This is a genomic window from Amycolatopsis sp. NPDC102522 (genome assembly GCF_055584485.1).
In genome coordinates this window covers 111,965-155,595 of sequence record NZ_JBVJLY010000021.1, presented here as the reverse complement: position 1 = coordinate 155,595, position 43,631 = coordinate 111,965, and the positions used below count along the sequence as shown (strand labels likewise).

47 protein-coding genes (1 of these 47 cut by a window edge) are annotated in these 43,631 nt (G+C 68.6%); 26 read left to right on the top strand and 21 right to left on the bottom strand.

The window, feature by feature from the left end; genetic code table 11:
* Both ACZ6YV_RS34850 and ACZ6YV_RS34845 read left to right on the top strand, forming a co-directional pair.
* A partial coding sequence (locus tag ACZ6YV_RS34850) for an IS256 family transposase (protein WP_465513652.1) occupies positions 1–544 on the top strand: 544 nt, incomplete at its 5' end.
* 238 nt (positions 545–782) lie between these two features.
* Entirely contained in the window at positions 783–1,520 is a 738-nt protein-coding gene (locus tag ACZ6YV_RS34845; protein WP_465513651.1) for a tyrosine-protein phosphatase, read from the top strand.
* Here ACZ6YV_RS34845 and ACZ6YV_RS34840 read toward each other — a convergent pair.
* The 7 genes from ACZ6YV_RS34840 to ACZ6YV_RS34810 form a co-directional block, all read right to left on the bottom strand.
* Positions 1,483–2,115 carry an alpha-ketoglutarate-dependent dioxygenase AlkB family protein gene (locus ACZ6YV_RS34840; RefSeq protein ID WP_465513650.1) on the bottom strand — a complete coding sequence of 211 codons (633 nt, stop codon included), beginning with the start codon at positions 2,113–2,115 and terminating at the stop codon, positions 1,483–1,485. The two genes, ACZ6YV_RS34845 and ACZ6YV_RS34840, sit on opposite strands and share 38 nt — an antisense overlap.
* Entirely contained in the window at positions 2,103–2,240 is a 138-nt protein-coding gene (locus ACZ6YV_RS34835; protein WP_465513649.1) for a hypothetical protein, read from the bottom strand. The genes ACZ6YV_RS34840 and ACZ6YV_RS34835 overlap by 13 nt, the downstream gene beginning before the upstream one ends.
* Before the next feature lie 85 nt (positions 2,241–2,325).
* Positions 2,326–3,384 carry a zinc-dependent alcohol dehydrogenase family protein gene (locus tag ACZ6YV_RS34830; protein WP_465513648.1) on the bottom strand — a complete coding sequence of 353 codons (1,059 nt, stop codon included), beginning with the start codon at positions 3,382–3,384 and terminating at the stop codon, positions 2,326–2,328.
* 10 nt (positions 3,385–3,394) lie between these two features.
* Positions 3,395–3,781: a transcriptional regulator gene (locus ACZ6YV_RS34825; RefSeq protein WP_378241090.1), complete on the bottom strand. Its 387-nt coding sequence runs from the start codon at positions 3,779–3,781 to the stop codon at positions 3,395–3,397.
* A gap of 187 nt (positions 3,782–3,968) precedes the next feature.
* Positions 3,969–4,652, bottom strand: a complete 684-nt coding sequence (locus tag ACZ6YV_RS34820) for a metal-dependent transcriptional regulator (protein ID WP_020631721.1) — start codon at positions 4,650–4,652, stop codon at positions 3,969–3,971.
* A 35-nt stretch (positions 4,653–4,687) separates the two neighbouring features.
* Positions 4,688–5,137: a GNAT family N-acetyltransferase gene (locus tag ACZ6YV_RS34815; RefSeq protein WP_465513647.1), complete on the bottom strand. Its 450-nt coding sequence runs from the start codon at positions 5,135–5,137 to the stop codon at positions 4,688–4,690.
* Between the two features lie 5 nt (positions 5,138–5,142).
* The gene (locus tag ACZ6YV_RS34810; RefSeq protein ID WP_465513646.1) at positions 5,143–6,732 is read right to left on the bottom strand and encodes an amidohydrolase; all 1,590 of its coding nucleotides are present in this window, start codon (positions 6,730–6,732) and stop codon (positions 5,143–5,145) included.
* Between the two features lie 47 nt (positions 6,733–6,779).
* Here ACZ6YV_RS34810 and ACZ6YV_RS34805 point away from each other — a divergent pair, with 47 nt between their 5' ends.
* The 4 genes from ACZ6YV_RS34805 to ACZ6YV_RS34790 are packed head-to-tail and all read left to right on the top strand — an operon-like array spanning position 6,780 to position 10,081.
* Complete coding sequence (locus tag ACZ6YV_RS34805; RefSeq protein ID WP_465513645.1) at positions 6,780–7,523, top strand: enoyl-CoA hydratase/isomerase family protein; 744 nt, start codon at positions 6,780–6,782, stop codon at positions 7,521–7,523.
* Positions 7,520–9,064 carry an ATP-dependent acyl-CoA ligase gene (locus tag ACZ6YV_RS34800; protein WP_465513644.1) on the top strand — a complete coding sequence of 515 codons (1,545 nt, stop codon included), beginning with the start codon at positions 7,520–7,522 and terminating at the stop codon, positions 9,062–9,064. The genes ACZ6YV_RS34805 and ACZ6YV_RS34800 overlap by 4 nt, the downstream gene beginning before the upstream one ends.
* A complete protein-coding gene (locus ACZ6YV_RS34795; protein ID WP_465513643.1) occupies positions 9,055–9,696 on the top strand; it encodes a TetR/AcrR family transcriptional regulator in 642 nt (213 codons plus the stop codon). The genes ACZ6YV_RS34800 and ACZ6YV_RS34795 overlap by 10 nt, the downstream gene beginning before the upstream one ends.
* A gap of 58 nt (positions 9,697–9,754) precedes the next feature.
* Positions 9,755–10,081 carry a hypothetical protein gene (locus tag ACZ6YV_RS34790; RefSeq protein ID WP_378241076.1) on the top strand — a complete coding sequence of 109 codons (327 nt, stop codon included), beginning with the start codon at positions 9,755–9,757 and terminating at the stop codon, positions 10,079–10,081.
* Between the two features lie 56 nt (positions 10,082–10,137).
* On the opposite strand, the gene ACZ6YV_RS34785 is transcribed toward ACZ6YV_RS34790, so the two are convergent.
* Complete coding sequence (locus tag ACZ6YV_RS34785) at positions 10,138–11,307, bottom strand: acyl-CoA dehydrogenase family protein (RefSeq protein ID WP_465513642.1); 1,170 nt, start codon at positions 11,305–11,307, stop codon at positions 10,138–10,140.
* Positions 11,308–11,433: 126 nt separating this feature from the next.
* Between ACZ6YV_RS34785 and ACZ6YV_RS34780 the strand changes: the two genes are divergently transcribed.
* On the top strand, positions 11,434–12,774 hold the full coding sequence (locus tag ACZ6YV_RS34780; RefSeq protein ID WP_465513641.1) for a cation:dicarboxylate symporter family transporter: 1,341 nt from the start codon (positions 11,434–11,436) through the stop codon (positions 12,772–12,774).
* Positions 12,771–13,460, top strand: a complete 690-nt coding sequence (locus tag ACZ6YV_RS34775) for a 4'-phosphopantetheinyl transferase family protein (RefSeq protein WP_465513640.1) — start codon at positions 12,771–12,773, stop codon at positions 13,458–13,460. Before ACZ6YV_RS34780 ends, ACZ6YV_RS34775 begins: the two co-directional genes overlap by 4 nt.
* Here ACZ6YV_RS34775 and ACZ6YV_RS34770 read toward each other — a convergent pair.
* Together ACZ6YV_RS34770 and mihF are read right to left on the bottom strand one after the other, a co-directional pair.
* Complete coding sequence (locus ACZ6YV_RS34770; protein WP_465513639.1) at positions 13,457–14,596, bottom strand: isochorismate synthase; 1,140 nt, start codon at positions 14,594–14,596, stop codon at positions 13,457–13,459. The genes ACZ6YV_RS34775 and ACZ6YV_RS34770 overlap by 4 nt on opposite strands.
* 107 nt (positions 14,597–14,703) lie before the next feature.
* Complete coding sequence (gene mihF / locus ACZ6YV_RS34765) at positions 14,704–15,015, bottom strand: integration host factor, actinobacterial type (protein ID WP_005155963.1); 312 nt, start codon at positions 15,013–15,015, stop codon at positions 14,704–14,706.
* Between the two features lie 451 nt (positions 15,016–15,466).
* On the opposite strand from mihF, the gene ACZ6YV_RS34760 reads away from it, so the two are divergent.
* Both ACZ6YV_RS34760 and ACZ6YV_RS34755 read left to right on the top strand, forming a co-directional pair.
* On the top strand, positions 15,467–17,104 hold the full coding sequence (locus ACZ6YV_RS34760; RefSeq protein WP_465513638.1) for a long-chain fatty acid--CoA ligase: 1,638 nt from the start codon (positions 15,467–15,469) through the stop codon (positions 17,102–17,104).
* A gap of 100 nt (positions 17,105–17,204) precedes the next feature.
* Positions 17,205–18,467, top strand: coding sequence for a sugar ABC transporter substrate-binding protein (locus tag ACZ6YV_RS34755; RefSeq protein WP_465513637.1), 1,263 nt, complete (start codon positions 17,205–17,207; stop codon positions 18,465–18,467).
* On the opposite strand, the gene ACZ6YV_RS34750 is transcribed toward ACZ6YV_RS34755, so the two are convergent.
* Together ACZ6YV_RS34750 and ACZ6YV_RS34745 are read right to left on the bottom strand one after the other, a co-directional pair.
* Positions 18,436–18,810 carry a hypothetical protein gene (locus ACZ6YV_RS34750; protein ID WP_465513636.1) on the bottom strand — a complete coding sequence of 125 codons (375 nt, stop codon included), beginning with the start codon at positions 18,808–18,810 and terminating at the stop codon, positions 18,436–18,438. The genes ACZ6YV_RS34755 and ACZ6YV_RS34750 overlap by 32 nt on opposite strands.
* Before the next feature lie 246 nt (positions 18,811–19,056).
* On the bottom strand, positions 19,057–19,491 hold the full coding sequence (locus ACZ6YV_RS34745) for a hypothetical protein (RefSeq protein WP_465513635.1): 435 nt from the start codon (positions 19,489–19,491) through the stop codon (positions 19,057–19,059).
* Between the two features lie 172 nt (positions 19,492–19,663).
* On the opposite strand from ACZ6YV_RS34745, the gene ACZ6YV_RS34740 reads away from it, so the two are divergent.
* From ACZ6YV_RS34740 to ACZ6YV_RS34720, 5 genes are all read left to right on the top strand, one after another.
* Positions 19,664–21,385, top strand: coding sequence for a TIGR03767 family metallophosphoesterase (locus ACZ6YV_RS34740; RefSeq protein ID WP_465513634.1), 1,722 nt, complete (start codon positions 19,664–19,666; stop codon positions 21,383–21,385).
* Positions 21,386–21,442: 57 nt separating this feature from the next.
* Positions 21,443–21,844 (top strand): PaaI family thioesterase, encoded by a 402-nt coding sequence (locus ACZ6YV_RS34735; protein ID WP_465513633.1) that lies wholly within the window; start codon positions 21,443–21,445, stop codon positions 21,842–21,844.
* A gap of 88 nt (positions 21,845–21,932) precedes the next feature.
* Entirely contained in the window at positions 21,933–23,195 is a 1,263-nt protein-coding gene (locus tag ACZ6YV_RS34730) for a C39 family peptidase (protein WP_465513632.1), read from the top strand.
* An 81-nt stretch (positions 23,196–23,276) separates the two neighbouring features.
* Positions 23,277–24,371 carry an S-(hydroxymethyl)mycothiol dehydrogenase gene (locus tag ACZ6YV_RS34725; RefSeq protein WP_465513631.1) on the top strand — a complete coding sequence of 365 codons (1,095 nt, stop codon included), beginning with the start codon at positions 23,277–23,279 and terminating at the stop codon, positions 24,369–24,371.
* A complete protein-coding gene (locus ACZ6YV_RS34720; RefSeq protein ID WP_465513630.1) occupies positions 24,365–25,012 on the top strand; it encodes a gamma-glutamylcyclotransferase in 648 nt (215 codons plus the stop codon). The genes ACZ6YV_RS34725 and ACZ6YV_RS34720 overlap by 7 nt, the downstream gene beginning before the upstream one ends.
* On the opposite strand, the gene ACZ6YV_RS34715 is transcribed toward ACZ6YV_RS34720, so the two are convergent.
* A complete protein-coding gene (locus ACZ6YV_RS34715) occupies positions 24,990–26,609 on the bottom strand; it encodes an FAD-binding oxidoreductase (protein ID WP_465513629.1) in 1,620 nt (539 codons plus the stop codon). The genes ACZ6YV_RS34720 and ACZ6YV_RS34715 overlap by 23 nt on opposite strands.
* Before the next feature lie 97 nt (positions 26,610–26,706).
* On the opposite strand from ACZ6YV_RS34715, the gene ACZ6YV_RS34710 reads away from it, so the two are divergent.
* The 8 genes from ACZ6YV_RS34710 (at position 26,707) to ACZ6YV_RS34675 (ending at position 32,488) form a co-directional block, all read left to right on the top strand.
* A complete protein-coding gene (locus tag ACZ6YV_RS34710) occupies positions 26,707–27,270 on the top strand; it encodes a TetR/AcrR family transcriptional regulator (RefSeq protein ID WP_465513656.1) in 564 nt (187 codons plus the stop codon).
* Positions 27,267–28,808, top strand: a complete 1,542-nt coding sequence (locus ACZ6YV_RS34705; protein WP_465513628.1) for a glycerol-3-phosphate dehydrogenase/oxidase — start codon at positions 27,267–27,269, stop codon at positions 28,806–28,808. The genes ACZ6YV_RS34710 and ACZ6YV_RS34705 overlap by 4 nt, the downstream gene beginning before the upstream one ends.
* Before the next feature lie 79 nt (positions 28,809–28,887).
* Positions 28,888–29,157: a helix-turn-helix transcriptional regulator gene (locus tag ACZ6YV_RS34700; protein WP_378241060.1), complete on the top strand. Its 270-nt coding sequence runs from the start codon at positions 28,888–28,890 to the stop codon at positions 29,155–29,157.
* Positions 29,154–29,699 (top strand): hypothetical protein, encoded by a 546-nt coding sequence (locus ACZ6YV_RS34695; protein ID WP_465513627.1) that lies wholly within the window; start codon positions 29,154–29,156, stop codon positions 29,697–29,699. Before ACZ6YV_RS34700 ends, ACZ6YV_RS34695 begins: the two co-directional genes overlap by 4 nt.
* Positions 29,696–30,151, top strand: coding sequence for a hypothetical protein (locus ACZ6YV_RS34690; RefSeq protein WP_465513626.1), 456 nt, complete (start codon positions 29,696–29,698; stop codon positions 30,149–30,151). Before ACZ6YV_RS34695 ends, ACZ6YV_RS34690 begins: the two co-directional genes overlap by 4 nt.
* A complete protein-coding gene (locus ACZ6YV_RS34685; RefSeq protein WP_465513625.1) occupies positions 30,148–30,378 on the top strand; it encodes a hypothetical protein in 231 nt (76 codons plus the stop codon). Before ACZ6YV_RS34690 ends, ACZ6YV_RS34685 begins: the two co-directional genes overlap by 4 nt.
* The gene (locus ACZ6YV_RS34680; protein WP_465513624.1) at positions 30,375–31,301 is read left to right on the top strand and encodes an ABC transporter ATP-binding protein; all 927 of its coding nucleotides are present in this window, start codon (positions 30,375–30,377) and stop codon (positions 31,299–31,301) included. The genes ACZ6YV_RS34685 and ACZ6YV_RS34680 overlap by 4 nt, the downstream gene beginning before the upstream one ends.
* Positions 31,298–32,488, top strand: coding sequence for an ABC transporter permease (locus ACZ6YV_RS34675; protein WP_465513623.1), 1,191 nt, complete (start codon positions 31,298–31,300; stop codon positions 32,486–32,488). The genes ACZ6YV_RS34680 and ACZ6YV_RS34675 overlap by 4 nt, the downstream gene beginning before the upstream one ends.
* A gap of 52 nt (positions 32,489–32,540) precedes the next feature.
* Here ACZ6YV_RS34675 and ACZ6YV_RS34670 read toward each other — a convergent pair whose 3' ends face one another.
* The 4 genes from ACZ6YV_RS34670 to ACZ6YV_RS34655 all read right to left on the bottom strand — a co-directional run bounded on the left by ACZ6YV_RS34670 (position 32,541) and on the right by ACZ6YV_RS34655 (position 37,101).
* The gene (locus ACZ6YV_RS34670) at positions 32,541–33,890 is read right to left on the bottom strand and encodes a cryptochrome/photolyase family protein (RefSeq protein ID WP_465513622.1); all 1,350 of its coding nucleotides are present in this window, start codon (positions 33,888–33,890) and stop codon (positions 32,541–32,543) included.
* Positions 33,891–34,004: 114 nt separating this feature from the next.
* The gene (locus ACZ6YV_RS34665) at positions 34,005–35,321 is read right to left on the bottom strand and encodes a citrate synthase (RefSeq protein ID WP_465513621.1); all 1,317 of its coding nucleotides are present in this window, start codon (positions 35,319–35,321) and stop codon (positions 34,005–34,007) included.
* 192 nt (positions 35,322–35,513) lie between these two features.
* Positions 35,514–36,455, bottom strand: a complete 942-nt coding sequence (locus ACZ6YV_RS34660; protein WP_465513620.1) for a carbohydrate kinase family protein — start codon at positions 36,453–36,455, stop codon at positions 35,514–35,516.
* Positions 36,456–36,498: 43 nt separating this feature from the next.
* On the bottom strand, positions 36,499–37,101 hold the full coding sequence (locus ACZ6YV_RS34655) for a TetR/AcrR family transcriptional regulator (RefSeq protein WP_465513619.1): 603 nt from the start codon (positions 37,099–37,101) through the stop codon (positions 36,499–36,501).
* Between the two features lie 103 nt (positions 37,102–37,204).
* Between ACZ6YV_RS34655 and ACZ6YV_RS34650 the strand changes: the two genes are divergently transcribed.
* Both ACZ6YV_RS34650 and ACZ6YV_RS34645 read left to right on the top strand, forming a co-directional pair.
* Positions 37,205–38,350: an acyl-CoA dehydrogenase family protein gene (locus ACZ6YV_RS34650; RefSeq protein ID WP_465513618.1), complete on the top strand. Its 1,146-nt coding sequence runs from the start codon at positions 37,205–37,207 to the stop codon at positions 38,348–38,350.
* A gap of 236 nt (positions 38,351–38,586) precedes the next feature.
* Complete coding sequence (locus ACZ6YV_RS34645) at positions 38,587–38,853, top strand: hypothetical protein (protein ID WP_465513617.1); 267 nt, start codon at positions 38,587–38,589, stop codon at positions 38,851–38,853.
* A gap of 75 nt (positions 38,854–38,928) precedes the next feature.
* On the opposite strand, the gene ACZ6YV_RS34640 is transcribed toward ACZ6YV_RS34645, so the two are convergent.
* From ACZ6YV_RS34640 to ACZ6YV_RS34625, 4 genes are all read right to left on the bottom strand, one after another.
* Positions 38,929–39,498 carry a hypothetical protein gene (locus tag ACZ6YV_RS34640; RefSeq protein ID WP_465513616.1) on the bottom strand — a complete coding sequence of 190 codons (570 nt, stop codon included), beginning with the start codon at positions 39,496–39,498 and terminating at the stop codon, positions 38,929–38,931.
* Positions 39,499–39,566: 68 nt separating this feature from the next.
* A complete protein-coding gene (locus ACZ6YV_RS34635; protein WP_465513615.1) occupies positions 39,567–40,796 on the bottom strand; it encodes an amidohydrolase in 1,230 nt (409 codons plus the stop codon).
* Between the two features lie 11 nt (positions 40,797–40,807).
* On the bottom strand, positions 40,808–41,305 hold the full coding sequence (locus tag ACZ6YV_RS34630) for a GNAT family N-acetyltransferase (RefSeq protein ID WP_465513614.1): 498 nt from the start codon (positions 41,303–41,305) through the stop codon (positions 40,808–40,810).
* On the bottom strand, positions 41,305–42,210 hold the full coding sequence (locus ACZ6YV_RS34625) for an aldose 1-epimerase family protein (protein ID WP_465513613.1): 906 nt from the start codon (positions 42,208–42,210) through the stop codon (positions 41,305–41,307). The genes ACZ6YV_RS34630 and ACZ6YV_RS34625 overlap by 1 nt, the downstream gene beginning before the upstream one ends.
* A 73-nt stretch (positions 42,211–42,283) precedes the next feature.
* Here ACZ6YV_RS34625 and ACZ6YV_RS34620 point away from each other — a divergent pair, with 73 nt between their 5' ends.
* A protein-coding gene (locus ACZ6YV_RS34620) for a fatty acyl-CoA synthetase (protein ID WP_465513612.1) crosses the window boundary here: on the top strand, positions 42,284–43,631 show its 5' portion. Its footprint extends 161 nt past the window's final position; only the first 1,348 of its 1,509 coding nucleotides appear in the window; its start codon is at positions 42,284–42,286; its stop codon lies beyond the right edge, outside the window.

The following is a 43,631-nucleotide window of genomic DNA, read 5'->3' as shown; positions in this document are numbered from 1 at the left end:
CATCCTGATCGCCTGCTGCGACGGCCTGACCGGGCTGCCCGACGCGATCCGCGGCGCGTTTCCCGACACCGTGGTCCAAACCTGCGTCGTGCACGTGATCCGCAACGCCATGCGCTTCATCTCCTACGGCGACCGGAAGAAAGTCGCCGCCGCCATGCGGGAAATCTACACCGCACCGACACTCGAAGCGGCCGAGATCGCACTCACCCAGTTCGATAAAAACTTCGGCACACAATACCCGGCAGCGATCCAAGTCTGGCGACACGCCTGGAACGACTTCACCCCCTTCCTCGACTACCCACCCGAACTCCGCAGAATCGTCTACACCACAAACTTGATCGAGAACATCAACTTCCAACTCCGTAAAATCACCAAGAACCGCGGACATTTCGACAGCGACACCGCCGCAACAAAACTGCTCTACCTCGGACTCCGCAACATCACCAGCAACCGAGGCGGACCATCAGGAACCGGAACCCGAGGCTGGAAACAAGCATTAAATACCCTCGCCGCCCTCTTCCCTGATCGCCTGCCACTCCACTAGAATCAAAGAAGAAATCATCCGTGGCTTACACGGAAATCATGACAGAGCCACCAATCACTGCCGGTCCCGAACACGCCGCCGGCGACCACGATTTCGATAGCCACCAACACCTGTCACCAATCCTGAGGACGCAGCGGCTCGCCGATGACGAGTGCAGCACGCCGGCCCAGCACTTCGAGCAGGCGAAGGACTCCACAAGGCAGGCCAACCACGGGCCGACCTCACGCGTCCAGTAACCATGACCGGCGGAAGAGAGCTCCTCTGGAACGGCTGCGTCAACGTCCGGGACCTCGGCGGACTGGGACGGGTCAGGCCGCGCGCGCTGGTCCGGATGGAGGCACCGACGCGCTTGAGCGACGCCGGCTGGGCGGCGGCTTGGGCGTACGGTGTCCGCACCGTGGTCGATCTGCGCGATCCCGGCGAGCGCGAGCCGGACAACGCACCGAGACCAGCGGGAATCACGACCGTTCATGCCCCGCTGGATCCGGTCGGCACGCCTTTCCACGAACAGTGGACGAAGATCGACAACTTGGGCTCACCGCTGTACTACCCGGCGATGCTGGCCGAACATCCCGAGCCGGTGATCACCGCCGTCAGGGCGATCGCCAACGCAGCGCCGGGGTGCGTGGTGTTCCACTGTGCCGGCGGCAAGGACCGGACCGGGCTGCTGGCGCTGGTGTTGCTCACGTTGGCCGGAGCGGCGCCGGAGGAGATCGTCGCCGACTATCTGCTGACCTACGACCGGATGAAGCAGCGGTACGACGAACTCGGTTTCCGTGACCAACTGACCGTGGTGACCGAGCTTCTCGCGGCCCGCGACACCACCATCGAAGCATCGCTGACCTCGACGATCACGTCGTTGACGATGCCGGACTTCCTTCTCGGCAACGGTCTGTCCGACGCCGAACTGGCCGCCCTGCAAGCCCGCTTGACAACACTCAAGAAGGCGAAGGAAGGCCCGAAACCCGCAGAGTGATGTTCAGCCGCCCCACCAACCCCAGCCCCGGATCGGCGGTCCCCGGCGAAACCCGCGGCACCCCGTGGAAAGCCAGCCGCGACTCCCCGCCGAACACGAACAGATCCCCCGACCGCAGATCCACGTCCGTGTAGGGCCGCCCGCGATCCGACGTGTTCCCGAACCGGAAAACGCACGCGTCCCCGAGACTCAGCGACACGACGGGCTCCAGCGAGGCCTCGTCCTTGTCCTGGTGCATCCCCATCTTCGCGGCGGAGTCGTAGAAGTTCACCAGCGCGATGTCTGGCTCGTACGACGAAGACCCGTACGCATCAAGAACGGCCCGCTGACCGAGATCGCCCAACCACGAAGGGAACGGGAGTACCGGGGAGCCGTCGTCGGTCACCTTCCCGTACCGGTACGGGTGCCAGTGCCAGCCGAGACAGACCGTCCGCACGGACATGACCCCGCCGTTCGGCAGCCGTGTCTGACGGTAGCCACGCCAGCCTCGGCAGGCTTCGACAAGCCGTCGTTGGGCGTCGAAGTCGAGCCAGTCGGGGATATGTACGGCACCGGGCGCGACTTCGGCGCGCGGGCGAGGGATCAGCGCGTCCACGTGTCGAGTTTGCCAGGGCGCGCGCCGACGATCCGGTGGCCCCGCACCAGGACACCGGCCGCGGTGAACCGTCGCAGCACGCGCAGGACGAGACGCGGGCGAGACGGAGCGTCCCTGACTGTCACAGCGAAGAAGCTCCCACAATCGGCCGCGGGAAACCACCTTTCGGATTACTCCGATCGGCCGGTTGACCGCAACGCGTTCACCCGATTACAGGGCGAGTTCGACCACCGTCACCCCGGCCCGGGCGGGCACCGGGTCGTTCATTTCCACCAGCACCGCGGGGACGTCGTCGAGGCTAACCCGTTTGCCGATCATGGCCTTCAGATCGATTCCGGCGGTCTCCACCACCCGCAGCATCTCGGGGTACTCGTGCGCTTGGAGGCCGTGGATGCCGACGATCTCCAGTTCCCCGCCGATCACCCGGTGCATCGGGATCGGCGCGATGCCCTGCGCGGGCGGCATCAGCCCGGCCTGGACGTGCCGTCCGCGCTTCCGGAGGCTGCCGACCGAGGCCGCGCAGGTGGCCGGCGAGCCGAGGCAGTCGAGGGAGACGTGCGCGCCGCCGCCGGTCAGCTCCCGAACATGAAGAGCGACGGCTTCGTGGCCCTCGAAGCCGGAAGGGTCGACGCTCAAGGCCGCTCCCATCCGTGTGGCCAGCGCCCTGGCCTGCGGGGAAGGGTCGATGGCGACGACCGACGCACCGGCCGCGACGGCCAGCAGGATCGCCGAGACGCCGACGCCGCCACAGCCGTGGACAGCGACCCACTTGCCGGGCCGGACCCCGCCTTGGCGCAGCACCGCCCGGAACGCCGTCCCGAACCGGCAGCCCAGCGCCGCCGCCTCGGCCGAAGACAGCGAGTCCGGCAGCGCCACGAGGTTGACCTCGGCGTTTTCGAGGGCGACGTACTCCGCGAACGAGCCCCAGTGGGTCGCGCCCGGTTGGAACTCACGGTCGCAGATCTGCTGGTCACCGGCCGCGCACTGGGCGCAACTGCCGCAGGCGCAGACGAACGGCACGGTCACCCTGTCGCCCACCGACCAGCCTCGGACGCCTTCGCCGAGCGACGAGATCCGGCCGGCGAGTTCGTGCCCGGCGACGTGCGGCAGCTTCACCGACGTGTCGTGACCCTGCCAGGAATGCCAGTCGCTGCGGCACACCCCGGTCGCTTCGACGGCGATCACCACTCCGCCCGGCGGCGCGGACGGATCCGGCACCTCGCGTACCTCGGGCAGCACCCCGAACTCCTCGAAGACGACCGCCCGCAACCCTTGCTCCCTACGTTCCCGTGTCCCGGCCTCGCTGCATCACCAGGCCCTCGCCGGGCACCGTACACCGGGCCGCACGTCCGCGTGGCGGCCCGAGAAGCCGGGACAGGGACTCCGGCGGCACCCCGAGGATGTCTTCGAGATTCTTGAGCACCAGCAGGGATTCCGGCCGTTCGGGGCGGCAGCGGCCGGACTGCCAGTGGCTCAGCGTCGCGAGACTGACCGAGCACCCCCGCCCCCTCAGCCGGTACCGGATCCGGTCGAGACCGAGACCCCTCGCCCTGATCGCCGCCCTGAGGGCGTCCGCGAACGGCCCGGTCTCCAGCAGCCGCCTGAGTTCACGTCCTTCCGCCACCCCCCGGTCGATGGTGTGTGTCCGCTGACCGGTCATTGTCATCGCCTTCGCACGCTCGCTAGCCACCCGGAATAGCGCAGCCTAGGCGCGGGATCACATGATCGGAAGGGCCTTAGATCACCTATCCGCCCGGCATGTGGGTGACGTGCCCGAAGGCCGAATTATGCAGGGACGTAGGGAAAATTCCCACCGCGAGGCCCGGACGAAACGCGTCCACAGTGGACACGGGTCAGCGCAGCGCGACCGAAAGCGCCTGGGCGATCTCCTTGCCGATCGCGTGCGTCGCCGCGTCCGGCGGCGAGCCGACCTTGACCACCATCGGCCCGCCGAACGGCTGGCGCTCGACGACCTCGATCCGCTCGCCGAGGCCGATCGAGTGCTCGGTGAGGTAGCGCAGGAGTTCCGGGTCGGTGTCCCAGACGCGGACGATCTCGCCGACCGCGCCGGGCGGGAGGTCGTCGAGGATGCGCATCGGCATCTCCTCGACGCTGCCGTCGGGGGCGGGGATGGGGTCGCCGTGCGGGTCGCGCACCGGGTTGCCGAGTTTCGCCGCGATCCGTTCGACGAGCCTGTCCGACACCGCGTGTTCGAGCGCGTCGGCCTCGGCGTGCACCTCGTCCCAGGTGTAGCCGAGTTCGGACACCAGGTAGGTCTCGATCAGCCGGTGGCGGCGGAGCACCGAGCGGGCGAGCTGCCTGCCTTCGGTGGTCAGCTCGATCCCGCGGTACGGGACGTGCGCGACCAGCCCCAGCTGGGACAGCTTGGTGACCATGCCGGACGCCGACGACGGGCTGACCTCCAGCCGCCCGGCCAGCGACGTGTTGGTGACGGCTTCACCGCGCTCCACCAGCCCGTAGATCACCCGGACGTAGTCCTCCACCGACGACGACCTGCGGTTCGCCCCTTCACCCATGGGTCAGAGTTTACGGCGTGCCGCTTGGCCGCGACTCACCCAGCGTGCGGTCGCCAGCGGTACCGGATCCAGCCGGGGACGGGGTCGGCGCCGAGCTGGGCGTAGAACGCCTCGCCCTTCTCGTTGCCCTCCTGCATGTCCCATTCGACGCGGCCCGGTGTCCGGGCGCTCAGCTCGTCGAGCAGCTCCCGCCCGAGGCCGAACCGCCGGTGGTCCGGGCGCACGAAGAGGTCGTCGAGCCAGATCCCCGGCCGGGCCTCCCAGGTGGAGAAGTTCCAGCTGCAGAAGGCGAAGCCGGCGACCTCGTCCGGCGCGTCCGGCGGGGTGGCGAGCAGCACCCACGCCTTCGGAGCGGGTCCGAAGAGGAATCCGGCCATCTCCTGGCGGTCCAGCTTCAGATCGTGTTTGTCCTCGTAGACAGCGTGCTCCTCGATGAGCGCGCAGATCTCCTCGATGTCGCCCGCGACGGCGTCCCGTACCGGCATCAGTCTCAGCTCCGTTCGTAGACGAGGTCGCCGCCGACGGCGGTGGCGACGACGTGGATCGAATCCAAAGTGGACTCGTCGGTCGGGTCGGCCGAGAGGACGGCGAAGTCAGCGAGCTTGCCGGCCTCCAGCGTGCCCAGGTCCTTCTCGGCGAAAGCGGCGTACGCGGAGCCGTAGGTGTACGCGCGCAGGGCTTCGGCGGGCGTGAGCCGCTCGTCGGGCCCCAGCACGACACCGGACGCGGTCTTCCGCCGCACCATGTCGGCCAGCGCGAGCAGCGGCGCGCCTTGGACGACGGGGCGGTCCGAGCTGGCGGGGAGCACGCATCCCGCGTCGAGCAGGCTCTTGAGCCGGTAGCACCACGGCTCGCGCTCGGGGCCGAGGGCGGCGCGCATCCCGTCGCCGATCTCGTTCACGAACCGGCCCTGCGGCGACGCGATCAGCCCCAGTGACGCCAGTCTCTTCAGCTCTTCGGGCCGCAGTACCGCGCAGTGCTCGATGCGGTGCCGGTGAACGGGCCGCGGGTCCGATTTCAGGGCGGCTTCGTAGGCGTCGAGGACGACGGTGATCGCGCGGTCGCCGATGGCGTGCGTCGCGATCTGCCAGCCTGCCCGGTGCGCGGCGGCGATCGTCCGCGCGATCTCGTCCTCGGGCACCTGGAAGTAGCCGACGTTGTCCGGCTCACCGGCGAACGGCTCGTGCATCGCGCAGGTCCGGCCGATCAGCGAGCCGTCGGCGAACAGTTTCATCGCGCCGAGCCGCAGCCATTCGTCGCCGAACCCGGTACGCATCCCCAGGTCGAGACCAAATCCGGCTCCCGCGTCGAGGTCGTGGAGCACGCTCGCCGCGACCATCACCGTGCTCCGCACCCGCAGCACCCCGCGGTCGCGCGCCACCTGGTAGGCCGCGAGTTCGGCGGGGGTCTCCCCCACGAGACCCCCGCCGATCCCGGCCTCCTGGACACTCGTGATGCCCTCGGCCAGGTAGCGCTCGCTCGCCCTGTCCAGGCCGCGGACGACCCGCTCGACCGGCGTCGGGTAGGTCAGCGGCCGCAGCAGGAGCTGGGCCTGTTCGCGCAGCAGACCGGTCGGCGAGCCGTCTTCGTCGCGGACGACGTCACCGCCCACCGGCACGTTCTCCAGGTCCAGCCGCTCCAGGACGGCGGAGTTGACCACGGTCATATGCCCGGACGTGTGCTTGAGCCGCACGAGGTGCCCGGGCGCCGCGCGATCGAGCCCCTGCCTGGTCGGATGGCCGCCCACGAGCTTGTTCTGGTCGTAGCCGCTGCCGATGATCCACTCGCCCGACGGCGTTTCGGCGGCGCGGCGCGCGACGGCGTCGTACACCTCGTCCACGCTGCGGCAATCCGACAGGGCGACGTCGTCCAGCGCCATGCCGAACCAGGCCATGTGGTTGTGCGCGTCGTGGAAACCGGGCACCACCACCGAGCCGCCGAGGTCGACGCGTCGTTTTGCGGAAAGCGCGGCAGCATCAGTGCCCAATGCGACTATTCGCCCGTTGAGCACCGCAAGTGCTACGGATTCCTCCGTCCCGGTGAGGAATCGGGCGTTCTCGTAGACCGTGTCGACCCGCATGGATTCGACCCTATCGATCGATCGATCGGTCGTCTAGGCTCGGCGTCATGAGCACCGTGGACTACGCACTCGACGACGGCATCGCCGTGATCTGGCTGAACCGCCCCGAACGGCTCAACGCGGTGGTCGCCGAACTGGTCGACGACCTGTTGGAAGCCCTCGACGCGGCCGCGCGTTCGGACGCGCGGGCGGTCGTGCTCGCCGGCCGGGGGCGTGCGTTTTGCGCGGGCCACGACCTCAAGGAGCCCACCCCGGCGGGTGATTCACGCCCCAGGCTCGATCGGCTGCAAGACGTGACGCGCCGCCTCCGCGGGCTCCGCCAGCCCGTCATCGCCGCGGTCCACGGCTACGCGATCGGCGCGGGTGCCGAGTTCGCGATGGGCTGCGACCTGATCCTCGCCGCCGAAGACGCGGTGTTCGCCTTCCCCGAGGTCTCGCTGGGCCTCAGCGTCACGGGTGCGGCGTCGCGGCTGCTGCCACTGCTGGTCGGCCCGCTGAAGGCCAAGGAACTCCTGCTGCTGGGCGAGCGTGTGAGCGGCGCCGAAGCGCACGGACTCGGCCTGGTCAACGCCGTCCTGCCCGCCGACGACCTGATGGACACCGCGCTCGACTGGGCGGCCCGGATCGCCGCCCATCCGGCGGCCGCGGCCACGATGGCCAAACGCGCCCTCGATTCCGGCATCGACAGCTCGCTCGACGCCGCGCTCGAACTCGAGGTCAGCCACGCGCTGATCACCGAACACTCCGCCGAGGTCGCCGCGTCGGCCGAGGCGTTCCGGAGCCGGACGTGACCTCGCTCGCCGGGGTCGACACCCTCCTCGGGCTGACCGGCCGCGCCGCCGCGCTCTGGCCGGACAGGACGGCGTGGATCTTCGACTCCACCGGCGAAAGCTTCACCTTCGCCGAAGTCGACGAGCGCAGCACGGAGTTCGCCCGGGCGCTGCTGGACCTCGGCGCGCGGCCGGGCGACAGGGTCGCGGTCATGCTGCGCAACCAGCCCGAATTCCCGTTGCTGTGGCTGGCCTTGGCCAAGATCGGCGGGGTGCTCGTCCCGGTCAACACCGGGTACCGTGAATTCGACGGCGCCCACGTGCTGCGCCATTCCGGCGCCCGGTTCGCCGTCGTGGCCGAGGAATTCCTGGAACTGCTGGCCAAGATCGCGCCGGAGACCTCGCTGGAACGCGTGCTCACGCCCGGCGAACTCACCGATCCCGGCGGCAGCCAGGCCTTTTCGAGTGAAGGTGAACGCCCGGTCAACATCCAGTACACCTCGGGGACCACGGGTGCCCCCAAGGGCTGCGTGCTGCCGAACCGGTACTGGACGACGCTGGCGATCAGCCTGGCCACGGACTTCCCCGCGGTCGGCGCGGACGACGTCATCCTGACCGCGCAACCGTTCCACTACATCGATCCACAGTGGAACGTCGCGCTGGGGCTCGCGGGCGGCGCGACGCTGGTGGTGCTCGACCGCTTCCACCCGTCCACGTTCTGGGAGAAGATCCGCGAACACGGCGTCACCTGGTTCTACTGCCTCGGCCTGATGCCCACGCTTCTGCTGCGCCAGCCGGAAAGCGAGCTGGACAAGGCACACCGGGTCCGCGCGATCTGCGCGTCGGCCATCCCGCGTGACCTGCACGCCGCGCTCGAAGCACGCTGGGGCGCGCCGTGGTTCGAGGCCTTCGGCATGACCGAGACCGGCGGCGACATCCGGATGTACCCGGCGGATCACGACGAGACCATCGGCACCGGCTGCCTCGGCAGGCCCGCGCCGAAGCGCGAGGTGATGATCGCGGACGCGGCCGGGAAACCGCTGCCACGCGGGGAAACCGGCGAGCTGCTGATCCGCGGGGTCGGCCTGATGCACGGCTACCACGACGACGTCGAGGCGACCAGGCGCGCGTTCGACGGCGGCTGGTTCCACACCGGCGATCTGGCCACAATGGACGACGAGGGCCGCGTGTACTACGTGGGCCGCACCAAGGACATGATCCGCCGCAGCGGCGAGAACATCTCCGCCGACGAGGTCGAGCGGGCGCTGCAGCTGCATCCGGCGGTCAAGCTCGCCGCCGTCATCGCGGTGCCGGACGAGCTCCGCGGCGAGGAGGTCAAGGCGTATCTCGTCCTCGACGAAAACGAAGGACACCGGTGCGAACCTGCCGAGCTGGCGGAGTTCTGCTCGGCGAAACTGGCCTACTTCAAGATCCCCCGGTTCTGGACCTTCGCGGCGGAACTGCCGATGACGCCGTCGGAACGGGTCGCCAAGGGTGAGCTGAGGAAGGCGGAAGACCTCCGCGCCGGTTCTTGGGACAGGACCACCGAAACATGGCTGTAAGTACTCGCGAACGGGTTCGCCAGGCCGCGGTGAAACTGTTCGCCACCAAGGGTTTCCACGGCACCGGCATCCGGGATCTCGCCCAGGAGGCGGAGCTGTCGTCCGCCAGCCTGTACCACTACATGGGCACCAAAGAGGACCTGCTGGTGGCCATCATGAACGAATCCCTGCGGCGCCTGCTCGACGCGGCCGAGCAGGCGACAGCCGGGCTCACCGATCCCGTGTCCCGGCTCGGATCCCTGGTGGCGCTGCACGTCCTCGCGCACGCCATCCAGCCGGACGACACCCGCGTGGTGGACAACGAGGTCCACGCGCTCACCCCCGGCGCCAGGGCCGGGGTCGTGGGGCTGCGCGACGCCTACGAAAGGCTGTGGGCGGACGCCATCGAAGACGGTGTCGCGGCCGGCGTCTTCCACACCGACCAGCCTTCGGTGACCAGGCTCGCACTGGTGGAGATGTGCAGCGGGGTCGCCCGCTGGTATTCACCTGCCGGGCCGCTCACCCTCGATCAGCTGGCCTCGCATTACGCGGAACTGGCGCTGCGCGCGCTCGCCTGTGAACGTCATCTGGATGTCACAGCCTTGCAAAACTGCCGTGAAGTGGTCTCGGGAGTGTGGCGAGTGCCCGTTTAGCGGCGACTTTAGGACGGTACGCCTTGCTCAGACGGCTTGTCTGGGGGACGCTCGAAGGGTGACTGAGCAAACGATCCAACTCGAACTGGACGACTCGGGTCTCTCGCCGGCGTTGCCGGTGCCTTCGAACCCCCGTGATCAGGTGCAAGACGTCCCCTACCGCCCGGTGGGCTTCCGCGACGACGACCTGCCCTCGGCCCTCGAACGGTGCGCGACATGGCTACGCCAGGCTCAGGAGTGGCTCGGGGAACCGGTCGATGTGCTGGCCGTCCATCTCGACTATGACGACCGCAAGGGTTCGCCCTACTACGACGTGAAGCTTCTCTGCAACGAAGAGGACCTGGCCGGGGTCCCGATCGCGATGCGGGGGAAGAAGGAAGACTAGGGCAAACGCGGTGAAGGGGCCTTTCCACGCGATTTCGCGGGGAAAGGCCCCTTCGTCTAGCCGAGGGTGCCGCCGACCTTGACGTGCCCCTTGAGCAGGTTGCGCGCGATGGTCCGGCGCTGGATCTCGTCGGTGCCCTCGTAGATCCGCAGCAGCCGCAGTTCGCGGTACCACCGCTCGACAGGCAGTTCCCGCGTGTAGCCCATTCCGCCGTGGATCTGCAGGACGCGGTCGACGATCTCGTTCGCCTTCACCCCGCCGTACAGCTTCGCCATCGACTGCGCGTGCCGCGAGTCCAGCTTCTGGTCGACCTGCCAGGCGGCGTGCAGCACCAGCCAGCGCAGCGCCTCCAGCTCGGTGCCGGAGTCCGCGATCATCCACTGGATGGCCTGGCGCTCGGCGATCTTCTGCCCGAACGTCTCCCGCGTGTTGGCGTGCTCGATGGCCATCGAGATCAGCCGCTCGCAGGAGCCGATCGCGCGGGCGGGCAGCAGGTAGCGGCCCGCGCCGATCCACTGCATGGCCAGGTCGAAACCGTGGCCGAGCTCGCCGAGGATCTGCGTCTCGGGGACGCGGACGTCCTCGAAGACCAGCGCCGCCGGGCCCCATTCGCCCATGGTGTCGATGTACTCGGACTTCCAGCCCGCGTCGCGGTCGACGAGGAAGCAGGTGACGCCGCCGTTCGCGCCCTTCTCGGGGTCGGTGATCGCGAACACCATCACGAAGTCGGCTTCGTTGCCGCCGGTGATGAAGGTCTTCTCGCCGTTGATGACCCAGTCGGTGCCGTCCTTGCGGGCGGAGGTCCGGATGGCCTTGGCGTCCGAACCCGCGCCGGGTTCGGTGATCGCGAAGCACGACTTGCGTTCGCCCGAGATCGTCGGGAGCAGGTAGCGCTCCTTCTGCTCGTCGTTGGCGTAGTACAGGATGTTGTCCGCGTTCCCGCCGAAGCGGAACGGCACGAACGTGCGGCCGAGTTCGGCCTCCAGCAGCGCGGTCATCACCGCGGACAGGCCCATGCCGCCGTACTCCTCGGGCGTCTGCACCCCCCAGAAGCCGGACTCCTTGGCCTTGAGCTGCAGCTCGCGCAGCTCGTCGGCGGTGAGACCCGGCTGACCGGCGCGTTCGCGGCGCAGCACCTCCTGCTCACGCGGCATCAGGTCCCGCTGGACGAACGTGCGGACCCAGTCGCGCACCTCGCGTTCCTCGACGCTGAGAGAGAAATCCATGGTCAGCCCGCTCCTGTTCGGCATTGACTAAGCGCTCGCTTAGCTCAGCGTACCGCTTCGGTTGTCGTTCGCCGAGAAACTGTCATAAGTTTTCGCAACCTGATCTCGTCTCGTTGAAGGGCACCCATGAGCACGCAGGCACCCGCGGCGAAGCGGGACCGGACCCATTACCTCTACATCGCCGTCATCGCGGCGGTGGCGCTCGGCATCGCGGTCGGCATCCTGTTCCCCCAGTTCGGCAAGGAACTGAAGCCGCTCGGGACCGGGTTCGTGAACCTGATCAAGATGATGATCTCGCCGATCATCTTCTGCACGATCGCGCTCGGCGTCGGCTCGGTGGCGAAGGCGGCGAAGGTCGGCCGCGTCGGCGGGCTCGCGATCGGCTACTTCCTGGTGATGTCCACGGTCGCGCTGGTCATCGGCCTGGTCGTCGGCAACCTGCTCCAGCCGGGCGCCGGGCTGCACCTGACCCCCGAGATCGCCGAAAAGGGACAGGACCAGATCGCCAAGAGCGAGGGCACCGTCGAGTTCCTGCTCGGGATCATCCCGAAGACGCTGGTCTCGGCGTTCACCGAGGGCGAGGTGCTGCAGACGCTGCTGGTCGCGCTGCTCGCCGGGTTCGCGCTGCAGAAACTGGGTCCGAAGGGCGAGCCGATCCGCCGCGGCATCGAGCACATCCAGCGGCTCGTGTTCCGGATCCTGGCGATGATCATGTGGGCGGCCCCGGTCGGCGCGTTCGGCGCGATCGCCGCCGTCGTCGGCGAGACCGGCTGGAAGGCGCTGCAGAGCCTCGCGGTGATCATGTTCGGCTTCTACATCACCTGCGGGTTGTTCGTGTTCGGGGTGCTCGGGCTGATCATCGGCGTGTTCGCCAGGGTCAACATCTTCAAACTGCTGAAATACCTCGGCCGCGAGTTCCTGCTGATCCTCTCGACGTCGTCTTCGGAGTCGGCGCTGCCGCGGCTGATCGCGAAGATGGAGCACGCCGGCGTCTCCAAACCCGTGGTCGGCATCACCGTGCCCACCGGGTACTCGTTCAACCTCGACGGCACCGCGATCTACCTGACGATGGCGTCCATCTTCATCGCGGACGCGCTCGACAAGCCACTGACCATCGGCGAGCAGATCTCGTTGCTGGTGTTCATGATCATCGCGTCGAAGGGAGCCGCCGGGGTCACCGGCGCGGGGCTCGCGACGCTGGCGGGCGGGCTGTCGTCGCACCGGCCGGAACTGGTCGACGGCGTCGGGTTCATCGTCGGCATCGACCGGTTCATGTCCGAGGCCCGCGCGCTGACGAACTTCGCGGGCAACGCCGTCGCGACCGTGCTGATCGGCACTTGGACCAACGAGATCGACCGCGAGCAGCTGGATCGGACGCTGAATGGCGAGTCGCCGTTCGACGAAGCGACTTTGCTCGACGAAAACTCGAGTGATGCCAGTGTCGAATCGGGTAGAAAGGAGACGTGATCGAATGTGCGGTCCACTGGTCCCCGCCCCTGCCCGCTGAACCCCGGTTCCTGGCCCTGCTCGACGAGGTCGAACAAGGCCGGTACGACAGCTACCGCCAGGACATCGACAAGCGCCGGTTCCTGACCGGCCGGATGCTGGCGAAGACCGTCGCCGCCGAGCGGCTCGGCCTGGCTGTCGAAGACGTGAGCTTCGACGCGACCTGTGAAGACTGCGGGAAACCGCACGGCCGCCCCCGGGTGCCCGGTGCGCCGCTGATGCTGTCGATCTCGCATTCCGGCGACCTCATCGGCGTCGCGGCCACCGCGGGGACCCCGGTCGGCCTCGACGTCGAGACGGCCACCAGGCGCGCCGAGGACTCGCTCATGGAGTACGCGCTGACCCCGACCGAGCAGGCCGCGATCTCCGGGCTGCTCGCCGAGCAGCGCGCGACGGCGTTCTTCACGTACTGGACGCGCAAGGAAGCCGTCATGAAGGCCACCGGGAAGGGCCTCAAGATCCCGCTGCAGAGCATCACGTTCTCCGGATACGACGAACAGGCGCGGCTGGTCCGGTCGAGCCACGCGGCCCTCGACCCGGCGCGGACCCGGCTCGCGGACCTGAAGGCGACCGAGGGCTACCGGGCCGCCGTCGCGCTGATCACCTCGGACGACATCTCGGTCACCGAAGACTTCGTGACCCTCTAGATCTCCAGACCCATGGCGGCCAGCAGGGTGCGGAACTTCGCCGAGGTCTCGTCGAGTTCGGTCCGGGGGTCGGACGCGGGCACGATGCCGCCGCCGGAGTACAGCCGCATGGAGGTGTCGGCGATCTCCGCGCACCGGATCCCGACGGCCCATTCGCCGTCTCCCGCCGCGTCGACCCAGCCGACGGCGCCCGCGTAGTAGGCGCGGTCGAACGGCTCCAGCTCCTGGACCAGGGAGCGTGCGGCGTCGGTCGGCGTTCCGCAGACCGCAGGGGTCGGATGCAGCGCGGCGGCGAGGTCCAGCGCGGTGACGCCGGAGTCGATCAGCTCACCGGTGACGGTGGTCGAGAGGTGCCAGATCGCCGGCGTCGAGACCAGTTCGGGGCCGCGGACGTCGAGGGTGCGGCAGAACGGCCGCAGGATCTCGACGACGGACTCCACCACCACGGCGTGTTCGACGTGGTCCTTTTCGGACGCCAGGAGCGCCTCACCATGGGCCTTGTCGATCGCCGGGTCCGCCGACCGGGGCATCGACCCGGCATGCGGCCGGGACAGCACGGCGCCGCCGGTGCGGGACAGCAGGAGCTCGGGGGTGGCGCCGACCAGCGTGCGCCCGCCGGGCAGCTGCGCGGCGTAGGTGGTGTGCCGGGGGTTCCCGTTCGCCAGGTTCCGGACGACGTCGGCGACCGGGACGGCGTCGGCGAAGTCGAGGTCGAGAGCGCGGGCCAGGACGACTTTGCGCAGGTCACGGTCGCTCAGCGCCGAGACGGCCGCGCGGACGGCGGCGAGATGCGCCTCCGGTTCGGGCACGGAAGTGACCTTGACCGGCTGCGGGAGAACGGTGCGCGGCGGGACGGCCGCTCGATCGGACGATGCGCGTTGCACCGTGCGAGGCAGAACCAGATGGCTCGGCGTGGAAGTGGTGTCGAAGGGCAGCACACCGACCGCGATCGGTGCGCCCGAGTCGGCGAACAGCCCAGGCAGAGCCTTGGACAGCCGCGCCGGATCGGTGTCGGTCGCGGTGCCCGCGGCCCCGCTCGCGAGGAGTGCGTTCCGGGCCGTGGCCAGGAGGAAGTCGCCCCGCTCGTAGCGGGCGGCCAGGTCTGCCGGGGTCGCCGGTGCGGTACTGGTCGTCACCCCACCAGCGTCCCAGGCTCCGGCTGAGACCAGGGGAAAGTGTTGCCCGGGCAACAGCCTCTCAGGCGACACCTTCCCCTGGACAGCCCGTGACCTGGGCGGAAGCGTTACTTCAGCGCCTCGAGGAGGGCCTCGCGCTGCCGCTCACCCAGGCCGGCTGCACGCCGGTCAGGGTCGATCCCGGCCTGCTCCAGCAGGGCGGCGACCTTGACCGCGCCCAGACCGGGCACGGCCTTCAGCAGCTGCGTGACCTTCGTCTTGCCGATGGTCTTGTTCTCCTTGGCCTGCTTGAGCACCTTGTCGATGCTCTCCTTGCCGGACTTGATCGACGCAAGCAGCTCGGAGCGCGCCTTGCGAGCCTCAGCCGCCTTGGCGAGGGCATCGGCGCGCTGCTCCGGAGTCAACGTGGGCAGAGCCAACGTAGTAGTCCTTTCATCTCAGGTCTCCGCTTTCGCGGCCGACGGCCTTTAAACCATGCTTGCAAGAGCAAGCGCTGGCCAGCCGTCTCTGTACCACGGCCCCAGTAAACGCCACTCGTTCCTCGGCCGTGAAACCGACACGCACTTATTACCCTTCGACCACGCCATGGGCAACCCGCCCCAGCCTGCGGAAACACGTCCTTCGGGCGGCGATTCAATGGCGTTCATCACCCTTATGAGCGATGCCATCACTTCGCACTGTTAGCCATTTTTCGTTTCATGGTAGGAAAAATACGATTTATCGACGATCTTGACCCGAACCGGCGAACACCCGTTAGCGCGACACCGTGACCGAACGGTTGCCTCCGACGTTACTGACCAGTTCACCCGACCCGCATTAGAGTCGGCCCAACCCCAGTTCACCGGAGAACGAGCACCACGGGAGTACGCGATGTTGAGCACGATGCAGGACGGACAGCTGTCGCTGGGCAGGCTGCTCCGCCACGGCACCAGGGTGCACTCCGAGAGCGAAGTCATCACCTGGACCGGTTCAGAAGCCCGCCGCGAGACCTACGGCGAACTCGGCAGGCACGCCGCGAAGCTCGCCAACGCCCTCCGGAGCCTCGGCATCACCGGCGACCAGCGCGTCGGCACCTTCATGTGGAACAACGCCGAGCACATGGCCGCCTACCTGGCCATTCCCGCGATGGGCGCGGTGCTGCACACGCTGAACATCCGGCTGTTCCCGGAGCAACTGGTCTTCGTCGCCAACCACGCCGAGGACCAGGTCGTCATCGTCGACGGCACGCTGATCCCGCTGCTGGCCAAGCAGCTGCCCGAGCTGAAGACCGTCCGCCACGTCATCGTGGCCAACGGCGACGCCTCCGCCCTCCCGGCGCCGGACGGCGTCCAGGTGCACTCCTACGACGAGCTGCTGGCCGGCCAGCCGGACACCTTCGACTGGCCCGACGTGGACGAGCGTTCGGCCGCCGCGATGTGTTACACCTCGGGTACCACGGGTGACCCCAAGGGCGTCGCGTACTCCCACCGGTCGATCTGGCTGCACTCGATGCAGGTCACGATGACCGACAGCATGCGGCTGGCCCAGCACGACAAGGCCCTCGCGATCGTCCCGATGTTCCACGCGATGGCGTGGGGCATGCCGTACGCGGCGCTGATGGTCGGCGCCTCGCTGCTGATGCCGGACCGCTTCCTCCAGCCCGCCCCCATCGCCCAGATGCTCGACGCCGAGAAGCCGACCTTCGCCGGCGCCGTCCCGACGATCTGGCAGGGCCTGCTGTCGCACCTCGACGCGAACCCGCAGGACATCTCGCATCTGCGCGAGGTCGTCGTCGGCGGCTCGGCCGCGCCGCCGTCGCTGATGCACGCTTTCGAGGACCGCTACGGCGTGCCGATCCTGCACGCCTGGGGCATGACCGAGACGTCCCCGCTGGGCAGCGTCGCCCGCCCGCCCGCCGCCGCGACCGGCGAGAAGGCCTGGGAGTACCGCTACACCCAGGGCCGGTTCCCGGCGTCCGTCAGCGCCCGGCTGATCGGCGACAGCGGCGAGGAACTGCCGTGGGACAACGAAAGTGTCGGCGAGCTCGAAGTGCAGGGGCCGTGGATCGCGGCGTCGTACTACAGCGGCACGACCGGTGACGAGCCCGATCCGGAGAAGTTCCACGACGGCTGGCTGCGCACCGGCGACGTCGGCAAGATCAGCCCGGACGGCTACCTCACGCTGACCGACCGCGCGAAGGACGTCATCAAGTCCGGCGGCGAGTGGATCTCCTCGGTGGACCTGGAGAACCAGGTGATGGCCCATCCCGCGGTGGCCGAGGCGGCCGTGGTCGGCATCCCCGACGAGAAGTGGGACGAGCGCCCGCTGGTCGCCGTCGTGCTCAGGGAAGGCCAGAGCGTCACGGCCGAAGAACTGCGCGAGTTCTTGTCCGGCAAGGTCGCCAAGTGGCAGCTCCCGGAGAATTGGACCTTTGTGGACGAAGTCCCGAAGACCAGTGTCGGCAAGTTCGACAAGAAGCGGCTGCGGGCGTTCCACTCCGAAGGCAAACTCGACATCAGTCAGCTCTAACGGGTTAATCTCCCGCGCGCCTGCCCTTCCGTGAAGGCCATCTTGAGGGACTCTAATCCCTGAAGATGGCCTTCACGGCGTTCGGCGAAGGGTTTTGTTGGTGCGTAAGACAAGCAGGCGCGCGTTCCTGGCGCTGGCGGGGACGACGGTGCTCTCCGCCTGCGGGTCGAACAGTGTCCAAACAGGAAGCCCGCCACCCTCGACGGCGTACTCCGCCGGGATGACCAGGCCGAAACCGAAACCGGTGGACCTCTCGCAGTGGTACCACCCGTATCCCGAAGCCGGTGTCCAGGAAGCCGTCGCGCGCTACGCGGCCGCGTACCAGAAGTCCAAGGTCGCGGTGCAGTGGAATCCCGACGACTACGAGACGAAGCTGAACGCCGCACTGCAGGCGGGCCCTGTCCCGGACGTCTTCGAAGGCCAGGTCACCGTCGACCGCGTCCGGCAGAACCTCCTCGTCCCGCTCGACGACGTCATCGGGCCCGTGCGCGGCGATTTCAACCAGTCCGTGCTCGCGGCGCAGACCGTCGACGGCAAGACCTACGGCATCCCGCAGGCGCTCGACACCCAGGTCCTCTTCTACCGCAAGAGTTTCCTGCAGGAGGCCAAGGTACAGCCGCCGCAGACGCTCGACGAGCTCGTCGACGCGGCGAAGAAACTCTCCAGGGACGGCGTCAAAGGGCTGTTCGCGGGCAACGACGCGGGCGCGTCGGCACTCGCCGGGCCGCTGCTCTGGGCGGCCGGGCTCGACTACGTCAAGGACGGCAAAGCCGTCGGCTTCGACGATCCGCGTGCCGCCACGGCGTTCGCGAAACTCCACGAGCTCAACGGTTCGCTGCTGCTGGGCGCTTCGACGGACTGGGCGGACCCGATCCCGTTCATCGACGGGCTCGCCGCCATGCAGTGGACCTGGCTGTGGAACCTGCCGAAGATCCAGGACACCATGAAGGACGACTTCGGCGTCCTGGCCTTCCCACGCCTCGACGCGGCGGGCGCGCCGTCCGTCCCGGTCAGCGGACTGAGCGCGATGGTGCACTCCAAGAGCCTGAACCCCAGCGCCGCCAAGGACTTCGTCAAATGGCTGTGGCTGGAGCGCACCGACTTCCAGCAGGAGTTCGCCACCAAGTTCGGTTTCCACCTGCCCGCGCGGCTGAGCGTGCTCGGCAAAGTCGAGGCGGCGGGCGACGCCGCGAAGCTGGTCAAGGAGAACGGCCGCGCCGCCGGTCCACTGTGGACTCCGACGGCGAACGCCGCGCTCGTCGACGCGCTGGGCCGCATCGCCCGCGACGGCGCCGACCCGGTCGCCGAGACGAAGAAGGCTGTCGAGGCCGTCAAAGCCGAACTGGGTCGCCTGTCCGCGTGAGCCGCCGCGAGCGGACGTAGGCAACTATCAGGACGATCGACAGGATCGCCGCGCCGCCGTCGGTGACCACCGAGGGCAGCACCCCCGGCCAGCCGTGTTCGGCGATCGCGGCCCGGTGCACTTCGAACGGCACGACGAAGACGCCGAACGCCTGGCCGACGTTGACCGCGAGCACCGGCCAGAAGAGCCAACGCCAGCGGAACCAGACAAGCAGCCCGAGCGCGTTGCCGACGATGAAAACGTTCCCCACCAGCCGCAACGCGCCGAGATAGCCCGGCGCGCCGTCGGTGTCCGCGCCCTTGAGCCGCATGCTCCGCTCGATCAGGTCCAGGTCGATGATCACGTAGTTCTGCAGCGTCGGATTTCGTGTGCTTGGAGACGGAACTCACGTGATCGGACGCCGCACACCCGAGTCACGTGCCCAAACACGCGAGTCACGTCTCCAAACACGCGAGTCACGTGCCCGAGCACGCGAGTCACGCCTTCACCCGCCGCCGGCCCCGCCCACGACCACGCCACCTTTGCCTTACCCCTCAAAGAGAACCCGAAACGTCACTCACGACCACCGGCAACGTTGCCTCAAGGAGCTCTAGTCCCCGGAAACGCCCCAGATCGCCAGTTCGATGGCGACGTCGTCCTCGTAGAGCAGCGCGCAGTTCGCGCTCCAGCGCGGGCGGCGTTCGTACGGCAACTGTCCCGCCTTGTCGAGTTCGTCGAATCCGGCGACGGACGGCTCCTCGGTGCCGAAGGCGGTGAGAAGCTCCGCGTCGGTCAAGGGCCGGATCGTGCCGAAGTCGTCCTCGCCCGTGGCGCTGATGAACTCGTGGACGTCGAGCACGGAATGGGTCCCCGACTCCTGGACGCTCTCCACTTCGTACAGCTCGTCGACCGAATCAGGGCGGCCGAGCTCGTCCTCTTCCCAGAGGTAGTCGCCCTCCGCGAAGACGCGTGCCTTGATCGCGTCCAGCGCGGCTTCCGGGTCGCCGGCGAACCGGCCGCGGACAGACCAAGCCGAAGCACCCACGGGGGCCACCTCCTCGTTCGCCGAGCGACCAGCTTAACCATCGCGGCCGGTCGAGCATTCGGCCGAACGTGACAAATTTTCGCATTACCCTTTTCTGGCGTTCACCCCACGGCTAACGTCGTCCGGCATCGTCCTTCCGCGACACCCACCCGCGACGAGTAGGGGCACCGCCATGTCCGACATCTCCAGGCGCACCTTCGCCACGGCAGGCGCCGCCGGCGTCGGCCTGCTGCTGTGCACGCCGACCGCCAACGCGCTCGACCGGGCGCTCGCGCTCACCACGACCCGCGCGACGCGGACCGCGGGCACCACACTGGACTCCGCGGCGGCCCCGCTCAAGAGCGGTCCGGGCTACACGCGGCTGACAGCGGGCCCCGGCTGGCCGCTCGTGGTCCGGGGCGAGCTCGCCGCGCCGAAGTCCGGCCGCGACGACCGGCGCCGCGCGATGGCCTCGTTCGCGCAGTTCACCGACCTGCACTTCACCGACGCCGAGAGCCCGGCGCGGTTCGAGTACCTGCACCCGTTGATCGGCTCGGCGCACCGGCCACAGGAGACGCTCGGCCCGGTCGCGACGACGGCGCTGGTGGAGCGGGTGAACAGCCTGAAGGCGGGCCCGTTCACCGGGCGGGCGATCGACTTCATGGTCACCACCGGCGACAACACCGACAACCACGAGCTGATCGAGCTCGAGTGGTTCCTCAAGGTGCTCAACGGCGGCACGGTGAACCCGACCTCGGGTGACCCTGGCGTGCACGAAGGCGTCCAGACGTCCGGGTCCCCGCACTACTGGAACCCCGGCAAGACGCTGGACGACGCGTACACGAAGAAGGGCTTCCCGCAGCTGCCCGGCCTGCTCGGTGCCGCGTCGAGCACCTTCACCTCACCCGGTCTCGACGTCCCGTGGTTCTGCACCTTCGGCAACCACGACGACAGCATCGTCGGCACGGTGCCGGATCTACCGGGGATGGACGCCTGGTACACCGGCCGCTTCAAGGTCATCGGCAAGGACGAGACGACGTCGCGGAAACTCGCCAAGGCGATCGGCTCCGGCTCCGGCGTCCCCGTCACGGAACTGTTCGGCGGCTCGGGCACGATCCGCGAAATCACCCCGGACGAGCGGCGGCGGCCGTTCAGCACCGCGGAGTTCGTCCGGCACCACCTCGACGCCGCCAACACCGGCCCCGGCCCGGTCGGCCACGGGTTCAGCGGGAACAACGCCGACGGGCGGAACGTGTACTACACCTTCCGCATCGCGCCGGGCGTCGTCGGCATCAGCCTCGACACCACCACCATGGCCGGGCTGGCCGACGGGTCGATCGGGCTCGGGCAGTTCACCTGGGTGGAGAACACGCTCAAGCGGAACAGCTCGGTGTATTACGACTTCTTCGGGCGCAAGGTCACGCAGAACGTGACGGACGAGCTGTTCATCCTGTTCAGCCACCACACCAGCGACACCATGGGCAACATCCTCCCGGACGCGCGGCACCCGCTGGAGCTGCGACTCAACGGCGACACGTTCGTCTCGCTGCTGAACCGGTTCCCGAACGTGCTGGCGTGGGTCAACGGGCACACACACCACAACAAGATCACCCCGCATGCCGGCAAGACGGCGAAGCAGGGCTTCTGGGAGATCAACACGGCGTCGCACATCGACTTCCCGCAGCACGCGCGGATCATCGAGGTCGCCGACAACGCCGACGGCACGCTTTCGCTGTTCACGACCCTGATCGAGGCCGAAGCGCCGTACGAGGCGGCGTACTCGGACACCTCGACGCAAGCGCTTGCGTCGCTGTACCGGGAGTTCTCGTACAACGACATCCACGCTTCACTGGGCGCCGTCGGCACCGCTCAAGACCAGAACACGGAACTGCTGCTGACCCACCCGCTCACCTGACGCCCGTTACCCCGGAGGTAATCGACACGGGGCGCGGCGCCCGGCACGCTCGGCACCATGACCGACGCAGCGGGCACCGCGCTCTTCCACCAGACCATGCCGTTCACCGAGCGGCTCGGCATCGAGGTCCTGGAGCATTCGGCCGCCGTCGTGCGCGCCCGGGTCGCGTGGGACGAGACGCTCTGCACGCTCGGCGGGGCGCTGCACGGCGGCCTGCTGATGGCGCTGGCCGATTCCGCGGGCGCGGTCTGCGCGTTCCTCAACCTGCCCGAGGGCGGCCAGGGCACGACGACCGTCGAATCGAAGACGAACTTCCTGCGCGCGGTCCGGTCGGGCCACGCGACGGCCACCTCGAAGCCGCTGCACGCCGGCCGCAAGATCATCGTGGTGGAAACGGAAATCCACGACGGCGACGCCAAGCTGGTCGCGAAAGTGACACAGACTCAGGCCGTCTTGTAGACAACTGTTTACATACCTCGCGCGACCGGCGAAAATCCCTTCCCTCTGGGTGGATTCGAGCTGAGTGGATTCGAGGGATGGAGCCGGGATGAGCATACGAGGGCTGGTCACGCTGCTGACGATCGCGACGCTGACCGCCGTGACGGCACAGACGGCCGAGGCGGGCCCCGGCCGCCCGGACGACGAGTCGATCGACTACCACGAATGGTCCGGTCACCACGGTTTCCGCGACGGCAGGCTGGAGGGGCTCGGCCTCGACCACGGCGCGCTGCGCATCGACCGCCCGATCGGCACCGTCGAGCACACCGAACCCGTGCTCGGCACCACGAAGACCTACGAATACGGCCAATGGACGTCGAGGAGCCGCACGCAGGGCTTCGACGCCTCCCAGCTGGTCGCGTCGTGGAACGCCAAGACACCGGCGAAGACCTGGATCAAGGTGGAGGCGAAGGGCCGCACCTCGTCGGGCGCCGAAACCGCCTGGTACGTCATGGGCCGATGGGCCAACGGGGACGCCGACATCAAACGCACCAGCGTCGACGGCCAGAGCGACGCCAACGCCGCTGTCGACGTCGACACGCTGGTCATGAAGGCGGGCGTCGCGCTCCGGTCGTACCAGCTGCGGGTGAGCCTGTACCGCGAGGCCGGTTCGCGTGCCACGCCGTCGATGACGTCGGTCGGCGCCATGACGTCGCTGGTCCCGGACCGGTTCGAGGTCAAGGCGACGAAACCGGGCCGCGCCACCGGGATCGAGCTCAAGGTGCCCGCCTACGCCCAGAACCTCCACAAAGGACACTTCCCGGAGTACGGGGGCGGCGGCGAGAACTGGTGCAGCCCGACGTCCACCGAAATGGTGACCGAGTACTGGGGCAAACGGCCCAAGCCCGAGGACATGGCGTGGATCCCGGAGGGTTACGTCGACCCGACCGTCGCGTACGCCGCCCGATACACGTTCGACTACGCCTACGACGGAACCGGCAACTGGCCGTTCAACACCGCGTACGCCGCTTCACTCGGACTACGTGGGCACATCACCCGTTTGCACTCCTTGAACGAACTCGAAAACTACATCGCGCGCGGTATCCCGGTGATCACGTCGCAGTCGTTCAAGGCCGAGGAACTCGACGGCGCGGGCTACGGCACCTCCGGGCACATCATGGTCGTCGTCGGCTTCACGAAGGACGGTGACGTGATCGCGAACGACCCGGCCGCCGGCAGCAACGACCGCGTCCGAAACGTCTACAAGCGACACCAGTTCGAGACGATCTGGCAGCGCACCAAGCGGTACAACACCACGGGCGGGGTCTCCAGCGGTCCCGGCGGGGTCGCGTACATCATCACGCCGCACTGAAACGATTCCGCACCCTAGCGGATCTCGCGGCCGGTATGGATTTCGTGGCAAGCTCGGAGTTTCGTCGACTCGGAGGTGGGCATGCCGTACGAGGTCCAGGGCGTCGTTTCCCGCGCCAAGGGTGAACCGGTCTCACCGGAGTCCGTGACGGTGCCCGATCCCGGGCCCGGCGAGGCCGTCGTCTCGGTCAAGGCGTGCGGCGTCTGCCACACCGACCTGCACTACCGCGAGGGCGGGATCAACGACGAGTTCCCGTTCCTGCTCGGCCACGAGGCCGCGGGTTTCGTGGAGGCCGTCGGCGACGGCGTCACGGACCTCGAACCGGGCGACTACGTGATCTTGAACTGGCGCGCGGTCTGCGGCGCCTGCCGGGCCTGCCGCCGGGGCAAGCCCTGGTACTGCTTCTCCACGTTCAACGCCGCCCGGCCGATGACACTGGCCGACGGCACCGCCCTGTCGCCCGCGCTCGGCGTCGGGGCGTTCTTGGAAAAGACGCTCGTCCACAGTGGACAGTGCACGAAGGTCGACCCCGCCGCCGAGCCCGCCGTCGCCGGACTGCTCGGCTGCGGGGTGATGGCCGGGCTCGGCGCGGCGCTGAACACCGGTGCGGTGAGCCGCGGCGATTCCGTCGCGGTCATCGGCTGCGGCGGCGTCGGCGACGCGGCCATCGCCGGGGCGAACCTCGCCGGCGCGAAGACCATCGTCGCCATCGACACCGACGACCGGAAACTGGCCTGGGCCAAGGACTTCGGCGCCACGCACACGCTGAACAGCAAGGGCCTGAGCGAAGACCAGGTCGTCGAAGCGATCCAGGAGTTCACCGATTCGTTCGGCGCGGACGTCGTGATCGACGCGGTCGGCAGGCCCGAAACGTGGCGGCAGGCGTTCTACGGCCGCGACCTGGCGGGCACCGTCGTACTCGTCGGCGTCCCGACCCCGGACATACGGCTGGATCTGCCACTGATCGACTTCTTCTCGCGCGGCGGCTCGCTCAAGTCGTCGTGGTACGGCGATTGCCTGCCCTCACGCGATTTCCCGATGCTGATCGACCTCTATCTGCAGGGCAGGCTCCCGCTCGACAAGTTCGTCACCGAGCGGATCGCCCTCGACGGCGTCGAGCAGGCCTTCGAACGCATGCACCACGGGGACGTCCTCCGTAGCGTGGTGACGTGGTGAAACTCTTCGCCGACGCCGATTTCCCCGCCGACCCGTATCCGGGAGCGCGACCAGGTCACTCCTTCGTCCACTTCGACGGCGCCGGGCACAGCCTCGACACCGCGCCGGAAGGCTGGCGCGAACGCCAGGCCGTGCTCGCCTACGGCTCGAACGCGTGCCCGTCGAAGATCACCTGGCTGCGCGACAACATGGGCCTGACGGGCCCTGTCGTCGTCTGCCACGCGCGCTGCACCGACCTCGCCGCGGTCTGGGCGTCCGGCCTGCGGTTCCGGGACGGGCAGCGGCCCGCCACGCTCGCCGCCGCCCCGGGTGTCGTCGAGGAGCACGCCGTCTGGTTCGCGACCCCCGGCCAGCTCGCCGTGCTCAACACCTGCGAGGGCAACGGGCAGCGCTACCGCCTGGTGCGGCTGACCGCTCCGGCCATCACCCTCGACGACGGCACCGTCCTCGACGACGTGGTGGCGTACGTCGGCGCCGCGGACATCCGCCTGCCGATCCTCGTGGACGGCAGGCACATCCGCGTCGCCGACCTCGAACAGCGCCGGGCCGCGGCGCTGGAAGGGATCCCCGCCGAGACGCACGGCCTGGACTGCACGCTGGTCGACGCCGGGACCCTGGTCAAAGAAGCTTCCCGGGATTGAGGATCCCGGCCGGGTCGACGGCCTTCTTCGCCGCTCGCAACACTTCGACGCCGATCTCGCCGATCTCCGACGCCAGGTAGCGGGCGTGGTCGACGCCGACGGCGTGGTGGTGCGAAATGGTGCCGATCCCGGTGATCGCCTCCGACGCCGCCGCCTTCGCCCGCTGCCACTGGCCGATCGGGTCGGCCTCGTCGCGGGCGGTGAGCACGGTGAAGTACAGCGACGCGCCCGTTTCGTAGGCATGGGAGACGTGACACATGATGATGGCCCGGCCGAGCGTGGCGGTGAGCGCGGCGCGGACGGCGTCGCGCAGATCGCTCAGTTCCGCCCAGTAGGCGGCGGTTTCCAGGGTTTCGACGCAGACGCCGTTGTCCAGCAAGGCGTCCCGCTGCCGGGGCCCGGAGAACCGGCCGCGGCGCCAGGACTCGCCGAGCGCGGCGCCGATGCGGACGGCCCCGAACGGCTCCAGCACCCGGGTGGTCTCCTGACGGCGCCGGGCGACCTCGCGTTTCGACGCGCCTTCCCAGCCGACGATCAGCAGGCAAGGGGCGTGGATCCCTCGCGCCTTGAGATACCGGCGCAGCGCCTTGGTCTTCCAGCTGTCGTTGAGCGCCAGCGAAACCTCGCTTTCGTCCACATCGGACAGTCGCGTGACGTCGGCGAGCACGTGCCGCTGCGCGAGTTCGCGCACAGCCGCGGCGCCGTTCTCCCAGCCGTCGAGGACGTAGCCCTCGTAGCGGCGCACTTCCGGCACCGGGCGGACGCGGAGGGCGACCTCGGTGATCACGCCGAGCGCGCCCTCACTGCCGATGGCGAGGTGCCGCAGGTCCGGTCCGGCGGCCGACGCCGGCGCGACGCCGAGCTTCCACTCACCGCGCGGGGTCGCGAGCCGGACGCCCGAAACCATGTCCTCGAACCGGCCGTAACCCGACGAGGCCTGCCCTGCGGACCGGGTCGCGGCGTACCCGCCGATCGTGGCGCGTTCGTAGGACTGGGGCACGTGCCCGAGGGTGAAGCCGTGTGTGGCGAGCAGCCGGTCGGCCTCCGGGCCGGTGACCCCCGCCTGCAGGACCGCGATCCGGGAGACGGGGTCGACGGAGACCAGGTCGCCGAGCCGGGTGAGGTCGAGCGCGATCACCGCGCTCTTGTCCCCGCGCAGCGCCGTGACCCCGCCGACCACCGACGTCCCGCCGCCGAACGGGACGACGCCGACGTCGTGCCGTGCGCAGATTTCCAGCACCGACTGGACTTCGTCGGGATTCTCCGGCAGGACGACGGCGTCCGGCACCGGAAAATCACCGAATCCCCGTCGCCGCACCAAGTCCAGATAGGACAGCCCGCTCGCCCTGGCGAGCCGTTCCCCCGGCGTCACCAGAACGTGCTCGGCGCCGACGAGCTCCTCCAGGTCTCGCTTCGACTGCTCGCCCAGCACCGGTTCGGGCACGGACAGCGCCGAATCGGGTGCGAAAGGAGCCGCCGAGGCCAACGGGCCGATACGCTGGACGAGCCACCGCAGGGCCTTCGCCGGAAGGTGGGCCGCGTCACCGGCTTCAGGCGTCCAGGATCGTCTTAACCGGTGGTCAATAAGCTCCGTCACGACTACAGTGTTACACATGGACGTAAAACGTCACTCACCTGCGGAAACAGGCGTCTCGGCACTGGCGGACACCCGATCCCGCCAGGCCTCGACACGCGTGTCCGACGACGTTCTGCTCGACGCGGCGAAGAAGTGCGTGCTCGCCGTCGGTGTGAGGCGGACCACGCTCGCCGAGATAGCGCGGACGGCGAAGGTCAGCCGGATGACCGTCTACCGACGGTTCCCGGACGTGCGCAGCGTGCTCGCGACCCTCATGACCCGCGAGTTCGGCGGACTGCTGCAAGGCGCCGCCGAACCGGACGTCGAACCGGCCCACTTCCGCGCGAAGCTCGTGCAGAGTTCGACGGCCGCCGTCGCCGCGCTCTCGGGTGACCCGCTGTTCCGCACGCTGCTGGACCTCGACCCCGAACTGGTCCTGCCCTACATCGTCGAGCGGCTCGGGAAGACCCAGCGCTTCGCCGAGGGCGTGATCCTGCATCTGCTGCAAGGGGGCCACGAAGACGGCTCGATCCGCAAGGGCGATCTGCCCTCGCAGGCGCGCACCCTGTTGCTGCTCATCCAGTCCTTCACCTTCTCCTACCGCCCCGCCACCGCGGACGTGAACGAGAAGAACCTGATGACGGAGTTCGCCAACGTGCTCGACGCGGCGTTGAGGCCGTGACGCCGGGCTCACTCAACGCTCGGCGGCGTGAGCGTGAGCTCGCGGCGCTGGCCGGCGGTGAGCGGGTCGACCTGCTGGTGGTCGGCGGCGGTGTCACCGGCGCGGGGATCGCGCTGGACGCGGCCGCGCGCGGGCTCTCGGTGGCCCTGATCGAGGCGTACGACCTGGCGTACGGGACGTCGCGCTGGTCCAGCAAACTGGTCCACGGCGGGCTCCGCTACCTGGCCAAGGGCGACCTGGCGCTGGCGCACGAGAGCGCCGTCGAACGCGGGATCCTGATGACTCGCACCGCCCCGCATCTCACCAGGGCGATCCCGCAGCTGTTCCCCCTGTACCGCGAGACCTCCCGCGGCCAGCAGGCGTTCATCATGACCGGCCTCGTCGCCGGTGACGGCCTCCGCCGCGCGGCCCGCACCCCGGCGTCGGTGCTGCCCCGGCCGAGGTCGATCCCGGCCGCGGAGGCGCTGGCGCTCGCTCCCGGCCTGTCCCCCCAAGGTCTGCGCGGCGCGCTGCTGGCCTACGACGGCGCGCTGACCGACGACGCGCGGCTCGTGGTGAACCTGGCGCGCACGGCGGCGTCACGCGGCGCGAAGATCCTGACAAGGGTCGAAGCGCTCCGGCTCGACGCGGATTCGGTGCGGGCCAGGGACCGGCTCACCGGGCAGGAGATCGAGATCCGCGCCGGTCAGGTGATCAACGCGACGGGCGTCTGGGCGGGCGAACTGGCGGAGTCGGTGCGGCTGCGGCCGTCCCGCGGCTCACATCTGATCCTGGCTTCGGGGGCGGCGCCGATCGGCGCGACGTCGGTCAACGTGCCCGTCCCCGGCGAGAACAACCGGTTCGTCTTCCTGCTGCCGCAACCCGATGGCCGCGTGTTCGTCGGGGTCACCGACGAACCGACCGACGGCCCCGTCCCGCGCGTGCCGTCGGTGCCGGAGTCCGATGTGGACTTCCTGCTCGAAGTGGCGTCGAAGGCGTTCACCCGCCCGCTGACCCGTGCCGACGTCGCGGGCTCGTTCGCCGGGCTGCGGCCGCTCGTCGAAGGCGGCGGCGGGCGCAGCGCTGATCTCTCACGCAAGCACGCGGTGGTGACCGGCGCCGACGGCGTGCTCACCGTCGTCGGCGGCAAGCTGACGACGTACCGGAAGATGGCCGAGGACGCCGTCGACGCGGCGTTGAAGCGATCCGGGCTCCACGCCGGGCCGTCGACCACGTCCCGGCTCCCCTTGCTCGGCGCGACTCCGCGCCATCGTCTGTCCACTGTGGATGCACCGGCCCGGCTGGTCGCGAAGTACGGCACCGAAGCGCCACGGGTCGCCGCGCTCGGCGCGGTCGATCCAGAGCTGGGCCTGCCGCTGTTCGCCCGCACCGAAATCAGCGCGGCCGAGGTCGTCTGGGCCGTGCGGCACGAGGGCGCGCTCGACGTCGAGGACGTCCTGGAACGCCGAACCCGGCTCAGCCTGGTCGCCCCCGACGCCGAGGCGGCCCGCGCCCGGGTCCAGGAGCTCGTCGACAAGTCGCTCGCCGGGCTCGCCTGACCCCGCATTTCGTCCTCTCAATGCGGTGCAGTGCGCCCTAAACTTGACGAGTCGTTGGGTTTTTGCAACAGTATGTTCCATGAGCCCGGTCAGACGCGGCAAAGAGCTGCCGATCTACAACCGGCTTCCGGTGCTCCGGGCGGAGCGCGGACTGAGCAGGGCCGCCCTCGCGACGGCGGTCGAGGTCAACCCGCAGACCATCGGCGCGCTCGAACGAGGCGACCACTACCCGAGCCTCGACCTGGCGTTTCGCATCTGCACGGTGTTCGACCTCCCGGTCGAGGCCGTGTTCAGCCGCGAACCGTTCACGCCACTGTCCACTCAGGTCTACCGGGAGGGGGGAACATGAGCGAAGAGCGAGGCCGTCTCGCGACGTACTGGGAACGCCAGCAGGAGCGCTGGGAGGAGCTGGAACGCAAACGCGCCCTTCGGCTTCCGTCCTGGCGGACGAGGAAACGGCGGCGGACGTTGAGCGTCTTCGTGGTGGCGGGCGACCTGGTCCTGATCACCGGCGCCGCCTTCTTCCACGCGGGGCCCGCGGTGACCTTCTTCGTGCTCTGGTTCGGCGGCAGCATCGTCGCGGGCGGCGCGCACTACCTGCTGCGGATCCTGACCGGCAAGATGAGCAACGGGTTCTCCATCCGGCTCGACGAGCGCGAGCGGGAATGGCGGCATCGCGCCACGTTCATCAGCTACCAGGTCCTGGTCGCGCTGATGCTGGTCGCGGTGTTCTACGGCCTGCTCGTCTCCGGTACCGAGGACGGCGGCGCGCGGGGCGCGATGATGGGCTGCGCGCTGCTGGTCACCGGCACCACGTTGTCCGGTGTCATCCTGGGCTGGTCGCTGCCGGACGACGACCCGGAGGATTTCGACGAGGAGGTCCCGGCATGACAGTCGTCAGGACCCGCTCGGACCGGCGGCGGCTCGCCGTCGCCGCGGTGATCGGCCATTTCGTGGTCATCGCCGGAGCCGCGCTGCTGCGCGAGCCGACGTTGTGGTTCGCCATCGGCCTGCTGATCCCCGGACTGTGCCTGTGCGTCGGCGCGGCGGCCGTGTTGCGCCGAGCCGTCGGCAGACCCGCCTCCGCGGCGAAGGACCTCGACGAGCGTGAAATGCTGCTACGCAACCGCGCGCACTACGCGGCGTTCCAAGGTATCTGCGTGTTGATGCTGGTGGATCTCGCATACGGGCTCTACGCGGCCGGGCAACCGGAACCCGGTTCCCTGCTTTCTTCGATGACAGCGGCGTTGTTCGTCCTCGGGACTTCGCTGCCGGCGCTTTGGCTCGCCTGGAAGCTGCCGGACGACGACCCGGAGGATTTCGACGAGGGGGTTCCTGGATGACCAGGGAAAAGAAGCGCCACAGGGTTTCGATCGGGGTGATCGCCGTCGCCTTGGTGGCGGGAGGGGTGCTCGCCGGGGCTGCCAGGGTCGTCCTGGTCTATCGGGCCACTTCGGTGGTGAGCAACGTCAAGCTGGACGGACTGGTCCAGCACAACCGCACGGTTTCCGGCGTCCATCGGGGGATCACGGCGCTCGTGCGGTATCTGGAAGAGGGGAAGTGGAAATGATCGAGGGGAAGCTGGAGATCGACCGGATCTCCAAGAAGTACGGCGCGAAGGCCGCGCTGGACGAGGTGAGCTTCGAGGTCCAGCCCGGTGAGCTGTTCGGGTTCGTCGGCAGCAACGGCGCGGGCAAGACCACCACGATGCGGATCGTGCTCGGGGTACTCGCGGCCGACTCCGGCCAGGTGCGGCTCGGCGGCGCGCCGATCACCCACGAGACCCGCACGCATATCGGGTACATGCCGGAGGAACGCGGGCTGTACCCGAAGATGAAGGTACTGGAGCAGCTGGTCTACCTCGCCGAGCTGCACGGGATGTCGGCCAACGACGCCCACCGCAGCGCCGAGAACTGGATCGCGCGCCTCGGGCTGACCGAACGCCGCAAGGACGAGGTGCAGAAGCTGAGCCTCGGCAACCAGCAGCGCGTGCAGCTGGCGGCCGCGCTCGTGCACGATCCGCGGGTGCTGGTGCTGGACGAGCCGTTCTCCGGCCTCGACCCGCTGGCCGTGGACGTGATGAGCGGCGTGCTGCGCGAGAAGGCCGCGACCGGGGTGCCGGTGGTGTTCTCCAGCCACCAGCTGGATCTGGTCGAGCGGCTCTGCGACCGGGTCGGCATCATCCGAAGTGGACGGATGGTCGCCTCCGGCGCCGTCAGCGAGCTGACCGCCGACGCGGGCAACGGCCTCGTCGTCACCGCGCCCGGCGCCACGCCCGGCTGGGCCTCGGCCGTTCCCGGTGTCCGTTCGGTCGAGCAGCACGGCACGACGACGATCCTCGAACTCGAGCCGGGAGCCGACGACCAGGCCGTGCTCGCCGCGGCCCTGGCCACCGGCCCGGTCACCGAATTCACCAAACGCAGGCGTTCGCTGACCGAGCTGTTCCGCGACGCCGTCGCCGAGAAGCCCGCGGCACAGGGAGTTTCCGCATGAACACCGTTTCTTCTTGGCGCGCCGTCTGGCTCATCGCCAAACGTGAGCTGAACACCCGGCTGCGCACTCGGTCCTTCGTGATCGGCACCGCCGCGCTGCTGGTCGTCCTGATGGGTTACGTCCTGCTGCAGGCGACACTGATCAGCAACGAGGACAAGAGCAAGATCGGGCTCACCGGGCAGACCGCCGGGATCGCGCAGCAGCTCCAGAGGGCGGGCGAGGCGATCGGCGAGAAGATCGAGACCGTCACCGTCGCCGACCCGGCACAGGGTCGGACTGAAGTCGAGAACGGCGATCTCGACGCACTGCTGTCCGGCAACGCCACCGAGCTGAAGGTGCTCGTCAAGTCCGAATTGGACACCAAGCTGCGTTCCCTGCTGAACGGTGTTTCCCAGCAGGAAGTGCTGAACGGCATCCTTTCCGAGTTCCAGAAGTCCCCGGACGAGGTGATGCGCACGGTCGGGCAGACCCAGGTCGAGGTCGACTCGATCAAACCGCCGGATCCGGAGAAATCCCAGCGGATGGTGATCGGGCTGATCGTGGCGGTGCTGCTGTACATGAGCATCGTGACCTACGGGACGCTGGTCGCGCAGGGCGTGGTCGAGGAGAAGTCCAGCCGGGTCGTCGAGATCCTGCTGTCCACCGTCCGGCCGTGGCATCTGTTGCTGGGCAAGGTGATCGGGCTCGGCCTGGTCGGGCTGACCCAGCTGGTGATCATCGGCGGCGCCGGATTCGCCGTCGCCTCGGCGACCAACGTGCTGACCCTGTCCGGGGTCGCGACGGGAGCACTGCTCTGGGGCGTGGTCTGGTACCTGCTCGGATTCCTGTTGTACGCCACCGTCTACGGCGCCATGGGCTCGCTGGTCTCCCGGCAGGAGGACACCCAGTCGGTGATCGGCCCGGTCAACATCGTGCTGATCCTCGGCTTCGTCGTCGGGTTCAACCTGCTGACGCAGGCACCCGATGGCACGGGAACGAAGATCCTTTCACTGGTGCCGCTGCTTTCCCCGGTGCTGATGCCCGCGCGGATCGCGGCCGGGACCGTGGAGGTGTGGGAGATCGCGCTTTCGCTGGCCCTGACCGTCGGCGCCATCGCCCTGTTCACCTGGCTGGGCGCGCGGATCTACCAGAACAGTGTCCTGCGGGTCGGCAGCCGGATCAAGCTGTCCGAGGCCCTGAAAGGCTGACCCAAGTACGTGAAGGCCCCCTTCATTGCGCCTAGGTACATGAAGGGGGCCTTCACGTACCTTTGATGGCGCCGTAGCGTTCCAGGGCTACCTGACGTTCGTGGGCGTGATCGACCATGGGCGCCGGGTAGTCCTTGACCCCCTGCGGTTTGTGCGCGGCTTTCCCTTGAACGGAGCGGAGTTCGGGGACGTACCGGCGGACGTACTCGCCGGACGGGTCGAACTTCTCCCCCTGGGTGGTCGGGTTGAAGATCCGGAAGTACGGCGCGGCGTCGGTGCCACTGCCCGCGACCCACTGCCAGTTCAGCTGGTTCGACGCGAGATCGCCGTCGACCAGGTGCTGCATGAAGTACCGGGCGCCCAGCCACCACGGCAGGTGCAGGTCCTTGACCAGGAAGCTCGCCACGATCATCCGGACGCGGTTGTGCATCCAGCCCTCGGCGAGCAGCTGCCGCATCCCGGCGTCGACGATCGGAAACCCGGTGCGCCCCTCGCACCAGCGCTTGAAAGCCTCGTCGTCACTCTCGTGTTCCATGGCGTCGAAACGGGAATCGTAGTTCTTGCGCGCGGTTTCGGGGCGGTGCCACAGGACGTCGGCGTGGAACTCGCGCCAGGCGAACTCGCCGCGCAGCGACTTCGCGCCGGATCCCTCGTTCCCGGCCAGGTCGGCCAGCAGCGTGCGCGGGTGAACGCAACCCCAGCGCAGATACGGCGAAAGCCTTGTCGTGCCGGGACGATCCGGGCGGTCGCGGTCTTCGTCGTAGGTTTCGAGGCCGTCGTCCAGGAACTCGTGCCAGCGGTCCAGCGCCGCCTTCTCACCGGGCTCCGGCAGCTCCATGCCTTTGAGCGAAGGGGATTTCGGGAGCTTGACCGACCGCGGCGACTCCACCCAGTCCACTATGGACTCTCCGGTGTCCGCGGGGCGCGGCCAGCCGTGGCGCACCCACGCGCGGTAGAACGGGGTGAACACGCGATAGGGGTCGCCGTCCGGTTTCGTGACCCGGCCGGGGGTGATCGCGTACGAGGACCCCGTCTCGGTCCAGGCGATGTCGTGCTCCGCCAACGCCTTCTTGACCTCGTCGTCGCGGCGGCGACCGTACGGGCCGGTGTCCGAGCTGACGTGCACGGCCGCGGCGCCGATCTCGCGCGCGGCCTTGACGACCTCCTTGACGGGGTCGCCCTTGACGAGCATGAGCCGCCCGCCGAGCTGCTCGTCCAGCGCCTTCAGACAGCCGTGCAGGAACGCGACGCGCGGGGCGCCGGAGGGTTTGAGGAGCGCGTCGTCGAGGACGTACAGCGCGAGGACGTGCTTGCTGTGCTTCGAGGCTTCCAGCAGTGCGGCGTGGTCTCCCAGTCGCAGGTCGCGGCGGAACCACAGCACTACGGGGGCTTCTTTGGTCACCCGGGGAACCCTAAGCGGTGCCGCCGGGGTGCGCAGTCCCGGATGCTGTGAAAGGCCCGTTACTCGCAAATTTTGCGAGTAACGGGCCTTTCATAGCGCTTGTGAGCGGCGGGGTCAGCGCTCCGAGATCGGCGTGTAGTTCCGCTCGGCGGAGCCGGTGTAGATCTGCCGCGGGCGGCCGATCTTGGTGGCCGGGTCCTGGATCATCTCGCGCCAGTGCGCGATCCAGCCCGGCAGGCGGCCCAGCGCGAACAGCACGGTGAAGTACTTCGTCGGGAAGCCGAGCGCCCGGTAGATCAGGCCGGTGTAGAAGTCGACGTTCGGGTACAGCTTCCGCTCGATGAAGTAGTCGTCCGAGAGCGCGGTCTCTTCCAGCTTCTTCGCGATGTCGAGCAGCTGGTCGCCGCCCTTGAGCTTGGAGAGGATCTCGTCCGCGGTGTTCTTGATGATCTTCGCGCGCGGGTCGTAGTTCTTGTAGACCCGGTGCCCGAAGCCCATCAGGCGGACACCCTTTTCCTTGTTCTTCACGCGCTGGACGAAGTTCGCGACGTCGCCGCCCTCGGCCTGGATGCCCTCGAGCATGTCCAGGACCGCGCTGTTGGCGCCACCGTGCAGCGGGCCGAACAGGGCGTTGATGCCGGCCGAGATCGAGGCGAACAGGTTCGCCTCGGAGGAGCCGACGAGGCGCACGGTCGAGGTCGAGCAGTTCTGCTCGTGGTCGGCGTGCAGGATGAACAGCAGGTCGAGCGCCTTGGCGACGTCCGGGTCGACCTCGTAGGGCTCGGCCGGGAAGCCGAAGGTCATCCGCAGGAAGTTCTCGACCAGGCCGAGCGAGTTGTCCGGGTACAGCAGCGGCTGGCCGACGGACTTCTTGTACGCGTACGCGGCCAGGGTCGGGACCTTGGCCAGCAGGCGGATGGTGGACAGCTCCACGTTCGGTTCGTCGAACGGGTTGAGCGAGTCCTGGTAGAAGGTCGACAGCGCCGATACCGCGCTGGAGAGCACCGGCATCGGGTGCGCGTCGCGCGGGAAGCCGCTGAAGAAGGCCTTGAGGTCTTCGTGCAGCAGGGTGTGGCGCTGGATCTTCTCGGTGAACTCGGACAGCTGCGCCTCGGTGGGCAGCTCGCCGTAGATCAGCAGGTACGAGACCTCGATGAAGGTCGACTTCCCGGCCAGCTGCTCGATCGGGTACCCGCGGTAGCGCAGGATGCCGGCGTCACCGTCGATGTAGGTGATGGCCGACGACGCGGCGCCGGTGTTCACGAACCCCGGGTCGTGGGTGATGTACCCGGTCGTCGCCAGCAGCTTCCCCAGCTCGATCCCAGGCGCACCCTCGACCGGGTGGATCACCTTGAACTCGTGCTCGCCATTGGGCAGGCGCAGCGTCGCGGTTTCGCCGGACTGCCCCGCAGCCGTCGTCGCGTCGGACATGTAAGTCCCTCTCACGTTCAGCACGGGCCGGCGGCGCCTGTAGGTTCCACAGGTACGCCCTCTTTCACGCGCGTGACCCACGGCCTCGCTGCACACCGCCCCGCTGGGGTATGAATTCCCCTCCACGCTAGTCGAGAATGGGGTCAACGCGCAGCGGGTGAGTTGCTCACAACAGCCCCTTTGGGACCAGGTTCACACGGCGGAAGCCATATCGCCCGCCGTCGGCGGTTCCGCCCCACTCCGCGAGACCGTGATCGACGCCGCTTTCGCCGCGAATTCGAGCGCCGTACGCCAGCCGTCGGCGTCGAGAGTGGACACGTCGCGTACCTCGTTCGAGTACAGCCACGCCAGCAGGGCACCTTGCACGGTGTCACCGGCGCCGATCGTGTCGACGACGGCGACTCGGCGTGACGGGACCTGCGCGATTTCCCCCGCCCGTGTGATGACGGACAACCCCTGCGCGCCGCGGGTGAGCACAACGGCGTCGACCCCGCGAGAGGTCCAGACCTTTGCGGAGTCGACCGGATCGGCGCCTTCGGTGAGCCATTCCGTGTCGTCGTCGGAGATCTTGAGCAGGCGGACATGCGGCAGCCAGGACTCGAAGCGCGCCCGGTACGCCGCCGGATCGGTGATCAGCGCCGCCCGGATGTTCGGGTCGAGGACGGTCAGCACCCCGCGGGCGGATTCACGGCGCAACACGGTTTCGTACGTGCTCGCGCCCGGCTCCAGGACCATGCCGAGGGTGCCGAGCGAGAGCGCCGTCACATCTTCCGGCAGCGGGCCGGGGTCGCCGACGAGCCTGTCCGCGGTGCCCTCGGTGTAGAAGGTGTACTGCGCGGAACCTTTTTCGTCCAGCGCGACCACGGCGAGCGTCGTCGGCTCGTTTCCCCGCTGCAGCAAGGCGGTGTCGACACCGGAGGCGTGCAGCCGGTCCACCAGCGCGACCCCGAAACGGTCGTTCGAGACGCGCGAGAGGAAGCCCGTCGGGACGCCGAGCCGACCGGCGGCGAGCGCGACGTTGTAGGGACCACCACCCATCCGGGGCAGCAGCGCGCGCAACCCACCGTCCACAGTGGAATCCAACGGTTCACCAGGAACGAGGTCGACCAGCGCCTCTCCACCCACCACGATCACGGGCGCGATGCTAGCCGAGAGGGCGGCGAAACCACCATAATTGTCAGTTCAGGACATTTTTTGTCGCGATTCCTCCAAGCAAAAGCTCCGACAAAGCGGTGAACGCCTCGGCGTCGGTCACCCCGGCGCGCTGACCGACCACGCCGGTCTGGATTCCCTCGATGATCAGGCCCGCCATTTCCGCGATCAGCCGCGCGTGCACCTCGCGGAAAACACCGTCGGTGACGCCGCGGTCGATGAACGACCGGATCCGCTGGGCCGCGGCGCGGCTGTTGAGCTGATACGCGTCCCGCGCCGGCGCGAATTCGGCGATGTCGGTCATGAAAGCGGCCGAGGCGCGGTTCAGGTACTCGGAGATCCCGGCGAGGTACTCCCCGAGGATCTTGCGGGCGTCGTCGATCCCGGCGATCCGCTCCTCCAGGAGCTCTGCGGCACCTTTGAAGAAGTGGGCGACGACCTTGACCGCGAGCTGTTCCTTACTGGGGGCGAGCGCGTAGAGAGTCGACTTCGAGCAGTGGAGCCTGGCGGCGAGGTCGTCCAGCGTGAACTGGGAGAACCCCTCGGTGAGGAAGAGCGCTTCGAGTTCCGAGAGCAGTGCTCGCTGACGCGCGGTGGGCTGACGGCGCGGGGTCTTGCTCTCGGTCATCGGATCACTATCCCTTACCTGGACGGTGTCCCCTCAGCGCCATCTACTGTACGCTGAATCAGCCCACAGTACTGTTTTGAGTACAGTTCAGCTCGGAGGAGCCATGCCGGCGGAGCGTCTGCTGCCCAGCACCGAGGCCCAGGATCTGATCGATCTGGCCAAGGAGATCGCGCGCGAGGAACTCGCTCCGATCGCGAGCAAGTACGAAGAGACCGCGCACTTCCCGCGTGAGCAGTTCCGGCTGCTCGGGCAGGCCGGGCTGCTCGGGCTGCCGTACGCGGAGCGGTGGGGCGGCGGCGACCTGTCGTACGAGGTCTACCTGCAGGTCCTCGAAGAGATCGCGGCCGCGTGGATGTCGGTCGGCGTCGGGCTCTCCGTGCACACGATGTCCTGCTTCGCGCTGGCACACAGCGGTACCGACGAGCAGCGCGACCGCTGGCTGCCCACGATGCTGGAAGGCGATCTGCTGGGCGCGTACGCGCTCTCGGAGACCCACGCCGGCTCCGACGCGGCGGCCCTCTCGACCCGCGCGCGGCTCGACGGCGACCAGTACGTCGTGAACGGCACGAAGGCGTGGATCACCCACGCGGGTGAGGCCGACTTCTACACGACCATGGTCCGCACCAGCGACGACGGCGGCCAGGGCATCAGCTGCCTGCTCGTCGACGCGGCGACGCCGGGCCTCTCGGCCGCGCCGCCCGAGCGGAAAATGGGCCTCACCGGGTCGACCACCGCGCAGCTGATGTTCGAGGACGCCACCGTCGACGCCGACCGGCGAATCGGCGAAGAGGGCCAGGGCCTGAAGATCGCGCTGTCGTCGCTCAGCTCGGGGCGGCTGGGCATCGCCGCGTGCGCTGTCGGCCTCGCACAGGCCGCGCTGGACGAAGCCCTCGAATACGCGAAGGGCCGCACTCAGTTCGGGCGGCCGATCATCGAGTTCCAGGGCCTGGAGTTCCTGCTGGCCGACATGGCCGCCACCGTCGAGACGTCGCGCGCGATGTACCTCGACGCCGCCCGCCGCCGCGACCGCGGGCTGCCGTTCCAGCGGCAGGCGTCGATCGCGAAACTCGTCGCGACCGACGGCGCGATGAAGGTGACCACCGACGCGGTGCAGGTCCTCGGCGGTGCCGGTTACACCAAGGACTTCCCGGTGGAGCGGTACATGCGGGAGGCGAAGGTGCCGCAGATCTTCGAGGGCACGAACCAGATCCAGCGCATGGTGATCGCGCGGGAACTCCGGAAAGCCTGACGGCCGCGTGAAGGGCGAGGCTGGTTAGAAGGGGTAAGGCAAAGGTGTCGGGTCGACGAGGGCGCGAGTTGTCACTCAGGGTGAGGAGTGTGTGGATTTCTGGTCATCCAACGCACCAAAATCCACACAGTCGAGGCCAACGACCCGGTGTCGCGCAGAGTCACCGACACCGTCCACAAACACGCCAGGTTTGCCTTACCCCTCAATAACCCGAAACGCCACTCACGAGCGACTGGATGCACCTCGATGTCTCCGACCTCGGTGAGCAGCACTCGTCGCCCGGGGTAGGTGCGTTCCGCGATCTCGACGTCACGCGCGTCGAACTCACCGACGAAGAGCATCACTCCGCCGACCAGCTCCGCTCTCTCGACAGCGACAGGCCATCGGTGACGCCACTGCTCGACCGTCAACCCCTGGTCGGGCGGAGGCAGATCAGGTCCCTTCATGCGGGCAGCGTCGCGCTTGCGCGCTCGCAACTCACGCGACGGGACCGCCCTGAATGACGTGAAAGCCACTTTCGCAACGTTGAAGGTTGCGAAAGTGGCTTTCACGTCATGCGAGTCCGGTCGCGGCCGGCCTCAGTACCCCTGCGGGCCGAACTGCTGCGGCGGACCACCCGGCGGCGGTTGCTGCGGCTGTGGCGGACCACCCGGCTGCTGCGGCCATCCAGCCTGAGGCGGATACGGCCCGGGCTGCCACTGAGGCCCAGGCTGTCCTGGCGGGTACCGCGGAACAGCCTGGGCGACGTGCGGCTGCTGATATCCCTGCTGCTGGTATCCCTGTGACTGGAACGCCTGCTGCCGCGGGAATCCCGACCCCGCGTTCTGCCCGGCGGCGACGAGGTCACGCGCCTTGCGGCGCTTCCCGCGAATCAGCATCGTCGCTCCCACACCGGTCAGCACGACCCCAACCCCGGCCATCCAGAGTCCGTGCTTGCGGAACGTCTCGGCCCGGGATTCGGCGGCCGCCTTCATCTCGGCGTACGTGTCCTCGCCGGTGCTGCGACCGTTCTTCGTGGTCTCGCAGACGTCCCCGGGGGACATGATCTTGCCGCCGCATTTGATGAGATTCGGATCCTCGCGCGAGAACAGCAACGTGACGACCAAGAACCCGATACCGACGACCAGGACGAAGACCCAGCGCTTCATGTGTTACACACCCTCCCCATGTGTAACACATGAGAGCACAGGGTCACTCGTCATGGCAAGAGCGAAAGTCAGCTTTCGCGGTATCGCCGCTCCTCGGTGACGCCCACCCCGGCTTCCTCGTCGAAGCGGTAGACCTCACGCCCACGCACGAACACCCGCATCGCGCGGTTCATCACGTCCAGCGGGTCGCCCGACCAGAGGACGACGTCGGCGTCGAGACCCGGCTTCAGCGAGCCGACCTGGTCGTCGAGGTCCAGCATCGCGGCCGGGTTGACGGTCAGGGCCTTCAGCGCGGTCTCCGGGTCGAGGCCGTCCTTGACCGACAGCGCGGCCTGGTACACCAGGAAGTTGATGGGCACGACCGGGTGGTCCGTGGTGATCGCGATCCGCACGCCCGCCCTGGCGAGGATGCCGGGCGCGCGCAGGGTGCGGTTGCGCAGCTCCACTTTGGACTTGGTGGTGAACAGCGGGCCGAGGATCACCGGCACGTCCCGCTCGGCGAGCAGGTCCGCGATCAGGTGTCCTTCGGTGCCGTGGTTGATCACCAGTTTGTAGCCGAACTCGTCCGCCAGCCGGATCGCGGTGACCATGTCGTCGGCGCGGTGGACGTGCTGGTCCCAGTACAGCTCGCCGTCGAGGACCTTGGCCAGGGTCTCCTTGGTCAGGTCGACGTCGAACGGCTTGCCCTCGGCGGCGGCGTAGTCGCGCTGGGCGGCGTAGTTGCGCGCGGCGGTGAACGCGTCGCGGATGGTCGACGCGACACCGAGCCTGGTCGACGGCGTCTGCTTCCTGTCGCCGTAAACCCGCTTCGGGTTCTCGCCGAGCGCGCTCTTCACGCTGACGCCCTCGGCGAAGATCATGTCGAGCACGGTCCGGCCCCAGGTCTTGACGCCGATCGTCTGCCCGCCGATGGGGTTCCCCGAGCCGGGCTTGATGACGACGCTGGTGACGCCGCCCGCGAGCGCGTCGTCGAAGCCGGACTCGTACGGGTCGATCCCGTCGATCGCCCGGAACCGCGCGCCGTTCGGGTCGGTCATCTCGTTGGTGTCGTTGCCCGACCAGCCTTCGCCGTCCTCGTGGACGCCGAGGTGGGCGTGGACGTCGATGAAGCCGGGCAGCACCCAGCTGCCCGCGGCGTCGATCAGTTCCGCGTCGTCGGGGACGTCGACGTCGGCGTCCGTGCCGACCGCGACGATCTTTCCGTTCTCGATGAGGACCGTGCCGCCGTCGATCGGTTCGCCGTCGACAGGGACGACGTAACCACCGACGATGGCCTTGACCTGTGCTTTGTCAGACATACTTTGACACGCTAACGAACTGGGCCGTCCGTCCGCACGCGGGGCTTTTCGAAGTGGACGAGCTCGTAGTGCTCCTCGGGCGTCCGGTGCGTCTCGACGTAACCGAGCTTCCGGTACATCCGCAGCGCGCCGACGCTCCGCTCCCCGGTGAAGAGCCTGAACACGGTCACCGAAGACGGCGCGGCCGCTTCGGCGGCGAGCAGCAACAAGCTGCCGAGCCCGTGTCCCTGCCTGTCCGGGGCCACGATGAGCCTGCCGACGAGGCCGGCGCCACCGTCCACGACGATCCGGACGCCCGCCACCAGCCGTCCGGATTCCCTGATGCCCCAGGCGAAACACGCTGGATCGCCCAGGGCCTTCTCGGTCTGTTCGAGGGTCTCCAGCAGCGGCGGGAGGTCGATGTTCTCGTGCGCCCTCGCCTCCGGGACGTACGCCGCGCGCTGCAGCGTGAGCACTTCGCCCGCGTCCACGGGCCCCAGCCGGAGCGGCGGCGGCGACGGTGATGTCATCAGCGCACCCGGATTCCCCAGCTCCCGGTCCACGAAGACGCGGGCTCCAGGTCGATCAGGTCGGTTCCGGTGTTGAGCGCGTCGGCGGGGCAGGTCATCGGCTCGATCGCCACCGCCCGGCCACGGCCGACCAGGTCGTCCGGCGTGAACACCTGCGCCCAGTGGAAGTCCGGCCCGGTCCAGACCACCAGTTCCTGCTCCCCGTGGGAGAGGACGTGGTGGTGGTTGCCGTCCTCGGCGACGCTCAGCCCGCCGAACGCCGTGTCGAGGTCGACGCCTTCGAGCAGCTTGCCGGACCTGAAGTCGTACTCGGTCCCCTCGACGTCCTGCTCCTCGGCGTAGGGCATCTGCTCGTCGCCGAGGTACGGCCGGACCCGGCTCGCGGGCAGCGTCAGGGTCAGCTCGTCGGTGGGCACGTCACCGATGCGGAAGTAGGGGTGCGTGCCGAGTCCGACGCCGATCGGGCTCTCGCCCTCGTTGCGGATCTCGTGCGTCACGACCAGCTCGCGCGGCGAGATCTCGTAGGTGATCGTCGCGCGCAGCGGCACCGGCCAGCCTTCCCGCGCCGGGACGTCGACGGCCAGGGTGATCGACGACTCCGCGTGCTCCAGCAGCTCCCACTCCTCGTGCCTGGTCAGGCCGTGGATCGCGTTGCCGCGTGCCTCCTCGGTGATCGGGAGCTGCTGCTTCTCGCCCTGGTGGACCCACTGGCCGCCTTTGGTGCGATTCGGCCAGGGCAGCAGGACCTGCCCAGCGCCCTTCGGCGGCTTCTCGTCTTCGGCGAACGCCTCGACGTAGGGCACCCCGCCGACCTCGAACGCGCGCAACCCCGCACCGATCTCGGTGATGACGGCGCGCGCGTTGCCGCGGGTGATCTCGAACTGCTCTCCGGTGGGATTGGCCATGCGGACGAGGTTACCGGCGACCTTCTGCGACGTAGGCTGGGAATGCCACGCCCGGACGAAGGAGACCGCCGCGATGACCGTTCCCGGTTACCCCAGCACCGTCGGCCGCGTCCTGGAACGGAGCGCGCGGCGCGTCCCGGGCAGGGTCGCGCTCACCTTCGCCGATCGCGTGTGGACGTACGCGGAGCTCGACAGCGCGGCGGGCCGGGTCGCGGCGAAGCTGCTCGAGCGCGGGCTCGTCCACGGCGACCGCGTCGCGGCCTTCGGCAAGAACTCCGACGCGTACCTGTTGCTGTACCTCGGTTGCGCGCGGGCCGGACTGGTGCACGTGCCGGTGAACTTCAACGCTCGCGGCGAAGAGCTCGAGTACCTGCTCACGCAGTCCGAGCCCGCCGTCGCGTTCGTCGACCCCGCGCTGGCCGAGCACGTGGCGTCCGATCACGCGTCCACTTCGGACATTCTCGGCTGGGCACTCGACGAAACCGTCGTCCCGCACGAGGAATCCGGGGTCGCCGACGACGACCTCGTCCAGCTGCTCTACACGTCCGGGACGACTTCCCGGCCGAAGGGCGCGATGCTCACCCACCGCGCTCTGGTGCACGAGTACTCGTCCTGCATCGCCGCCCTCGACCTGAGCGACCGCGACGTGCCGCTGCACGCGCTGCCGCTGTACCACTCGGCGCAGATGCACGTGTTCCTCATGCCGGGGCTGGCTGTCGGGGCGACGAACCACCTCGTCGAGACACCCGATCTCGGCGACATCTTCACGCGGATCCCGCGCCAGGGCGTCACTTCCCTGTTCTTCCCGCCGACCGTCTGGGTAGGACTGGCGAACCATCCCGGCCTCGCGGACGCGGATCTGAGCGGCCTCACCAAGGCCTACTACGGCGCTTCGATCATGCCCGTGCCGGTGCTGACCAAGCTCCGCGGACAGCTGCCGGGAGTCGGTTTCTACAACTGCTTCGGACAGTCGGAGATCGGTCCACTCGCGACAGTGCTACGTCCCGAAGAGCACGACGCGCGGCCGGATTCCGTCGGCCGCCCGGTCCTTTTCGTCGAGACGCGCGTCGTGGACACCGATATGAACGACCTACCGCCGGGCGAACTCGGCGAGGTCGTGTACCGCTCCCCTCAGCTGTGCACCGGCTACTGGGGCAAGCCCGAGGAGTCGGTGGAGGCGTTCACGGGCGGCTGGTTCCACTCCGGCGATCTGGTGCGGCAGGACGAGGAGGGCTACCTGTTCGTCGTCGACCGGATCAAGGACGTCGTCAACACCGGCGGCGTGCTCGTCGCGTCGCGCGAGGTGGAAGACGCGCTGTACGCGCATCCCGCCGTCGCCGAGGTCGCCGTCGTCGGCCTGCCACACGACCGCTGGATCGAAGCGATCGCGGCGGTGGTCGTGGTGAAGGAGTCCGTCGAGG

What these genes read in the sequence shown, in the direction of transcription:
- ACZ6YV_RS34640 (WP_465513616.1), bottom strand. Translation starts at nt 39,498, where the DNA reads ATGAAGCGCTGGGTCTTCGTCCTGGTCGTCGGTATCGGGTTCTTGGTC.
- ACZ6YV_RS34780 (WP_465513641.1), top strand. Translation starts at nt 11,434, where the DNA reads ATGAGCACGCAGGCACCCGCGGCGAAGCGGGACCGGACCCATTACCTC.
- ACZ6YV_RS34845 (WP_465513651.1), top strand. Translation starts at nt 783, where the DNA reads ATGACCGGCGGAAGAGAGCTCCTCTGGAACGGCTGCGTCAACGTCCGG.
- ACZ6YV_RS34690 (WP_465513626.1), top strand. Translation starts at nt 29,696, where the DNA reads ATGACAGTCGTCAGGACCCGCTCGGACCGGCGGCGGCTCGCCGTCGCC.
- ACZ6YV_RS34810 (WP_465513646.1), bottom strand. Translation starts at nt 6,732, where the DNA reads ATGCGGGTCGACACGGTCTACGAGAACGCCCGATTCCTCACCGGGACG.
- ACZ6YV_RS34695 (WP_465513627.1), top strand. Translation starts at nt 29,154, where the DNA reads ATGAGCGAAGAGCGAGGCCGTCTCGCGACGTACTGGGAACGCCAGCAG.
- ACZ6YV_RS34685 (WP_465513625.1), top strand. Translation starts at nt 30,148, where the DNA reads ATGACCAGGGAAAAGAAGCGCCACAGGGTTTCGATCGGGGTGATCGCC.
- ACZ6YV_RS34730 (WP_465513632.1), top strand. Translation starts at nt 21,933, where the DNA reads ATGAGCATACGAGGGCTGGTCACGCTGCTGACGATCGCGACGCTGACC.
- ACZ6YV_RS34805 (WP_465513645.1), top strand. Translation starts at nt 6,780, where the DNA reads ATGAGCACCGTGGACTACGCACTCGACGACGGCATCGCCGTGATCTGG.
- ACZ6YV_RS34725 (WP_465513631.1), top strand. Translation starts at nt 23,277, where the DNA reads ATGCCGTACGAGGTCCAGGGCGTCGTTTCCCGCGCCAAGGGTGAACCG.
- ACZ6YV_RS34625 (WP_465513613.1), bottom strand. Translation starts at nt 42,210, where the DNA reads ATGGCCAATCCCACCGGAGAGCAGTTCGAGATCACCCGCGGCAACGCG.
- ACZ6YV_RS34700 (WP_378241060.1), top strand. Translation starts at nt 28,888, where the DNA reads ATGAGCCCGGTCAGACGCGGCAAAGAGCTGCCGATCTACAACCGGCTT.
- ACZ6YV_RS34735 (WP_465513633.1), top strand. Translation starts at nt 21,443, where the DNA reads ATGACCGACGCAGCGGGCACCGCGCTCTTCCACCAGACCATGCCGTTC.
- ACZ6YV_RS34740 (WP_465513634.1), top strand. Translation starts at nt 19,664, where the DNA reads ATGTCCGACATCTCCAGGCGCACCTTCGCCACGGCAGGCGCCGCCGGC.
- ACZ6YV_RS34655 (WP_465513619.1), bottom strand. Translation starts at nt 37,101, where the DNA reads ATGACCGAGAGCAAGACCCCGCGCCGTCAGCCCACCGCGCGTCAGCGA.
- ACZ6YV_RS34820 (WP_020631721.1), bottom strand. Translation starts at nt 4,652, where the DNA reads ATGGGTGAAGGGGCGAACCGCAGGTCGTCGTCGGTGGAGGACTACGTC.
- ACZ6YV_RS34645 (WP_465513617.1), top strand. Translation starts at nt 38,587, where the DNA reads ATGCACCTCGATGTCTCCGACCTCGGTGAGCAGCACTCGTCGCCCGGG.
- ACZ6YV_RS34665 (WP_465513621.1), bottom strand. Translation starts at nt 35,321, where the DNA reads ATGTCCGACGCGACGACGGCTGCGGGGCAGTCCGGCGAAACCGCGACG.
- ACZ6YV_RS34635 (WP_465513615.1), bottom strand. Translation starts at nt 40,796, where the DNA reads ATGTCTGACAAAGCACAGGTCAAGGCCATCGTCGGTGGTTACGTCGTC.
- ACZ6YV_RS34785 (WP_465513642.1), bottom strand. Translation starts at nt 11,307, where the DNA reads ATGGATTTCTCTCTCAGCGTCGAGGAACGCGAGGTGCGCGACTGGGTC.
- ACZ6YV_RS34650 (WP_465513618.1), top strand. Translation starts at nt 37,205, where the DNA reads ATGCCGGCGGAGCGTCTGCTGCCCAGCACCGAGGCCCAGGATCTGATC.
- ACZ6YV_RS34825 (WP_378241090.1), bottom strand. Translation starts at nt 3,781, where the DNA reads ATGACAATGACCGGTCAGCGGACACACACCATCGACCGGGGGGTGGCG.
- ACZ6YV_RS34675 (WP_465513623.1), top strand. Translation starts at nt 31,298, where the DNA reads ATGAACACCGTTTCTTCTTGGCGCGCCGTCTGGCTCATCGCCAAACGT.
- ACZ6YV_RS34760 (WP_465513638.1), top strand. Translation starts at nt 15,467, where the DNA reads ATGTTGAGCACGATGCAGGACGGACAGCTGTCGCTGGGCAGGCTGCTC.
- ACZ6YV_RS34630 (WP_465513614.1), bottom strand. Translation starts at nt 41,305, where the DNA reads ATGACATCACCGTCGCCGCCGCCGCTCCGGCTGGGGCCCGTGGACGCG.
- ACZ6YV_RS34795 (WP_465513643.1), top strand. Translation starts at nt 9,055, where the DNA reads ATGGCTGTAAGTACTCGCGAACGGGTTCGCCAGGCCGCGGTGAAACTG.
- ACZ6YV_RS34815 (WP_465513647.1), bottom strand. Translation starts at nt 5,137, where the DNA reads ATGCCGGTACGGGACGCCGTCGCGGGCGACATCGAGGAGATCTGCGCG.
- ACZ6YV_RS34680 (WP_465513624.1), top strand. Translation starts at nt 30,375, where the DNA reads ATGATCGAGGGGAAGCTGGAGATCGACCGGATCTCCAAGAAGTACGGC.